General features: G+C 70.5%; 52 protein-coding genes (1 of these 52 running past the window's edge). 17 read left to right on the plus strand and 35 right to left on the minus strand.

Features of this window, described 5'->3' with window-relative positions:
* Together ACFXJ8_RS30785 and ACFXJ8_RS30790 are read right to left on the minus strand one after the other, a co-directional pair.
* Nucleotides 1-282: the beginning of an ATP-binding protein gene (locus tag ACFXJ8_RS30785; protein WP_379647480.1), read on the minus strand. 2121 nt of this gene lie to the left of the window's left edge; 282 of the gene's 2403 nt are visible here — the first part of the coding sequence; it begins with the start codon at nucleotides 280-282; its stop codon lies beyond the left edge, outside the window.
* A gap of 46 nt (nucleotides 283-328) precedes the next feature.
* Nucleotides 329-1186: a hypothetical protein gene (locus ACFXJ8_RS30790; protein ID WP_379647481.1), complete on the minus strand. Its 858-nt coding sequence runs from the start codon at nucleotides 1184-1186 to the stop codon at nucleotides 329-331.
* A gap of 117 nt (nucleotides 1187-1303) precedes the next feature.
* Between ACFXJ8_RS30790 and typA the strand changes: the two genes are divergently transcribed.
* Together typA and ACFXJ8_RS30800 are read left to right on the plus strand one after the other, a co-directional pair.
* Nucleotides 1304-3157: a translational GTPase TypA gene (gene typA / locus ACFXJ8_RS30795; protein ID WP_379647482.1), complete on the plus strand. Its 1854-nt coding sequence runs from the start codon at nucleotides 1304-1306 to the stop codon at nucleotides 3155-3157.
* A 292-nt stretch (nucleotides 3158-3449) separates the two neighbouring features.
* The gene (locus tag ACFXJ8_RS30800) at nucleotides 3450-5996 is read left to right on the plus strand and encodes a hypothetical protein (protein ID WP_379647483.1); all 2547 of its coding nucleotides are present in this window, start codon (nucleotides 3450-3452) and stop codon (nucleotides 5994-5996) included.
* Nucleotides 5997-6008: 12 nt separating this feature from the next.
* Here the strand turns inward: ACFXJ8_RS30800 and ACFXJ8_RS30805 are convergent, their stop codons facing one another.
* The 4 genes from ACFXJ8_RS30805 to ACFXJ8_RS30820 all read right to left on the minus strand — a co-directional run bounded on the left by ACFXJ8_RS30805 (nucleotide 6009) and on the right by ACFXJ8_RS30820 (nucleotide 10011).
* Complete coding sequence (locus ACFXJ8_RS30805) at nucleotides 6009-6659, minus strand: DUF2461 domain-containing protein (protein ID WP_379647484.1); 651 nt, start codon at nucleotides 6657-6659, stop codon at nucleotides 6009-6011.
* A 42-nt stretch (nucleotides 6660-6701) separates the two neighbouring features.
* Nucleotides 6702-8189 (minus strand): helicase HerA-like domain-containing protein, encoded by a 1488-nt coding sequence (locus ACFXJ8_RS30810; protein ID WP_379647485.1) that lies wholly within the window; start codon nucleotides 8187-8189, stop codon nucleotides 6702-6704.
* A complete protein-coding gene (locus ACFXJ8_RS30815; RefSeq protein ID WP_379647486.1) occupies nucleotides 8186-8971 on the minus strand; it encodes a polysaccharide deacetylase family protein in 786 nt (261 codons plus the stop codon). Before ACFXJ8_RS30815 ends, ACFXJ8_RS30810 begins: the two co-directional genes overlap by 4 nt.
* 467 nt (nucleotides 8972-9438) lie before the next feature.
* The gene (locus tag ACFXJ8_RS30820) at nucleotides 9439-10011 is read right to left on the minus strand and encodes a helix-turn-helix domain-containing protein (RefSeq protein ID WP_379647487.1); all 573 of its coding nucleotides are present in this window, start codon (nucleotides 10009-10011) and stop codon (nucleotides 9439-9441) included.
* Nucleotides 10012-10057: 46 nt separating this feature from the next.
* Here ACFXJ8_RS30820 and ACFXJ8_RS30825 point away from each other — a divergent pair, with 46 nt between their 5' ends.
* Nucleotides 10058-10894 (plus strand): EamA family transporter, encoded by an 837-nt coding sequence (locus ACFXJ8_RS30825; protein ID WP_379647488.1) that lies wholly within the window; start codon nucleotides 10058-10060, stop codon nucleotides 10892-10894.
* Nucleotides 10895-10947: 53 nt separating this feature from the next.
* Here the strand turns inward: ACFXJ8_RS30825 and ACFXJ8_RS30830 are convergent, their stop codons facing one another.
* On the minus strand, nucleotides 10948-11550 hold the full coding sequence (locus ACFXJ8_RS30830; protein ID WP_379647489.1) for a sigma-70 family RNA polymerase sigma factor: 603 nt from the start codon (nucleotides 11548-11550) through the stop codon (nucleotides 10948-10950).
* A 232-nt stretch (nucleotides 11551-11782) separates the two neighbouring features.
* On the opposite strand from ACFXJ8_RS30830, the gene ACFXJ8_RS30835 reads away from it, so the two are divergent.
* Nucleotides 11783-12853: a PLP-dependent cysteine synthase family protein gene (locus ACFXJ8_RS30835; RefSeq protein ID WP_379647490.1), complete on the plus strand. Its 1071-nt coding sequence runs from the start codon at nucleotides 11783-11785 to the stop codon at nucleotides 12851-12853.
* Nucleotides 12854-12911: 58 nt separating this feature from the next.
* Here the strand turns inward: ACFXJ8_RS30835 and ACFXJ8_RS30840 are convergent, their stop codons facing one another.
* The gene (locus ACFXJ8_RS30840; protein ID WP_379647491.1) at nucleotides 12912-13907 is read right to left on the minus strand and encodes an ABC transporter substrate-binding protein; all 996 of its coding nucleotides are present in this window, start codon (nucleotides 13905-13907) and stop codon (nucleotides 12912-12914) included.
* Between the two features lie 99 nt (nucleotides 13908-14006).
* Here ACFXJ8_RS30840 and ACFXJ8_RS30845 point away from each other — a divergent pair, with 99 nt between their 5' ends.
* The 3 genes from ACFXJ8_RS30845 to ACFXJ8_RS30855 are packed head-to-tail and all read left to right on the plus strand — an operon-like array spanning nucleotide 14007 to nucleotide 16857.
* Nucleotides 14007-15002 carry a FecCD family ABC transporter permease gene (locus ACFXJ8_RS30845; protein ID WP_379647492.1) on the plus strand — a complete coding sequence of 332 codons (996 nt, stop codon included), beginning with the start codon at nucleotides 14007-14009 and terminating at the stop codon, nucleotides 15000-15002.
* Nucleotides 14999-16042 (plus strand): FecCD family ABC transporter permease, encoded by a 1044-nt coding sequence (locus ACFXJ8_RS30850; protein ID WP_379647493.1) that lies wholly within the window; start codon nucleotides 14999-15001, stop codon nucleotides 16040-16042. Before ACFXJ8_RS30845 ends, ACFXJ8_RS30850 begins: the two co-directional genes overlap by 4 nt.
* Nucleotides 16039-16857 carry an ABC transporter ATP-binding protein gene (locus tag ACFXJ8_RS30855; RefSeq protein ID WP_379647494.1) on the plus strand — a complete coding sequence of 273 codons (819 nt, stop codon included), beginning with the start codon at nucleotides 16039-16041 and terminating at the stop codon, nucleotides 16855-16857. Before ACFXJ8_RS30850 ends, ACFXJ8_RS30855 begins: the two co-directional genes overlap by 4 nt.
* Here ACFXJ8_RS30855 and ACFXJ8_RS30860 read toward each other — a convergent pair.
* From ACFXJ8_RS30860 to ACFXJ8_RS30890, 7 genes are all read right to left on the minus strand, one after another.
* Complete coding sequence (locus ACFXJ8_RS30860) at nucleotides 16823-18022, minus strand: MFS transporter (RefSeq protein ID WP_379647495.1); 1200 nt, start codon at nucleotides 18020-18022, stop codon at nucleotides 16823-16825. The genes ACFXJ8_RS30855 and ACFXJ8_RS30860 overlap by 35 nt on opposite strands.
* Nucleotides 18022-19674: a tetratricopeptide repeat protein gene (locus tag ACFXJ8_RS30865; protein WP_379647496.1), complete on the minus strand. Its 1653-nt coding sequence runs from the start codon at nucleotides 19672-19674 to the stop codon at nucleotides 18022-18024. The genes ACFXJ8_RS30860 and ACFXJ8_RS30865 overlap by 1 nt, the downstream gene beginning before the upstream one ends.
* A 358-nt stretch (nucleotides 19675-20032) precedes the next feature.
* Nucleotides 20033-21202 carry a signal recognition particle-docking protein FtsY gene (gene ftsY, locus ACFXJ8_RS30870; protein ID WP_379647497.1) on the minus strand — a complete coding sequence of 390 codons (1170 nt, stop codon included), beginning with the start codon at nucleotides 21200-21202 and terminating at the stop codon, nucleotides 20033-20035.
* A 64-nt stretch (nucleotides 21203-21266) separates the two neighbouring features.
* A complete protein-coding gene (smc, locus tag ACFXJ8_RS30875; protein ID WP_379647498.1) occupies nucleotides 21267-24980 on the minus strand; it encodes a chromosome segregation protein SMC in 3714 nt (1237 codons plus the stop codon).
* A gap of 175 nt (nucleotides 24981-25155) precedes the next feature.
* On the minus strand, nucleotides 25156-25350 hold the full coding sequence (locus ACFXJ8_RS30880) for a hypothetical protein (RefSeq protein ID WP_183656443.1): 195 nt from the start codon (nucleotides 25348-25350) through the stop codon (nucleotides 25156-25158).
* Nucleotides 25351-25540: 190 nt separating this feature from the next.
* Nucleotides 25541-25819 (minus strand): acylphosphatase, encoded by a 279-nt coding sequence (locus ACFXJ8_RS30885; protein WP_379647499.1) that lies wholly within the window; start codon nucleotides 25817-25819, stop codon nucleotides 25541-25543.
* Entirely contained in the window at nucleotides 25812-26690 is an 879-nt protein-coding gene (locus ACFXJ8_RS30890) for a LysR family transcriptional regulator (protein WP_379647500.1), read from the minus strand. The genes ACFXJ8_RS30885 and ACFXJ8_RS30890 overlap by 8 nt, the downstream gene beginning before the upstream one ends.
* A gap of 80 nt (nucleotides 26691-26770) precedes the next feature.
* Here ACFXJ8_RS30890 and ACFXJ8_RS30895 point away from each other — a divergent pair, with 80 nt between their 5' ends.
* Complete coding sequence (locus ACFXJ8_RS30895) at nucleotides 26771-27919, plus strand: MFS transporter (RefSeq protein ID WP_379647501.1); 1149 nt, start codon at nucleotides 26771-26773, stop codon at nucleotides 27917-27919.
* Here ACFXJ8_RS30895 and mutM read toward each other — a convergent pair.
* The 8 genes from mutM to ACFXJ8_RS30935 form a co-directional block, all read right to left on the minus strand.
* Nucleotides 27867-28694 carry a bifunctional DNA-formamidopyrimidine glycosylase/DNA-(apurinic or apyrimidinic site) lyase gene (mutM, locus tag ACFXJ8_RS30900; RefSeq protein WP_379647502.1) on the minus strand — a complete coding sequence of 276 codons (828 nt, stop codon included), beginning with the start codon at nucleotides 28692-28694 and terminating at the stop codon, nucleotides 27867-27869. The genes ACFXJ8_RS30895 and mutM overlap by 53 nt on opposite strands.
* Before the next feature lies 1 nt (nucleotide 28695).
* Entirely contained in the window at nucleotides 28696-29436 is a 741-nt protein-coding gene (gene rnc / locus ACFXJ8_RS30905; RefSeq protein ID WP_379647503.1) for a ribonuclease III, read from the minus strand.
* Nucleotides 29437-29671: 235 nt separating this feature from the next.
* Nucleotides 29672-29851 carry a 50S ribosomal protein L32 gene (gene rpmF, locus ACFXJ8_RS30910; RefSeq protein WP_183656428.1) on the minus strand — a complete coding sequence of 60 codons (180 nt, stop codon included), beginning with the start codon at nucleotides 29849-29851 and terminating at the stop codon, nucleotides 29672-29674.
* 1 nt (nucleotide 29852) lies between these two features.
* Nucleotides 29853-30422: a YceD family protein gene (locus ACFXJ8_RS30915; RefSeq protein ID WP_379647527.1), complete on the minus strand. Its 570-nt coding sequence runs from the start codon at nucleotides 30420-30422 to the stop codon at nucleotides 29853-29855.
* Nucleotides 30423-30475: 53 nt separating this feature from the next.
* On the minus strand, nucleotides 30476-30952 hold the full coding sequence (coaD, locus tag ACFXJ8_RS30920; protein WP_379647504.1) for a pantetheine-phosphate adenylyltransferase: 477 nt from the start codon (nucleotides 30950-30952) through the stop codon (nucleotides 30476-30478).
* A gap of 14 nt (nucleotides 30953-30966) precedes the next feature.
* The gene (rsmD, locus tag ACFXJ8_RS30925; protein ID WP_379647505.1) at nucleotides 30967-31530 is read right to left on the minus strand and encodes a 16S rRNA (guanine(966)-N(2))-methyltransferase RsmD; all 564 of its coding nucleotides are present in this window, start codon (nucleotides 31528-31530) and stop codon (nucleotides 30967-30969) included.
* Nucleotides 31531-32031: 501 nt separating this feature from the next.
* A complete protein-coding gene (gene recG / locus ACFXJ8_RS30930) occupies nucleotides 32032-34206 on the minus strand; it encodes an ATP-dependent DNA helicase RecG (protein WP_379647506.1) in 2175 nt (724 codons plus the stop codon).
* A gap of 34 nt (nucleotides 34207-34240) precedes the next feature.
* The gene (locus ACFXJ8_RS30935; protein ID WP_379647528.1) at nucleotides 34241-35755 is read right to left on the minus strand and encodes a DAK2 domain-containing protein; all 1515 of its coding nucleotides are present in this window, start codon (nucleotides 35753-35755) and stop codon (nucleotides 34241-34243) included.
* Between the two features lie 170 nt (nucleotides 35756-35925).
* Here ACFXJ8_RS30935 and rpmB point away from each other — a divergent pair, with 170 nt between their 5' ends.
* The 3 genes from rpmB to ACFXJ8_RS30950 all read left to right on the plus strand — a co-directional run bounded on the left by rpmB (nucleotide 35926) and on the right by ACFXJ8_RS30950 (nucleotide 36996).
* Entirely contained in the window at nucleotides 35926-36111 is a 186-nt protein-coding gene (gene rpmB / locus ACFXJ8_RS30940) for a 50S ribosomal protein L28 (RefSeq protein WP_354909561.1), read from the plus strand.
* Nucleotides 36112-36304: 193 nt separating this feature from the next.
* Nucleotides 36305-36559 (plus strand): hypothetical protein, encoded by a 255-nt coding sequence (locus tag ACFXJ8_RS30945; protein ID WP_379647507.1) that lies wholly within the window; start codon nucleotides 36305-36307, stop codon nucleotides 36557-36559.
* On the plus strand, nucleotides 36556-36996 hold the full coding sequence (locus ACFXJ8_RS30950; protein WP_379647508.1) for a PIN domain-containing protein: 441 nt from the start codon (nucleotides 36556-36558) through the stop codon (nucleotides 36994-36996). Before ACFXJ8_RS30945 ends, ACFXJ8_RS30950 begins: the two co-directional genes overlap by 4 nt.
* Nucleotides 36997-37002: 6 nt before the next feature.
* On the opposite strand, the gene thiD is transcribed toward ACFXJ8_RS30950, so the two are convergent.
* From thiD to ACFXJ8_RS30965, 3 genes are all read right to left on the minus strand, one after another.
* The gene (gene thiD / locus ACFXJ8_RS30955) at nucleotides 37003-37791 is read right to left on the minus strand and encodes a bifunctional hydroxymethylpyrimidine kinase/phosphomethylpyrimidine kinase (protein ID WP_379647509.1); all 789 of its coding nucleotides are present in this window, start codon (nucleotides 37789-37791) and stop codon (nucleotides 37003-37005) included.
* Nucleotides 37792-37822: 31 nt separating this feature from the next.
* Nucleotides 37823-39484 carry a hypothetical protein gene (locus ACFXJ8_RS30960; protein ID WP_379647510.1) on the minus strand — a complete coding sequence of 554 codons (1662 nt, stop codon included), beginning with the start codon at nucleotides 39482-39484 and terminating at the stop codon, nucleotides 37823-37825.
* A 221-nt stretch (nucleotides 39485-39705) separates the two neighbouring features.
* A complete protein-coding gene (locus ACFXJ8_RS30965; RefSeq protein WP_379647511.1) occupies nucleotides 39706-40683 on the minus strand; it encodes a thiamine-phosphate kinase in 978 nt (325 codons plus the stop codon).
* Between the two features lie 113 nt (nucleotides 40684-40796).
* Between ACFXJ8_RS30965 and ACFXJ8_RS30970 the strand changes: the two genes are divergently transcribed.
* Both ACFXJ8_RS30970 and ACFXJ8_RS30975 read left to right on the plus strand, forming a co-directional pair.
* Nucleotides 40797-41030, plus strand: coding sequence for an Lrp/AsnC family transcriptional regulator (locus ACFXJ8_RS30970; protein WP_379647512.1), 234 nt, complete (start codon nucleotides 40797-40799; stop codon nucleotides 41028-41030).
* Nucleotides 41027-41449, plus strand: coding sequence for a DUF3515 family protein (locus ACFXJ8_RS30975; RefSeq protein ID WP_379647513.1), 423 nt, complete (start codon nucleotides 41027-41029; stop codon nucleotides 41447-41449). The genes ACFXJ8_RS30970 and ACFXJ8_RS30975 overlap by 4 nt, the downstream gene beginning before the upstream one ends.
* Before the next feature lie 15 nt (nucleotides 41450-41464).
* On the opposite strand, the gene ACFXJ8_RS30980 is transcribed toward ACFXJ8_RS30975, so the two are convergent.
* The 4 genes from ACFXJ8_RS30980 to ACFXJ8_RS30995 are packed head-to-tail and all read right to left on the minus strand — an operon-like array spanning nucleotide 41465 to nucleotide 45235.
* Entirely contained in the window at nucleotides 41465-42559 is a 1095-nt protein-coding gene (locus ACFXJ8_RS30980; RefSeq protein WP_379647514.1) for a D-alanine--D-alanine ligase family protein, read from the minus strand.
* 11 nt (nucleotides 42560-42570) lie between these two features.
* On the minus strand, nucleotides 42571-43512 hold the full coding sequence (locus ACFXJ8_RS30985) for a PLP-dependent transferase (protein ID WP_379647515.1): 942 nt from the start codon (nucleotides 43510-43512) through the stop codon (nucleotides 42571-42573).
* Nucleotides 43509-44519: an NAD(P)H-dependent glycerol-3-phosphate dehydrogenase gene (locus ACFXJ8_RS30990; protein ID WP_379647516.1), complete on the minus strand. Its 1011-nt coding sequence runs from the start codon at nucleotides 44517-44519 to the stop codon at nucleotides 43509-43511. The genes ACFXJ8_RS30985 and ACFXJ8_RS30990 overlap by 4 nt, the downstream gene beginning before the upstream one ends.
* Before the next feature lie 5 nt (nucleotides 44520-44524).
* Complete coding sequence (locus ACFXJ8_RS30995; protein WP_379647517.1) at nucleotides 44525-45235, minus strand: lysophospholipid acyltransferase family protein; 711 nt, start codon at nucleotides 45233-45235, stop codon at nucleotides 44525-44527.
* An 80-nt stretch (nucleotides 45236-45315) separates the two neighbouring features.
* Here ACFXJ8_RS30995 and cofC point away from each other — a divergent pair, with 80 nt between their 5' ends.
* Complete coding sequence (cofC, locus tag ACFXJ8_RS31000) at nucleotides 45316-45945, plus strand: 2-phospho-L-lactate guanylyltransferase (RefSeq protein ID WP_379647518.1); 630 nt, start codon at nucleotides 45316-45318, stop codon at nucleotides 45943-45945.
* Here the strand turns inward: cofC and ACFXJ8_RS31005 are convergent.
* Nucleotides 45926-47158: an MFS transporter gene (locus ACFXJ8_RS31005; protein ID WP_379647519.1), complete on the minus strand. Its 1233-nt coding sequence runs from the start codon at nucleotides 47156-47158 to the stop codon at nucleotides 45926-45928. The two genes, cofC and ACFXJ8_RS31005, sit on opposite strands and share 20 nt — an antisense overlap.
* A 57-nt stretch (nucleotides 47159-47215) precedes the next feature.
* Here ACFXJ8_RS31005 and ACFXJ8_RS31010 point away from each other — a divergent pair, with 57 nt between their 5' ends.
* Nucleotides 47216-47419 (plus strand): hypothetical protein, encoded by a 204-nt coding sequence (locus ACFXJ8_RS31010; RefSeq protein ID WP_379647520.1) that lies wholly within the window; start codon nucleotides 47216-47218, stop codon nucleotides 47417-47419.
* 62 nt (nucleotides 47420-47481) lie between these two features.
* Here ACFXJ8_RS31010 and ACFXJ8_RS31015 read toward each other — a convergent pair whose 3' ends face one another.
* From ACFXJ8_RS31015 to leuC, 4 genes are all read right to left on the minus strand, one after another.
* Entirely contained in the window at nucleotides 47482-47781 is a 300-nt protein-coding gene (locus ACFXJ8_RS31015; protein WP_358126422.1) for an HU family DNA-binding protein, read from the minus strand.
* A gap of 102 nt (nucleotides 47782-47883) precedes the next feature.
* Entirely contained in the window at nucleotides 47884-48123 is a 240-nt protein-coding gene (locus ACFXJ8_RS31020; protein WP_379647521.1) for a hypothetical protein, read from the minus strand.
* Complete coding sequence (gene leuD, locus ACFXJ8_RS31025) at nucleotides 48102-48689, minus strand: 3-isopropylmalate dehydratase small subunit (protein WP_379647522.1); 588 nt, start codon at nucleotides 48687-48689, stop codon at nucleotides 48102-48104. Before leuD ends, ACFXJ8_RS31020 begins: the two co-directional genes overlap by 22 nt.
* A 12-nt stretch (nucleotides 48690-48701) precedes the next feature.
* Nucleotides 48702-50087 carry a 3-isopropylmalate dehydratase large subunit gene (leuC, locus tag ACFXJ8_RS31030; RefSeq protein ID WP_379647523.1) on the minus strand — a complete coding sequence of 462 codons (1386 nt, stop codon included), beginning with the start codon at nucleotides 50085-50087 and terminating at the stop codon, nucleotides 48702-48704.
* A gap of 64 nt (nucleotides 50088-50151) precedes the next feature.
* Between leuC and ACFXJ8_RS31035 the strand changes: the two genes are divergently transcribed.
* Together ACFXJ8_RS31035 and ACFXJ8_RS31040 are read left to right on the plus strand one after the other, a co-directional pair.
* Nucleotides 50152-50868 (plus strand): IclR family transcriptional regulator, encoded by a 717-nt coding sequence (locus tag ACFXJ8_RS31035; RefSeq protein WP_379647524.1) that lies wholly within the window; start codon nucleotides 50152-50154, stop codon nucleotides 50866-50868.
* Between the two features lie 225 nt (nucleotides 50869-51093).
* Entirely contained in the window at nucleotides 51094-52815 is a 1722-nt protein-coding gene (locus tag ACFXJ8_RS31040) for a hypothetical protein (protein ID WP_379647525.1), read from the plus strand.
* Nucleotides 52816-53001: the final 186 nt, after the last annotated feature.

The raw sequence follows: 53001 nt of genomic DNA on the forward strand, positions 1-53001 counted from the left end.
CGAGGGCCGCGACCGTTCCTCACGCACCCCGAGCACATTGGCGATCTCGTGCGCCACCAGGTCGGCACCGGTGATCCTGGCCAGCTCGACCAGCCACACCCCGTCGGGGAAGCCGGACACGGCCCTGGCCGCCACGCGCAGCGCCAGACGCGTCTTGCCGATGCCGCCCACGCCGCAGAGCGTGACCAGGCGCTGATCTCGCAGCAGGCCGCACAGCTCGTCCACGTCACGCGCGCGACCGACGAAGCGGTTCGGTTCAGCCGGGAGGTTATGCGATGTCATGTCACCGCGAGTGTGCATGCGATCACTCGCCCGCACAAGCGGTTCCTCACCTCAGACCGGCCGTGATCCGTACGATCAGCCCGGGCAGCCACCCGACCAGCGCCCACCCCAGCAGGTACGGCGCGGCGTCCCACCCGGGGGCGGCGAGCGAGAGCGCCAGCCACACCACGGCCAGCGCGGCGTTGAGCGACACCACCCAGCTCACCCGCAGCGCCCGCCGCAGCGGCCCGCCGCCCACGACCTGCCAGGCGACCAGCGACACCGTCGCGCAGAGGAGAACCGCGGCCAGCCGCAGGGACGTCGCCCGGTCCTGGATCGGCAGCAGGTCATAGGCCAGGGCGCCGAGCAGGCCACCCACCCACAGGAACCTGGCGGGATTGCCCAGATAGTGGCGCAGACCATCGTCGCCCAGCCCGGCGTAGAAGGCTCTCGACGCCTGCCTGCGCGCGCGCACGACCGCCGGGATGCTCGTCTTCGCCCGCCTGACCCCGACCGCCCACGGAACGCCGTAGATCCCGAGGGCCACCACGAGGTAGGCCAGGAAGAACCAGTCCCCGTGGCCCGCGGTGGTCAACGGCTGTCCCAGCCACACCAGCGGCGCCACCAGCCCGCCGAGCAGCACCAACGTCACGATCTCCGCCGCCCACCCGTCCCACCACGGCCGCCGGTCGTTCTGAGGAACAGGAACGCTGTTCTTCAGCGTTGTGTAGTCGCCACCAAGTTCCTCGGCCCGCCGTACCGCGTCCCCGTTAGGGCGGCCCTGGCGGTCGAGGATCAGCGCCCGCAGCAGCCACGGCTCGGGGTCGGTGGGCGAGTCCGAGATCAGCCGGTCGACGTAGGCGTGCGCCCACGGGAAACGCCCCTCGTCCAGCAGGCGTCGGACATGCCGCAAGTGGGAGGACACAGGGTGAAGTCTGCCCTGTCGCTCCCACTGCACCAAGGGTGGTAACGGGATCAACTAAACTGGTGGCGCCGCATCGTCCCGCGGCCAGCCTCCACGAACACAGAGTGAGACCTCATCATGCCTTTGAACAGCCGCGACGACCTGCGGAACATCGCGATCATCGCGCACGTCGACCACGGCAAGACCACTCTCGTGGATGCCATGCTCTGGCAGTCCGGTGCCTTCCGCGCCAACCAGGACGTCGACGACCGCGTCATGGACTCCAACGACCTGGAGCGCGAGAAGGGCATCACCATTCTCGCCAAGAACACCGCGGTCAAACACGGTGACATGACCCTCAACATCATCGACACCCCCGGCCACGCCGACTTCGGCGGCGAGGTCGAGCGCGGCCTGTCGATGGTCGACGGTGTGGTGCTGCTGGTCGACGCCTCCGAGGGGCCGCTGCCGCAGACGAGGTTCGTGCTGCGCAAGGCGTTCGCCGCGAAGATGCCCGTCATCCTGTGCATCAACAAGGTCGACCGCCCCGACGCCCGTATCAAGGAGGTCGTCGACGAGGTCTACGAGCTGTTCATGGACCTCGACGCGACCGAGGAGCAGATCGACTTCCCGATCGTCTACGCCTCGGCCAAGGCCGGCCGCGCCTCGCTGGAGCGTCCCGCCGACGGCGGCATGCCCGACTCCGAGGACCTCGAGCCGCTGTTCGACGTGATCAAGCGCACGATCCCGGCGCCGACCTACGACCCGAGCGCGCCGCTGCAGGCCCACGTCACCAACCTCGACGCCTCCTCCTACCTGGGCAGGATCGCGCTGTGCCGCATCCACCAGGGCACGTTGAAGAAGGGCCAGCAGGTCGCCTGGTGCCGTACCGACGGCTCGATCCAGCGCGTCAAGATCACCGAGCTGCTCATGACCGAGGCTCTGGAGCGCAAGCCGGCCGAGGAGGCGGGCCCCGGCGACATCATCGCGATCGCCGGCATCCCCGAGATCATGATCGGTGAGACCCTCGCCGACCCCGACGACCCGCGCCCGCTGCCGCTGATCACCGTGGACGAGCCGGCGATCTCGATGACGATCGGCACCAACACCAGCCCGCTCGTGGGCAAGGTGAAGGGCTCGAAGGTCACCGCCCGCATGGTGAAGGACCGCCTCGACAAGGAGCTCGTCGGCAACGTGTCGCTGCGCGTGCTGCCCACCGACCGGCCCGACGCGTGGGAGGTGCAGGGCCGTGGCGAGCTGGCGCTGGCCATCCTGGTCGAGCAGATGCGCCGCGAAGGCTTCGAGCTGACCGTCGGCAAGCCGCAGGTCGTCACCAGGACGATCGACGGCAAGGTCCACGAGCCGGTCGAGCGCCTGACCGTCGACTGCCCCGAGGAGTACCTCGGCGCGGTCACGCAGCTGCTGGCCGTCCGCAAGGGCCGCATGGAGCACATGACCAACCACGGCACCGGCTGGATCCGGATGGAGTTCGTGGTCCCGGCGCGTGGCCTGATCGGCTTCCGCACCGAGTTCCTCACCGAGACGCGCGGCACCGGCCTGGTGCACCACGTCTTCGAGGCCTACGAGCCGTGGTTCGGCGAGCTGCGCACCCGCAACAACGGCTCGCTCGTCGCCGACCGCTCCGGGCCCGTCACCGCCTTCGCGATGACGAACCTGCAGGAGCGCGGCATCCTGTTCGTCTCGCCCACCACCGAGGTGTACGAGGGCATGATCGTCGGCGAGAACTCCCGCTCCGACGACATGGACGTCAACATCACCAAGGAGAAGAAGCTCACCAACATGCGCTCCTCCACGGCCGACGTCACCGAGACGCTGATCCCGCCGCGGGTGCTGTCGCTGGAGCAGGCGCTGGAGTTCATCCGCGAGGACGAGTGCGTGGAGATCACGCCGGAGACCGTGCGCATCCGCAAGGTCGTCCTCGACGCCGCCACCCGTGGGCGCGCCGCCGCCCGCGCCAAGCGCGGCAACTGACGCCCGGCCGCCCCTTCGGGGACGGCCCTTTCGACCCCGGCCGGTGCCTGCTCGATGCGGGCATAAAGGCCGGGGTCTTCGTGTTTCAGCAGGTAGGCCGCAAGTCAGGCGCAACCGGTCCTTAACCGCCCCCCGCGATGCTGGGCGCGAAAGGAGGTGCCGTGATGGGTGTAGTGACTTACAGGGCGAACCTGACATATCTCGCCGCTTGGCTCGTCTTCGTCGCCATCGTGCTCCTGCTGGTGCGGTGAAGTAATCACTCCGTTACCGACCGGCGTGGATCATGCTGGTTGTGGGCCGGCTGAGGAAGATCGTCGCGTACGCGCTCGCCGCGATCTCCGTAGGGGCCATCGTCTGGTGCGTGAGCGTGGCCAAACCCGTCACCCACGCGGCCCCGAGTCCCGCGCCCCACACCCCGTCGTTGCTCGAGGTGTACGGCGCGCAGGAACACTCCCCCCGCACGCCTCCCGAGCTGACCACCGAGGTCACAATCGCCGACGCGAGCGACGCCGACCTCGCGGCCGTGCCGCAGGGCAGGCTCGACGAGCGCGCCAGGCAGCTGAAGATCACCGTGGTCCACCGCCTCGTCCTGGACCGCACCGACCTGCTGGCCACGCTCCTCAGGTCCGAGGGCCCCTTCCCCGACGACATCCAGAGCTTCACCGACCGCAGGCTCGGGGCGGTGAAGACCGACGACGGCTCCGCCGTCCTCGCTCCCACCACCAGGCTCGCGCCCGTGCTCACCACCTCGGGCTCGCGGACCACCGTGCGTTTCACGATCACGATGCTGCGCCAGGTCGGCCCCGACGCGCTGCCGCAACTGGAGTTCGCGCCACCGACCGAGCAGAGCGCGGCGTCCGCGCGCCAGATCACGCTGACCGCGCCCGCGTGGACGGTGATCAGGGTCGAACGGGTGACGCCAGAGAAGGAGCAGGCGGGCCGGCTGACGTTCACCGCCTACGCGGCGCCCGTCTCGGTCCGGCTGGCCCACGAGTCGTACGGCAGGCCCGACGCCGACCAGACGGACCTGTTCTCGTGGACGCCCGTGCTCAGCGTCTTCACCGCGATCGCACTGGCCGTCTTCGTCGGCAGGGCGCTCGGCCCCTCGTGGTGGCGGCGCACACCCAACCGCGAGCTGGCGATCGGGATCGTCATGTGCGTGGTGGCGCTGCTGGTCGCCATGCTGCTGGCGCTCATGCCGTACCTGGGGCCGGTCATCCTGTTCGGCGCGATCCCCGTGCTCGCGCTGCGCCACGCGCGCCGGGTCGTGCCCGCCAGGCCGCCGTGGAGCTCGAAGGACGCGTTACTCGTCACGGGCGTCGGCGTGCTCGTCGCCGGCGGCATGCTGTTCTGGTCCTTCGTCCACGGGCAGGTGCCGCCGCTCACGCTGGCCGTGGGCACGCTGACGGCGGCGCTGGCGGCGGCGGGTTCGGCCGTGGCGTTCGGCGCCGACCTCGGCATCGCCGTCCTGGTGGCCAGGCTGGCCGCGGTGACGGCGGGCGTGGCCGTGGGCGCGCTGGCGCTGGCGCTGTGGGTGCGGGCGCTGATGAGCGGCGGCTTCTTCCCGCCCGACAGCGTCCGGCTGGTGCTCGCCCTGTGCTGGTCGCTGATCCCGATCGCGGGGATCGCGGTCGCCACCAGGTCGTGGTCGCGCGTCGCGATCGTCGTGGCGGTGCTCGGCAGCCTCCTGCTGCTCGGCTGGCCGACCGAATGGCTCGACACGGGCTCCTGGAGTGTGCAGCCCGACCAGATCGCCGCCAGGACACCGCCTCCGTTGGTGCTCGGGCAGCCGCTCAACGAGATCACCCGCGGCGCACTTGGCCTGCTGTTGCTGGCCTTCGCGCTGCTCGTGCTGCGCCTTCGGCGGCTCGGGGAGACCCCCGACGCCATGGCCAACCCCGCCGTCGTGGCCACGGTGATCGTCTGCCTGATGGTCCTCTACCTCACCCCGCGCACCGACCCCGACTCCACCGCGATCGACCTCCCGCTGCCCTCGCTGGCCATCACGTCGCTGGTGGCGTGGGCGGCGGCCACCTGGCTGCTGTCGGGCCCACGCCCCGAGATCGTCGAGCCCTCCTCGCGTGCCGAACACCGGGCCCTGATCAGAGACGCGCTGCACCGGCGGGTGCTGCACGGCTCCGAGCAGGAGCTCTACCGGCTCAGCAGGGGAAGGCTGGGCTCGGGCGAGCTCACGATGGAGGACTTCGAGCACCGGCGCCTCGAACTCGACCGCGCCCTCACCCTCGACCCGCCGCACACCGAGACCGCCTTCGCCACCTCGGCCGGCTGCTCGCCGTGGCAGAACGGCCTGGCGGCATTCGTGGTGAGCCTGCTGCTGTCGCTGCCCTTCGCGCTCATCTACGGCTGGCCCGACGGGGCCGAGCTGACCACCTGGGTGTTCGACGCGCGGTTCATGTTCACGCTGCCCACCTTCGGGTTCTTCTACGGCTACTTCTATCCCCGCCTTCGCGGCACGCAGCCGGTCACCAAGGCCCTCTACGTGATGAGCGTGGCGCTGGTCACCGAGCTGTCGGCCTACGTCCCCTCCCTCGTCGACCCCGACATCGGCGGCTTCGACAAGCTCCAGGTGGTCGCGATCGTGGTGGGCCAGGGCGCGCTGGTCTTCATCGGGCTCGGGCTCTACTGGGAGTGGCGGATCATGTTCGCGGCCGGTGAGCCGTGGGCCAGGGTGCGCAACGTCCGCAGTGTCCGCAGCCTGGCCACTCCGCTGGTCGCCGTCGTGATCGCCGCGGGCACCACCGCGGCCACCTCAGCGGCGGGCAAGACCGTGGACCGCATCCTCAAGGGCGACTCCGCCACCAGCCAGAACGCTCCATGACGCCACCCACGCTCAGCGGCGCGGCAGCTCGCTGCCCCTGACGTGGGCGCACAGCCAGTCGACCAGTTGCCCGTAGTCGCGCCAGGTGGCGCGGACCCGGTCGACGACCTCCTCGGTGTGCACCCACGGCTCGGGTTCGAAGTGCCGCCCGAAGTAGAGGGAGCGATGACGCAGCAGCTCCAGGCGCGGATGGTCGTCGGGCACCCCGCGCGGCCTGGTCTTGAGCCTGTCGCCCTCGGCGGTGTAGCCCGCGGCGGTCAGGCCGTCGGCGATGCGCTGCAGCGGCTTGCCCGAGACGTCCTCGTCGACGGCCGCACGGTAGCGGGCCACCTGGTCGGCGGCGGTGGTGTAGTAGCCGCCCGCGGTGTAGAGGCCGGCGGCGTCGAGCTGGACGTAGAGGCCGATGCCCGGCATGAGGTCGACGAAGGCGCCCTGGTGGGTCTTGTACGGCGACTTGTCCTTGGCGAAGCGGACGTCGCGATACGGCCTGAACAGCTGGGCGAGGCCGAACTCGGCGCCGAGCTCCTCGGCCAGGGCCAGCATGGGCGCCCTGACCGCCTCCTCGTAAAGCTCCTTGTGCCGGGCGAAGTAAACCTTGCTGTTGTCAGCCTCGAGACCTTCGTAGAAGAGGAAGGCCTCGTCGGGGAAGCCGGTGAATCCCATGCTCCCAGCGTGCCATGAGGCACCGACAGTCAGTGCTGACAGTCAGCGCCGCCGCCGGGCCGTACCGAAGATCGAGCGGCTGATCTCCCTGCCCAGCGAACTGGCGGCCGACCGCGCGAACGACTTGAAGATCGACGACCCCAGCACTGCCTCCAGCACCGAGGGCTCCTGAGCGGGGGCGGGCGGGGGCGCGGGAGCGGGGACGGACGGCGGCGGGGCCACCTTGGCGGCCAGCAGCTCGTAGGCCGACTGCCGGTCGACGGGCCGGCCGTACTTGGGCAGCAGCGGGGAGGCCGACACCATCCCCCGCACCACGGCCGGGTCAGTCGGCGCCATCAGCGAGCACGGCGCGAGCAGCCTCGTCCAGGCGACGGGAGTGGGCACGCCCCTGTCCGACAGCACGGTCACGACCGCCTCGCCGATGCCGAGCTGGGTCAGCAGCTCCTCCAGGTCGTAGTCGGAGTGGGGGAAGGTGGAGACGGTGGCCTTCAGCGCCTTGGCGTCCTGCGGGGTGAAGGCGCGCAGCGCGTGCTGCACCCTCGCCCCGAGCTGGGCCAGCACGTCGGCGGGCACGTCCTTCGGCGTCTGCGTGACGAAGAAGACGCCGACCCCCTTCGACCTGATCAGCCGCACGGTCTGGGTGATCGAGCGGAGGAACGGCTTGGAGGCGTCGGTGAACAGCAGGTGCGCCTCGTCGAAGAAGAACACCAGCTTCGGCTTGTCGGGGTCGCCGACCTCGGGCAGGTCGGTGAACAGGTCGGCCAGCAGCCACATCAGGAACGTGGAGAACATCGCGGGCCGATCCTGGACGGCGGGCAGCTCCAGCACGGAGACCACTCCCCTGCCGTCGGAGGTGACCCGCATGAGGTCGCGGGTGTCGAACTCGGGCTCGCCGAAGAACTGGTCGGCGCCCTCGGACGACAGGTTGGTCAGCGCGCGCAGGATCACCCCGGCCGTCTGCTTCGACAGCCCGCCGACGCCTTTCAGCACCTCGGGGGTGTCGATGAGGTACTGGATGACCGCCCGCAGGTCCTTCATGTCCAGCAGCGGCAGCCCGTTGGTGTCGGCGAAGTGGAAGATCAGCCCGAGCGACGACTCCTGGGTGTCGTTGAGGTCGAGGACCTTCGACAGCAGCGTGGGGCCGAAGGCGGTCATGGTGGCGCGCAGCGGCACCCCCTCACCGATGCCGCCCAGCGCGTAGAACTCCACCGGGCAGGCGGCGCCCGCCCAGTTCTGCCCGATGCCCTGTGCCCTCCCCAGCAGGCCCTCGGACGGCTGGCCCGGCGAGGCCATGCCGGACAGGTCGCCCTTGATGTCGGCGAGGAAGACCGGCACACCCTGGGCTGACAGCTGCTCGGCCATCACCTGCAGCGTCTTGGTCTTGCCCGTTCCGGTCGCGCCCGCCACCAGCCCGTGCCTGTTGAACATCCGCAGCGGCATCCTGATGGCCGAGCCAGGCTGCGGCTCGCCGTCGGCCATGAGCACGCCGAGCTGGATCGTGGGCCCCTCGAAGTCGTAGCCGTTCGTCATAGTTCGGAGTACTTCCTGCCAGGAGTGGGCGGCTTGCCGTACAGCTCGGAGATGGTGACGAACCGGTAGCCCTTGCCGGCGAGGGCGGAAATCACCTCGGGCACCGCCTCGACCGTGGTGCGGTGGATGTCGTGCATCAGCACGATCGACCCTCTCGTAGCCCGGCACGCCCGCTTGGCCACCACCTTGGCGACACGGTCGCGCCAGTCGTGGGTGTCGACGCTCCAGAGGATCTGGGCCATGCCCAGCCTGCGGCTCTCCTCCGCCACCCGGCGGTCCGTCGACCCGTACGGCGGGCGCATCATCTGCATCCGCACCCCGGTGATCTTCCTGACCAGCTCCTGGGTACGGCCCAGCTCCCGCACGATCCCCTCGTCGGCCAGACTGGGCAGCTCCGCGTGACTCCAGGTGTGGTTGCCGAGCTCGTGCCCCTCGGCCAGCATGCGGGGCAGCGTGTGGTGCCGGTCGGCCGCCACCATCTGCCCGACGACGAAGAACGTCGCCTTCACCCCGGACTTGCGCAGCTCGTCGAGCAGCCACGGCGTGAAGTCACCCGGGCCGTCGTCGAAGGTCAGCGCCACGCACTTGACCTTCCGGCAGTTGATCGTGACCGGGGGGCGCGGCCAGCCGGGCTGGACCGCCGTCAGCGACCTGGCCAGCAGCGAGGGGTCGACGCGGGCCGGAGCCCTGGCGCTGAGCCGCTCGACGCCGGGGTCGACCGCCGCGGGCGCACCACACCCAGCCACCAGCACAACGGCCAGCAACCCTGACCACACCCGCATGCTTTCCCCCCGAAGCACCCGGGGGATCACATCACGGATAGTCCTGGACCGAGCCCCCCCGTAGCCCCTTGGCCAGGTCATGCCACCAGACTGGGATATCAGCCTGGAGTTCCGTGTAGCGACGCGCCACTCGGATGGCACATCCAACGGGATCCGTACCCAAATGCCGACGTTTCACCGAACTCTCTTGCCATCGGTAGAACCCATCGCGATACCGCACGACAAGCCCTATCCAGATCGAGAGAGTGGCGTCGTCGCCCACCTCGTAGGCACTGGTCACGCCCAGGCCCGTCAGCTCCGCGTGAAGCTTCTCGATCGCCGCACGGGACTCAGTCAACGCGCAACCCCCTGTCGAGGACGTGACGCACAAGAAGGATGTACCCGCTTGAGGACGATCGAGTGCCTCCAACGCAGAACACATACGGTAATCATGGAACCGCGGACCGTTTCGTGGAGGCTGTTCGCCGCTACTGGTCGGGGGTCTCTCGAGGCTCGGTGACGACCATGACGAACCTCAGCTCCCCTTCGCCCTGGTTGGCGTAGCGGTGCGGCCGGTCGGCGGTGAAGACGACGGCGCCATGGGTCTGGACGACGTGGCTCTTGCCGTACACGGTGAGGGTCAGCTCCCCCTCCAGGACGGTGAGCATCTCGCGGGTGCCCGGCGGGTGGGCGTCGCCGTCGTGGTGCTCGCCGGGGGCCAGCCGCCAGTCCCACAGCTCCAGGATCGCGGGCGCGTCGGTGCCGACCAGCAGCCGGGCCGAGCCCTCGCCCTGCCGGAAGGTCACGATGTCGCCCGGGGGCACGACCCGCACGAGCGGGGTCTCCGAGACCTCGACGAGTCTGGCGACGCTGACGCCGAGGGCGTCGGCGATGCGCACGAGCGTGGTGATGCTGGGGTTGGTCCTGCCCTGCTCGACCTGGACCAGCATGCCGCGGCTCACTCCCGATCGGGCGGCCAGGGCGTCGAGCGTGAGCCCGCGGTGGGCGCGCTGGGCTCTGACGTTGGTGGCGATCGCCGCCGTGATCGTCTCAGGGTCCATGAGTGCAGTGTAGTGAACACTCTTGGCAATGTGTTGTACTAGGCGCATGACAGCGGTGATTCTCGCGACGGCATGCGCGCTCGTGTACGGAACGGCGGACTTCTACGGAGGCCTGGCGACCCGGCGATCCCGCGTGCTGTCCGTGGTCTCGCTCTCGCAGATCGCCGGTCTCGCGCTCGTCGTGGCGATGATGCCGCTGCTGCCGGGAGCCCTCTCCGAGGGCGCGATCACCTGGGGCCTCGGCGCGGGCCTGGCCGGCGCGGCGGGCATGGTGCTCTTCTACCGGGCGCTGGCCACGGGCGTGATGTCCGTTGTGGCGCCCACGACGGCGGTCACCTCGGCGGCGCTGCCCGTCCTGTTCGGCCTGGCCAGCGGCGAGCGCCCGGCGGTCATGGCGCTGGTGGGCGTGGTCCTGGCCCTGCTGTCGGTGCTGCTGGTGAGCAGGGGCGGCCCGGCCGTGGAGCAGCGGTCGTCGGCGTCATCCGTCGTGGCGGCGCTGGCGGCGGGCGCGGGCTTCGGCGGGTTCTTCATCCTGCTCGCCCAGGCTCCCGACGGCAGCGGGCTGTGGCCGCTGGTCGGCGCGAGAATCGCCTCGATCTCCGCCGTGGTGCTCATGGCGGTCGTCAGCCGCCGCACGCTCAAGCCCGGCTCGGGAGCGCTGGGCGTCATCGCGGTGGCGGGCGTGCTCGACATGGCGGCCAACGTGCTCTACCTGCTGGCCGAGCAGCAGGGCATGCTCAGCCTGGTCGCCGTGCTGGTCTCGCTCTACCCCGCCAGCACGCTCGTGCTGGCCCGCTACGTGCTCGGCGAGCGCCTGCATGCCGTACAGGTCGCGGGGGTCGCCTTCGCCCTCGGCGCGGTGGCGTTGATAGCAGTCGCATGAGCGACGAAGAGCCCGCGTCCCCCTGAGGGACACGGGCTCACACACATGAAGCTCTAGGCGGCGACGCGCTGCTCAGGCAGGCGGAGGGCGCCCTCCTCGCGGGCGTACTCCTCCAGCATGCCGCGCAGCTGGCGGCGGCCGCGGTGCAGCCTGGACATCACGGTGCCGATGGGGGTGCCCATCCGCTCGGCGATCTCCTTGTAGGCGAAGCCCTCGACGTCGGCCAGGTAGACGGCGACGCGGAAGTCCTCGGGCAGGGCGCGCAGCGCGTTCATGACCGCGCTGTCGGGCAGCCTCTCAAGTGCCTCGGTCTCGGCGGACTTCAGACCGCTGGACATGTGCGACTCGGCCGCGTGCAGCTGCCAGTCCTCGATCTCCTCGGCGGCCGAGAGCTTCGGGGAGCGCTGCTTCTTGCGGTAGTCGTTGATGAAGTTGTTCGTCAGGATCCGGTGCAGCCAGGCCTTGAGGTTGGTGCCCTCGCGGAACTGGTGGTACGAGGTGTACGCCTTGGCCACCGTCTCCTGCACCAGGTCCTCGGCGTCGGCGGTGTTGCGGGTAAGGCGCATCGCGGAGGCGAACAGCTGCGAGGTCACGGGCACGACGTCGCGCTCGAACCAGTCCTGACGCTGCTCCTCGGTCATAGTGATCACGTACATTCCCCCTCCGTGCTCTCCCCCCGGTTGCCTGTCAAACGCCCAGGCATGATCATCCTCGCAAACCACGCGTAAGGGTGGTGTTAGGAGTTCTACCTGGTCAGGGGGCCGATCGGTCCGTATGCTCGCAGCGTGCACCATCACGTCCACGGCCGGACAAGTCTCATTATCGTAACACTCTTTACTCAATTGCGCCCTAACTGTGTGCAGAGTCACATGGGATAGGTTATGGACCATGGAATACCTGGATCGTCACGACAGTCGAGCCCGGCGCTGGGTGGCCGATGCCATCCGGAAGGTGGAAGCCGACACCAACCGCAGCTCTGACACTCACCTCCATGTGTTCCCGCTTCCCCCGCACTGGGGCGTAAACCTCTACCTGAAAGACGAGTCGGTGCACCCCACCGGTTCACTCAAGCACCGCCTGGCCCGCTCACTCTTCCTGTACGGCCTGGCCAACGGCTGGATCGGCCCCCACACCACGATCGTCGAGGCCTCCAGCGGCTCGACGGCGGTCAGCGAGGCCTACTTCGCCAGACTCCTCGGCCTGCCGTTCGTGGCGGTGATGCCCGCGACCACCTCGCCGGAGAAGATCGCGCTCATCGAGTTCTACGGTGGCAAATGTCACCTCGTGGACGACCCCTCCTCGATCTACGAGGAGTCGAACAGGATCGCCGTCGAGACCGGCGGCCACTTCATGGACCAGTTCACCTACGCCGAGCGGGCCACCGACTGGCGCGGCAACAACAACATCGCCGAGTCGATCTACGCCCAGATGTCCATGGAGCCCTATCCCGAGCCGGAGTGGATCGTGGTCGGCGCAGGAACCGGCGGCACCTCCGCCACGATCGGCCGCTACATCCGCTACCGCTGTTACAGCACGCGTCTGGCGGTCGTCGACCCCGAGGGCTCGGCCTTCTACCCCTCGTGGGCGTCGGGCGAGGAGGAGGGCGCGAAGGGCTCGCGGATCGAGGGCATCGGCAGGCCGCGCGTCGAGCCGTCGTTCCTGCCCGGCGTGATCGACAGGATGATCAGGGTGCCCGACGCGACCTCGATCGCCGCCATGCGGTGGGTACGGCAGGTCACCGGGCGCGACGTGGGCGGCTCGACGGGGACGAACGTGGCGGCCGCCGTCCAGCTCATCACCGAGATGCGGGCGGCGGGCGAGAAGGGCAGCGTCGTCACCCTCATCTGCGACAGCGGCGACCGCTATCGCGGCACCTACGGCGACGACGCGTGGCTGGCCGCCCAGGGGATCGACATCCACCCGGATCTGGCCGCCTTCCGGGCCTTCCTGTCGTCCTGACGCCCGGAACGACGACGACCCCGCGCCGAACGTGGCGCGGGGCCGTACCAGAAGCGGATCAGGCGGCGCGCGCCGGGTCCACCTCGAAGATCTTGGCGAGGTCGTCCAGCATCGAGTGGGCGCCCTGGATGCCGACCGCGCTCATCCACGTGGCGTCGGTCACGTCGTGCTTCTGCCCCTTGAGCTTGCCCCACAGCGGGTTGTTCACGAACTGCTTCTTCGGCTCCTCGGCCGACGGGTCGGCGTAGGTGGAGACGAAGATGTGGTCGGCGTCGAACTCGGCGATGCGCTCCTGGCTGATGTCGACCGCGATCTTCTTCGGGTCCTTCGGCTGGTTGTCGGGACGGGGGAAGCCGACGTCCTTCAGCACGATGCCCGAGTAGGAGTTCTCGACGTACAGGCGGGTGGTCGGCTCACCGGCGAAGCGGACGACGGAGACGGTCGGCAGCTTGCCGTCCTTCTTCTTGATCTCCTCGCCGATCTTGGCGGCGCGCTCCTCGAAGGCATTGATCCTGGTGTCGGCGAGGTCCTCCTTGCCGAGCGCCTGGCCCATGAGGCGGAGGTTCTCCTTCCAGATGGCGCCGGTGGTCTCGCTGAACACCGTGGGCGCGATCTGGGACAACTTGGCGTAGAGGGCCTCGTGCCTGACCTTGGCCGAGACGATCAGGTCGGGCTTGAGCGCCATGATCTTCTCCAGGCTCGGCTCCTCCAGCGAGCCGACCGGCGTGGCCTCCTTGCCGTACTCCGCGGCGACCGCGCCGAGGTAGTCGGGCAGCTTGTCGTGGATCGAGCGGTAGGTGGTGTAGCCGACGACCGGGGTCTCCAGCGTGAGCACCGCGTCCACGAAGCTCTGGTCCAACGCCACGACCCGCTTGGGCTGGGTGGGGATCTTCGTCTCGCCCATGGCGTGCTTGATCACGCGGAAGGGCGCGGCCCCTGACGACTGCGTCTCCGCGGGCTGGTCCGCGGCGGTGGTGGTCGAGCCGCAAGCGGCCAGACCCAGGCTCAGTACGGCTCCCGCCACGCCCATGGCCACAGCGCGAAACGCGTTCATCGGATCCCTCTCAGGTTTAGGTTAGGCAAACCTCATTTAGATTAGCTATGCCTAAGCTGGCATACTTCACCGGGTCGGGCAACAAGGGAGGAAGCACAGGTGAGACGTCGCAGTGCCGTGTTCTGCGGGCTTCTCGCCGTCGTCGCCGTCGCGGTCGTGATGAGCATCACGATCGGCTCGAAGCCCGTCCCGCTCACCGACGCCTGGCACGCGCTCTTCTCGCCCACCGGCACGGAGAACGACATCGTCATCCGCTCGCTGCGGCTGCCGCGCACCGCGCTCGGCCTGCTGGCCGGGATCGCGCTGGGCGTGGCGGGCGCGCTAATGCAGGGGCACACCCGCAACCCGCTGGCCGACCCCGGCCTGCTCGGCGTCACCCAGGGCGCGGCGTTCGCGATGGTGGCGAGCATCATCTTCCTCGGCACGACCAGCCTCTACGCCTACATCTGGTTCGGCCTGGCGGGCGCGCTGCTCGCCAGCGTGGGCGTGTTCGCGCTCGGCATGGTCGGCGGTCGCGGCGGGCCCACGCCCGTCACCCTCGCGCTCGCGGGCACCGCCGTCAGCGCCTTCCTCTACGCGCTCACCTCCGCGCTGGTGCTGGTGGACGAGCAGGCCATGGACGTCTTCAGGTTCTGGCAGGCGGGCTCGATCGCGGCCAGGGGCGCGGACGTCGTCTGGCAGGTCACACCGTTCATCCTCGTCGGGCTCGTGCTCGCGATGATCAACGCCCCCGGCCTCAACGCGCTGTCCCTCGGCGAGGACGTCGCCCGCAGCCTCGGCCAGAACATCGGGCTGACCAGGGGCATCGGCATCGCCGCCGTCACCCTGCTGTCCGGCGCGACGGTCGCGGCCTGCGGCTCGCTGTCCTTCATCGGGCTCATCGTCCCGCACCTGGCCCGCCCGCTGTCGGGCACCGACCACCGGTGGCTGCTGCCGTTCTCCGGGCTGGTGGGCGCGGCCCTGCTGCTGGTGGCCGACGTCATCGGCCGGGTGGTCGCCCCTCCGGGCGAGCTGGAGGTCGGCGTGGTGCTCGCGCTGATGGGCGCGCCCTTCTTCATCGCGCTGGTGCGGCGCAGGAAGCCGGTGCGGCTGTGACAGCTCTCTCTGTGCGGATCGGCGGCCTTTCCTGGCGGGTACGGCCGCGCGGCGTCGCGGTCACCGTCGTCGGGCTCGTCCTGCTCGTCCTGCTCATGGCGCTCAACATGCGCATCGGCGACATCCCGATGAGCGTGGCCGAGGTGCTGCGCGCGGTCGTCGACACCGGCAGCGACAACCACTTCGTCGTCATGGACCTGCGCCTGCCCCGCGCGCTGACCGGCGCGCTGGTCGGCGCGGCGCTCGCGCTGGCGGGCGCGATCACCCAGTCCATCGCCCGCAACCCGCTGGCCAGCCCCGAGATCCTCGGCGTGACCACCGGCGCCTCCGTCACGGTCGTGGCCGGGGTGGTGGCCTCCGGCAGCGTCTACGGCGGCGTCAGCGGCCTGCTTGCCACCGTCGGCATCCCCGCTCTCGCCCTGGTCGGCGGCCTGCTCGGCGCCGCGATCGTCTACTCGCTGGCGTGGCGGCGCGGCCTGGACGGCTACCGCCTGGTCCTGGTGGGCATCGGCGTGGCCGCGGTGTTCACCAACATCAAGTTCTGGCTGCTGACGGTCGGCGACGTCAACGACACCGGCAGGGCGATGGTCTGGATCAGCGGCTCGCTCAACGGTCGCGGCTGGGAACACGTCAACCCCGTCGCGATCGCGGTGGCCGTGCTCATCCCCGTCACGCTGCTGGGCGCGCGCTCGCTCGACGCCCTGCGCTACGGCGACGACACCGTCACCTCGCTCGGCGTGCGGATGAACCTGGCGCGTGGCCTGATGATCCTGGCCGCCGTGCTGCTGGCCGCGGTCTCCACAGCCTCCGCGGGCCCGATCGCCTTCGTCGCGCTGGCCGCGCCCCAGATCGCGCTGCGCCTGACCAGGTCGGCGCAGCCGCCGCTGCTGTCGTCGGCGGTCGTGGGCGCGCTGCTCACCTCCGCCGCCGACCTGATCGCCCGGGTCGCCTTCTCCCCCATCGAGCTGCCCGTCGGCATCGTCACGGCGGTGCTGGGCGCGCCTTACCTGATCCACCTCATCTGGAGGGCTCGGAAATGAGACTCGCCGCCGTCAACGTCAGGCTCGCCTACGGCGAGCGCGTCATCGTGGACGGGCTCGACCTGGGCGTCGAGGCGGGCACCGTGACCACGATCATCGGGCCGAACGGCTGCGGCAAGTCCACGCTGCTGCGCGCCCTCGGCCGCCTGCTGAAGCCCTCGGGCGGCGAGGTGCTGCTCGACGGCAAGCGCATCGACCGGATGCCTACCCGCGAGGTGGCCAAGGTGCTCGGCATGCTCCCCCAGTCGCCCACGGCGCCGGAGGGGCTGACCGTCTCCGACCTGGTGGCCAGGGGCAGGCACCCGCACCAGACCTGGTACCGCCAGTGGTCGTCAGACGACGAGTCGTCGGTCGCGCGGGCGCTGGACATGACCGGCCTGGCCGAACTGGCCGAACGACCGCTCGACGAGCTGTCCGGCGGCCAGCGGCAGCGCGCGTGGATCTCCATGGCCCTGGCCCAGGGCACCGACCTGCTGCTGCTGGACGAGCCGACGACCTTCCTCGACCTGGCCCACCAGGTGGAGGTCCTGGAACTCGTCCGGCACCTGCACGCCGAGGCCGGCCGGACCATCGTCATGGTGCTGCACGACCTCAACCTCGCGGCCCGCTACGCCGACCGGCTGGTCGCCATGCGCGCGGGCAAGGTCGTCGCCGCGGGGACGCCGCACGAGGTGCTGACGGAGGACCTGCTGAGCGAGGTGTTCGACCTCGACGCCATGGTCATCGCCGACCCGGTGGCGGGCACCCCGCTGGTCGTCCCCATCGGCACCAGGGTCCCGGTCAGCGAGCGACTGGCTCCAGAACCACGCTCCTGAGCGACGAGCGCGCCGCCACCAGCGCGATCACCAGCGCGGCCAGGCCCGCGAACGCCATCAGCGCGTAGGCGTTGCGCACGAACGACTCGAAGATCCCGGCGGCCAGCGCCGCCAGCGGGATGGCCAGGAAGGCGATCATGCGGGCCGTGCCCAGCACCCTGCCGAGCAGGTGGTCGGGCACGAGCCGATGCCGTACGGTCATGATGGCCACGATGCCCGCGCCCGCGGCGGCGAACTGCCCCATCCACGCCAGGCCGATCGCCAGGGGCCCGCGGGCGGGGATCATCGCCAGGATGGACAGGCCCTCCAGCATCATGCTCACGCTGATCAGCGTGACGGGCCTGACCATGGGCAGCAGGCGGGAGCCGAGCAGGCCGCCGATCACCGCGCCGGCGCCCTGGAAGGCGTAGACGACGCCGATCTGCCCGGGGGTGAAGTGGTGGTAGGAGGTCAGGTAGAAGACCATGTTGGCCAGCAGCAGCCAGACCCCGAAGTTGCCCGCGAAGGCGAAGTAGGCCAGCGTCAGGACCGTCCGCTCCTGCCGGAACAGGAACCTGAGCCCCTCCCGCAGGTCGGCGAGCACCGGCCGGCTCGCCCTCACCGCGGCGGGCACGGTCCTGATCAGCGCGATCAGCGCCGCCGAGAGCAGGAACGAGACCGCGTCCACGTAGATCGCCGTCCGGTGGCCGAAGGCGACGATCAGCGCGCCGCCGAGCACGGGTCCCGCCAGGTTCACCGCGTGCTCGCCGATGTGCAGGCGCGCGTTGGCCGGAGCCAGCCGGTCGACCGGCACGAGCGAGGGCATGATCGCCCGGAACGCGGGCTGGTAGAGCGGATCCGCGCAGGCCAGCAGGAAGGCCATCACGTAGATCAGCCAGAGCGGCGGCGTCCCGATCGTCACCGTCACGGCGAGCACCAGGGCGAGCGCCGCCGCGGCCAGGTCGCCCGCCACGAGAATCAGCTTGCGGTTGTGCCGGTCGGCCAGCACGCCGCCGAACATCGCCAGGGCCAGATAGGGCAGGTACTCCAGCGCGTAGACCAGCCCGGTGCCGAGCGCGGAGCCGGTCAGCTCCAGGACCATGAGGGGCAGCGCGAGCCGGTAGATCCACGTACCGAGCGAGGAGACCAGGAATCCGGCAAGAAGCAGCCAGTACCGCGTCCCCATCACTCTCCCGACAGGGCGGCCGCGATGTCCTCGTCCTCTGGCGCGAGCTCGGCCGCTCTTCGCAGATCCGCCACAGCCTGTTCGGTACGGCCCGCCGTCCGCAACGCCATCGCCCTGTTGAAAAGCAGCTCGGGGCGCTCCTTCAGCTCCACGGCCCGGTCGAGGTCGGCGATCGCGTCGCCGTAGCGGCCGAGCTCGAACGACAGCGCCGCCCTGCTCGCCCAGGCCTCCGCCAGCGCGGGGTCGGCCTTCAGGGCGGCGTCGAAGGCGGCCAGCGCCTCGGCCTGCCTGCCCTCGGCCGCCTCGACCTGGCCCAGCACGCACAGCAGGTGCGGGTTGCCGGGATCGAGGCCGAGCCCGCGCTCGACGTCGCTCCTGGCCTGGCCGTAGTCCCCGGTGGCGGCGCGCAGGCCTGACCTGTTCACGTAGGCGGGCGCGAACTCGGGGTCGAGCTCCAGCGCGTAGTCGAGGTCCGCGAGCGCGCCCGCCAGGTCGCCGGCCTCGTAACGCAGCTCGGCCCTGTTGTAGTGCGGCTCGGGCCACGGGGGGCCGAGCCGGATGGCGCTCTCGAAGTCGGCCAGCGCCTGCTCCACCCTGCCCAGCCTGCGCAGCAGGGCGCCCCGGTCGAGGTAGTAGTCGGGATAGCCGGGGTCGGCCTCGATCGCCCTGGTGTAGTCGGCCAGGGCCGGTTCGGGCTCGCCTGCCATCGCCCTCAGCTGGGCCCTGTTGGCGTACAGCACGAGCCGGTGGATCGGGTGGACGTCGGCGAGGTCACGCTCGGCCAGGTCGATGGCCTCCTGCACCAGGCGCGCCGACTCCCCGAAGCGCCGCCTGCGCACCTCCACCAGCGCCTTGGCGTTGAGGTCGAAGCCCAGGTGGAAGGCGCGCTCGCGCGGATCGGGCAGCAGCGAGGTGATGGTGATCGCCTCGTTGATCCAGGCCACGGCCGCCTCGGCGTCGCGCGCCGCCGGATCGTGGTGGCGCACCAGCAGCGTCGCCAGCGAGCAGGCCACGGAGGCCCGGTGCCTGGGGTCCACGGTGTGCCGTCTGGCCTGTTCGTAGAGGGCGAGCGCCTCGCCCTCCCGCTCGATCGCCTCCAGCGCCCCGGCCGTCCGGTGGACGAGTGTCATCCATCGTTCGGGGTCGTCGTCGTGCCGTAACTCGTCGAGCGCCGCCAGCCCCGCCTCGGCCATCGCATGATGGAACCCCTCGTCGCGGTAGCGGTCGAAGTCGGCGGGCACAGGCCCGCCGGGCCGCGAGGCGCCGGGCACGACGGTCAGCCCCGGCACGCGCCTGCGCAGCACCTCGACGAGCTCGGCGTCGGTCTGGTCGGCCGCCGCGAGGTTGTCGACCGTCACCGTGAACGGCTCGCCGTCCAGCCACGAGCGGACGAACTCGGCCAGGCCGTTGGCGATCCGCAGCGTACGGCGAGCCCCGGGGATGAGGATCCGCTCGGCCCGCGGCAGCGACTCGGCCAGCGAGAGCCTGCTTCTCGGGATCTTCAGGTGGGGCGCGGCGACGGCGATCTCGATGTCGTGCCGGGCCACCAGGTCAGGCCTGCGCTCCAGCGCTTCGGGGACGAACAGGTCGAGGAGGGCGGCGGCGAGCGTGTACGGCCCGCGAAGGCGCCGGTCGGCGTCGATGACGGTCACGTGTACCCGATCCCTTGAGGATTCCTGAGCGGTCTTGTCGTCCGGACAGCAGTGTGGCCGGGCCCCCGTCAGGGAGCGCCGGCCACCCGCCGATCAGCCCTTGTGCCGCGGAGCGGCGGAGCCTGCCGGCTTGACGGAGCCGCTCTTGTACACGACAACCTTCTTCATGTCCACCTTCTTCGTCGGACCTTGCGACGAGATCGCGGATGTAGCGCAGCCACCCGCGATCTCGTATGACCGACCCATGTGAACACGGATGAGTATCGAGATCAAGAGAAAGTCCGATAAGGGACATTTCCTCACTTAAATGGACATGCCCCGCGCGGTTGCGCGGGGCGTCCGAAAATGTGTTTGAACCTCAGTCGCCCAGGATGGCGTCGACGAACACCTCAGGGTCGAACGGCGCGAGGTCGTCAGGACCCTCGCCGAGGCCCACGAGCTTCACCGGCACGCCCAGCTCGCGCTGCACCGAGATGACGATGCCGCCCTTGGCCGTGCCGTCGAGCTTGGTCAGCGCGATGCCCGTGATGTTGACCACCTCGGCGAACACCCGCGCCTGGCGCATGCCGTTCTGTCCCGTGGTGGCGTCGAGGACGAGCAGCACCTCGTCCACGGTGCCCTTCTTCTCGATGACCCGCTTGACCTTGCCGAGCTCGTCCATCAGGCCGGTCTTGGTGTGCAGGCGACCCGCGGTGTCGACGATGACCACGTCGACCTTGTCGTCGATGCCCTTGGCGGTCGCGTCGAAGGCCACGGAGGCGGGGTCGCCGCCCTCGGGGCCGCGCACCACCTCGGCGCCGACCCGCTCACCCCAGGTCTGCAGCTGGTCGGCCGCCGCGGCGCGGAAGGTGTCGGCCGCGCCGAGCACGACCTTCTTGCCGTCGCCGACCAGGACCCTGGCCAGCTTGCCCGTGGTGGTGGTCTTGCCGGTGCCGTTGACGCCGACGACCAGCACGATGGCCGGACGCTCGCCGTGCTTCTTCACGTGGAGGGTGCGGTCGAGCTCGGGGTCGATCTGCTTGAGCAGCTCCTCGCGCAGCAGCCCGCGCACCTCCTCGGGAGAGCGGGTGCCGAGCACCTTGACCTTGGTGCGCAGCTCCTCGACCATCACCTGCGTCGGCGCGACGCCGACGTCGGCGGTGATGAGGCTCTCCTCGATCTCGTCCCAGACCTCGTCGTCGAGCCTGTCACGCGACAGCAGCTCCAGCAGGCCCTTGCCGAGGGCGCTCTGCGAACGGGCGAGGCGTGAGCGCAGCCGCACCATCCGGCCCGCGGACGGCGGCGGGATCTCCACCTCGGGCTTGATGATGGTCTCGGCCGGTTTGACCGGAGGCGGCACCGTGGTCGTGGTGCCCTCTTCCTCCGGTGCGGCCTTCTCGGCCTCGGGCTCGGGGGCCGGCTTGACCTCGGGCGCCTCGACCGGCGGAGGTACGGCCTTGCGCCCCGGCCTGTACAGGAAGAACATGCCGCCGAGCGCCAGCAGGGCGACGACGATCACGATCACGATGATGCCGAGGTATTCGCTCACAGCAACTCAGTTTTCCAGATCGTCCGGGATGGTCACGCCCCGCAGTGCCACGTGCCGTACAAAATCAGACGTTCTCCCGCAGACGCTGAGAGACCACCTGCGTCACGCCGTCGCCGCGCATGGAGACACCGTAGAGGGCGTCGGCGATCTCCATCGTCCGCTTGTTGTGCGTGATGACAATCAGCTGTGAGCTTTCCCTCAGTTCCTCGAACAGCCTCAACAGCCGCTGCGTGTTGGTGTCGTCGAGGGCCGCCTCGACCTCGTCCATCACGTAGAACGGCGAGGGCCTGGCCTTGAAGATGGAGATCAGGAACGCCACCGCCGTCAGCGAGCGCTCACCGCCCGACAGCAGCGAGAGGCGCTTGACCTTCTTGCCTGGGGGCCTGGCCTCCACCTCGATGCCCGTGGTCAGCATGTCGCTGGGATCGGTCAGGATCAGCCGCCCCTCCCCGCCGGGAAAGACGCGGGTGAAGATCTGCTCGAACTCCCTGGCCACGTCCTCGTAGGCGGAGGAGAACATCTGCTCGACCCTGTTGTCGACCTCCTGCACGACGGTCATCAGCTCCCGCCGCGTCTTCTTGAGGTCTTCGAGCTGGGAGGTCAGGAACGCGTGGCGCTCCTCCAGCGCCGCGAACTCCTCCAGCGCCAGCGGGTTGACCTTGCCGAGCTGGTTCATCTGCCGCTCGGCGGCCCGCATCCGCTTCTCCTGCTCCTCCCGCACGTACGGCACGGACGGGTCGCCGGGAACGGCCGCCGCCGGGCCGTACTCGGCGATCAGCGTGTCGGGCGAGACGCCGAACTCCTCCAGCGCCCGCTCCTGCATCTGTTCGAGCCGCATCCGCTGCTCGGTGCGCGCCATCTCGCTGCCGTGGACCCTGTTGACCAGCTTGTCGAGCTCCTGGCCCAGCTCCCTGACCCGCAGCCGCACCTGCTTCAGCTCGGCGTCGACGGCCACCCGCGCCAGGTCGGCCTCGTCGCGCTCGCGCGCGGCCAGCTCGATCGAGATGGCCAGGGCGCGCAGCACCTGCTTGACCCCCCGCACCACCGACTCGGCGACCGCCGCCTGACGCCTGCGCCGCTCGCGCTGCGCGGCGGCCGTCAGCCGCTCCTGACGCTCGCGCTGGGCGGCCCTCAGCAGGCCGTCGGCCCGGCCCGCGATGCCCTTGACCCGCTCCTCGGCCGTGCGGACCTGAAGGCGCGTCTCCATCTCGCTCTGCCTGGCCAGCTGGCAGGTCGTGGCCAGCTCGTCACGCGCCTCAGTGGTCGGCTCGGTCTCCAGCTCCTGCGCGTACTCGGCCTCGGCGAGCTCGATCTCCAGCTCCGACAGCTCGGCCAGGCCCTCCTCACGCGCCTCCTGCGCCGCCCGCACGCTGCCCGCCAGCCGCTCGGACTCGTCGGCCGCGGCCTTGGCCGCCGCGCCCAGCTGGGCCAGCCGCCTGGCCGCCGCCGCGCCGGCCTGGTCGGCCTCCCGCTGCCGGGCCCTGACCTGGTCGAGCACGCCCTGGCTGGCGCTGACGCCCGCCTGCGCGCTGCCGGCCGCGCTCTGCGCCTCGTTGACGTGGGACTGGGCGGCCTCCAGCGCCGCCTGCGCCTGCGCCTCGGCCGCCGCGGACTCCTCCAGGACGACCACCGTGCTCTCGGCGCGCTCCTTGGCCTCCTCCAGGTCGGCGATCGCGTCGTCGAGCGCGGCCCGCACCTGCAGCACGGAGGTGCCGCCCTCGGAGCCGCCGCTCGCCAGATGGGCGCCGACGACGTCGCCGCCGCGCGTGACGGCCCGCAGGCCGGGGTGCCGCTCGACGAGGGCGCGGGCAGCGTCGAGGTCGGCCACGACGGCCACGTCCGCGAGCAGGTGGTCGACCGCCGCCCTGAGGTGGCCGGGAACGCCGACCAGCTCCGCCGCCCACCGCCCCCCATCAGGCAGTACGGCACGCTCCCCGGCCACCGCTCCGGCAGGCGCTCCAGCCGCCCCTGAGGTCGCGCCCCTGGGTGCGCCCGCCACCAGCAGGGTCGCCTGGCCCGCCTCCTTGGCCCTCAGGTGCTCCAGCGCCTCCACCGCCGTGCCGACCGACTCGACGGCGACGGCCTCGGCCACCGGGCCGAGCACGGCGGCGATGGCCACCTCGAACCCCGGCGTGACCGTCATCGCGGCGGCCAGCGGCCCGAGCACGCCCGACAAGCCCGCCGCCACCAGCGCGGCCCCGCCGTCGGCCCCCTTGGCCAGGCCGAGCTCCAACGCCTCACGCCGGGCCTGGAGCGCCGCGACCGAGCGCTGCGCCTCCTGGTCGGCGGCGCGTGCCGTACCGACCGCCGCCTTGGCCGCCTGCAGCGCGGCGCGGGGCGCCGCCAGCGCCTCCTTTGCCTGCTCGACGACCTCGTGGGCGGCCTCGGCGACCGACCTGGCCTCCTCGACCGCCGCCTGGGCGGTGAGCAGCTCCTCGGCAAGCGCGGGATCGGCCGCGGGCTCGTCGGCCTCCTGCTCCCTCAGCTCGTCACGGGCGCGCGCGGCCCGCTCGTCGGCCTCCGCGACGGCCCTGCTCAGCCTGCCGATCTCCTCCTCGGCGGCGCGGGCTCGGCTACGCGCGGAGTCGACCCGCCCGCGCAGCCTGGCCAGGCCCTCGCGCCGGTCGGCCGCCGCCCGCGCGGCCATCGCCAGGCGCTGCTCCTCCGCCTTGAGCGCGCTCTCGGCCTCCTCGCGCCGCTCCACGGCCGCTTCCAGCAGCTCCTGCGCCTGCTCCAGCGCCGCGGCCAGCTCAAGCTCCTGCTCGCGAACCTCGGCCGCCTCCCGCTCCAGCTCCTCGGGGTCGCGGCCACGCCGTTCGATCGAGGCGGCGTCGAGGGCGTGCCGGTGGCGCTCGGCCGCCAGGTGCTCCAGGCCGGTGAAACGTTCCCGTAGCGAGGCGAGGCGGAAGTAGGTCTCCTGGGCGGCGGTGAGCCTGGGCTGCGCCTCGGCCTCGGCGGCCTCCAGCGCCTCCTCGCGCCGCTGCCCCTCGGCCAGCTCGGCCTCCACCTGAGCCCTGCGCGACAGGATCGCCGCCTCGTCGGCCGCCTCCCGCTCCAGGGTCTCCCGCAGGATGCACACGTCGTCGGCCAGCAGCCGCAGCCGCGCGTCACGCAGGTCGGCCTGGATCACGGCCGCCTTGCGGGCGATCTCCGCCTGCCTGCCGAGCGGCTTGAGCTGGCGGCGCAGCTCGGTGGCGAGGTCCTGCGCCCTGGTGAGGTTGGCCTGCATCGCGTCGAGCTTGCGCAGCGCCTTCTCCTTGCGCTTGCGGTGCTTGAGCACGCCGGCGGCCTCCTCGATGAAGGCCCGCCGGTCCTCAGGCCCGGCGTGGAGCACCGCGTCGAGTTGGCCCTGACCGACGATGACGTGCATCTCTCGGCCGATGCCCGAGTCGGACAGCAGCTCCTGGATGTCGAGCAGGCGGCAGGTGTCGCCGTTGATCGCGTACTCGCTCTGCCCCGACCTGAACATCAGGCGGCTGATCGTCACCTCGGTGTAGTCGATCGGCAGCGCGCCGTCTGAGTTGTCGATCGTCAGCGTCACCTCGGCCCTGCCGAGCGGCGGGCGGCTGGAGGTGCCGGCGAAGATGACGTCCTCCATCTTGCCGCCGCGCAGCGACTTGGCACTGTGCTCGCCCATGACCCAGGCCAGGGCGTCGACGACGTTGGACTTGCCGGAGCCGTTGGGGCCGACCACGCAGGTGATGCCGGGTTCGAGGCGGAGGGCGGTGGCGGAGGCGAAGGACTTGAAGCCGCGCAGCGTGAGGGTCTTCAGATACACCGAACGCTGCCCTCCCTGAACCGACTCCGGGAAAGCCTACTGGTCCGCGGCGACAACCGCCGGTCACCGCGCTTCCATCACCTCGCGGGCAGTAAAAACGCCCCCAGGAAAAGGAAGCGGAGAAAATAACAAGGGACGTCTCTCCGAGACGTCCCTGATCGGCGCTCCCGATCTCTCAGGTGAGAGCCGGCTCGCGTTCCTGCAGACGGCTGAACGCCTCATCACGTGTCTGCGCTGCAAGAGCGTCATTTTGTGCCTGGAGCCGGGTGAGTTCTGCCTCCAGATCACGGATCCGCTGCTGCAAACGGCGCATCTCCGAGACCATCCGAGGGTCAGGACCGCCGACGTGGCCGAGTAGAGCCTTCGCCATGGTAAAGGGTCCTCCACGCTGAGTGACCAGACTGGTTCGCGCACTTCTTGTTCTGCGGGAGGGGTGCGCGTGGTACCTACCAAGAGTCGCATCGGCAGTTGGGACGGTCAAGTCGAACGAACCGCACGGGCCTACCGATGGGCACTCCCGACATATAAATATACCCTATTTGGGGGGTTTGACGAAAGGGCTACCGTTCTACAAACCCGCTCAAACTACCTCGTGCTTCACTCCAGCGCTCCACAACTCCATCCACTCTGCCCGGTGTGTCGCAACCCCTGAGCAGCTCGACCAGCTTGACGCCGGCCGCCCTCGGCCCCTCGGCGACCACCTCCACCCGCCCGTCGGCGGTGTTGCGGGCCCAGCCGACCAGCCCGAGCTCCAGCGCCCTGGCCCTGGTCCACCAGCGGAACCCGACTCCTTGCACGCGACCGCGCACCCACACGGTCAACCGAACGTCGTCACTCATGACCCACTCCTGCCTGCTGGAAGGCGCGCACCGCCGCCGTCTCCCCCTCCTTGCGCCAGACCAGGCCGAGCACCGAATCGGGCAGCCCCTCGACCGGCACGAACGTGACGTCGTCGCGCCCGTGGTAGGCGGCCGTCGGGGTGCAGAAGAGCATGGCGCCCCTGTTCAGCGCGACCAGCGTGAGGCCTTCCTGGCTGGTGGAGACCGTACCCGCCGAAGGGATCGCGCTCCCCAGCGGCGTGGTCGCGGGCGCGGTGAGCTCGCGCCACCTGCGGGGAGCGGGCCCGTCGAGCCCCACCAGCGCCAGCCCGGCGAGCTCCTCCGCCTCGATGCGCGACCTGCCCGCCAGCGGGTGGCGCGGCGAGAGCGCGACCTTCATCGGGACCTTGTTCAGCCCCGCGCCCGTCACCAGGTCGGGCTCGTCCACGGGCAGCAGCGTGAAGCTCACATCCACCCTGCCCGCGCGCAGCTTGCCGAACGGGTCGGCCATCGGCACCTCGACCAGCTCCACCTCGCACGCGGGGTTGAGCCGCTCGAACTCCCTGACCGTCGCGGTGACGACGTCCGTCGGCGTGCCGAGGAAACCGACCCGCAGCACACCCTCGACCGAGCGGGCGGCCGACCTGGCCCTCGCGACCGCGACGGCCAGCCCGTCGTAGGCGGGGCGCAGGTCGGCGAGGAAGCGCTCACCCAGCGGCGTCAGCCGTACGCGCCTGCTGGTGCGCTCGAACAACCTGGCCCCGATCCTGGTCTCCAGCGCGCGCACGAGCTGGCTGACCCGGCCGGGCGACAGGTAGAGCCGCTCCGCGGCCTTGGCGAAGTGCAGCTCCTCGCTGAGCACGACGAAGCACTCCAGCTCTCTGAACTCCATCACGACTCCTTAGCCTGACTAAACCAAGGCTTCGATCTTCGTCATTGTTCCCGCAGGCGGGGCCCGAGAAGGCTGGGGCCATGACGACTGTCGAAACCGCCAGAGTTTCCTGGCTCCCCGTCGCCTCCGTCGCGGTGGGCACCTTCACCATCGTGACCAGCGAGATGCTGCCCGTCGGCCTGCTGACCCCGATGGGCGCGACGCTGGGCGTCTCCGCCGGTACGGCGGGGCTGACCATGTCCGCGCCCGGCGTCGTGGCCGCGCTTTCCGCACCCCTCCTGGCGGTGGTCGCGGGACGCGTCGACCGGCGGATCGTGCTGATGGCGTTGATGGCGCTGCTCGCGGGCGCGAACCTGGTGGCCGCCTTCTCCCCTACCTACGCGGTCATGCTGGCCGCCAGGGTGCTCGTGGGCGTGAGCATCGGCGGGTTCTGGGCGTTCGCCGCGGGCCTGGCCGGACGTCTGGTGCCCGAGCGGCACATCGGCAGGGCGGCCGCGATGATCGCCGGTGGCGTCTCCGTGGCCTCGGTGCTGGGCGTGCCCGCGGGCACGCTGATCCTGTCCTGGGCGGGCTGGCGGGCGGCGTTCGTGGCTGTGTCCGTGCTGGCCGTCGTGGTTCTGGTCGCGCTCGCCGTCCTGCTGCCGCCGCTACCTGCCACCCGCGCGGTACGGCCCGCCGAACTGGCCGGCGTCTGGCGCGACGGCCGGCTCAGGACCGTCCTGGTCGCCACCGCGCTGGTCGTGACCGGGCACTTCGCCGCCTACACCTACATCCGCCCGTTCCTTGAGCAGGTCTCCGCCGCGGGGCCCGGGCTGATCAGCGCCCTCCTCCTCGCGTACGGCGTCGCCGGTGTCGCGGGCAACTTCGGCGCCGGAGCACGGGCCGCGCACCGGCCGAGGCAGGTCATGGTGGTGCTCGCCGTCCTGATCGCGGTGTCGACCATCGGACTGCCACTCGCGGGTTCCGCCATGCTGCTGCTCTGGGGCGTCTCCTACGGCGGCGTCTCGGTGACCGGTCAGCTCTGGGTGGCCAGGGCGGGCGGCGGCGAGGCAGGCATGGCCATGCTGTCGTCGGTCTTCAACGCGGCCATCGCACTGGGCGCGCTGCTGGGCGGCGGGATCGTGGACGCCGCCTCGCCGAGCGCGGCCATGTGGTTCGGGGCCGCGCTCGCCCTGCTCACCGCGGCTTACGCTGGCATCTGGGGCAGGAGAACGACGACCGGTTCATGAACGCGTCGCGCCTGATCGGCGTGCCGCACCGCGAGCACGGCAGGTCACGCCTGCCGTACGCCTCCAGGGAGCGCTCGAAGTAGCCGCTCTCGCCGTTGACGTTGACGTAGAGGCTGTCGAACGAGGTGCCGCCCTGCAGCAGGGCGGCGCTCATGACCTGGCGGACGGCGGCGAGCAGCTCGGCGATCTTGGCCTTGGAGAGAGTCTCCGTGGGCCGTGCCCAGTGGAGCCTGGCCAGCCAGAGCGCCTCGTCGGCGTAGATGTTGCCGACACCGCTGATCAGCGACTGGTCGAGCAGTGCCCGCTTGATCTCGGTGCGCTTGGCGCGCAGCCTCCTGGTGAACAGCTCCTCGTCGAAGGCCGCCTCGAACGGGTCGGGCGCGATGTGCGCGATCGGCTCGGGCACGCCACCGACGAGCGCGGTCAGCATCACGTGGCCGAACGTGCGCTGGTCGACGAAGCGCAGGTCGTTGCCGTGGTCGGCGAACGACAGCCGTACCCTGAGGTGCTTCTCCAGGACCGCCTCGGGAGAGACCATGAGCAGCTGCCCGCTCATGCCGAGATGGGCGAGGATCGCCTCGTCGCCGTCGAGCGGCAGCCACAGATACTTGCCCCGCCGCTCCGCGGAGACGATCACCCGGTCGGCGACGTCGAAAATTCCGATCTGCCGCCGTACGGCACGCGGATGCAGGACCTCGCTCGCGGCGATCGTCCGCCCCGCGACCCATTCGGCCAGACCGCGGCGGACGACTTCGACCTCCGGCAGCTCGGGCATGTCAACCCGCCGGCTGGCTCTCGCGCTGTTCCCTGCGCGCCCTGATGCGGGTCCACGCGGCCTCGGCCGCCTGCTGCTCGGCCTCCTTCTTGCTGCGGCCCTTGCCCGAGCCGTAGGCCTCGCCGCCGACGCGCACCTCGGCGGTGAAGGACTTGGCGTGGTCGGGGCCGCTCTCCTCGACGTGGTACTCGGGCACGCCGAGCGACTCGGAGGCGGTGAGCTCCTGCAGCGAGGTCTTCCAGTCGAGCCCGGCGCCGAGCGAGGCCGACCGGGTGATCAGCGGGTCGAACAGCACGTGGACGACCCTGAAGGACTCGTCGAGGCCGAGGTCGACGTAGACGGCGCCGATCAGCGCCTCAAGGGTGTCGGCGAGGATCGACGACTTGTCGCGCCCGCCCGTGCCCTCCTCGCCCCTGCCCAGGCGCAGGAACTTGCCCAGACCGAGCTGCCTGGCCACGTCGGCCAGCGCGCGCATGTTGACCACGGCCGCCCTGAGCTTGGCCAGCTGGCCCTCGGGCAGGTCGGGATGGTTGCGGTAGAGGGTGTCGGTGACCACCAGGCCCAGCACCGAGTCGCCGAGGAACTCCAGGCGCTCGTTGGTGGGCAGACCGCCGTTCTCGTAGGCGTAGGAGCGGTGCGTCAGCGCCCGCTCCAGGATGTCGGCGTCGAGCCTGACGGAAAGAACCCGCTCAAGCTCGTCTCTGGCGACCTCGACAGCAACTGGCTTGGGACCTGTGCCCACGTTCACTCCTCCTCAGAGCATCTCTCCTGAACGCGCGTGGGCGATGGAACTGAGAGATGCCCGAAAACGTGGTGGGCGTCGGGGACCAGCCCCGGCGTCCACCACGGCCGCGGGCGAACCGCCGCCGCACGCACCTGAGACGGTAACGCCGACCGGGCACTATTGCATCCGGTCGGCATTCCGTCAACAGCCGTTGGGAAGCGCGATCAGTCGCGCTCCTTGCTGGAATGTGCGATCAGGCGGACGGCTCGATGACCTGACGGCGGTTGTAGGTGCCGCAGGTCGGGCACGCGATGTGCGGCTGCTTGGGCGAACGGCACTGCGGGCAGCTCACCAGCGCGACAGCAGACGTCTTCCACTGGGCGCGGCGGGAGCGGGTGTTGCTCCGCGACATCTTCCGCTTCGGGACGGCCACGTCACTTCTCCTGATCGTTATCGTTCTCGGAAAACAGACCCTGCAACGACGCCCAGCGAGCGTCGATCATCTCGTGCCCGTGGTCAGGGCCGGCCTCGGCCAGCTTGACCCCGCATTCCGCGCACAGCCCCGCGCAGTCTTCACCACAGACGGGGCTGAGCGGCAGTGCGAGCACCACCGCGTCGCGGAACGTCGGCTCGAGGTCGAGAAGGTCACCGTCGAGCAGCGAATCGTCCTCCGAGGCGTCCTCGTCGGAGTAGAAGAACAGCTCCTGCAGATTGACCTCGATCTCCGAGGTCAACGAGTCGAGACACCGAGCACACTCCCCCGCGAGGGGAGCGCGTGCGGTGCCCGAGACGAGCACGCCTTCCATCACTGCTTCGAGCCTGATGTCCAGCTCGACTTCGGCGTCCTTGGGGACACCGATCATGTCGACGCCGAGATCTGCCGGTGCCGGGAGGGACAGAGTCATCTGCCGCATCGAGCCCGGCCGCCTGCCCAGGTCATGAGTGGAGATCACCCACGGGGCGCGGGGGTCGAGGTGCTGAGTCATCCTGCTCTCGTTAGGCATGGCGAAATCGTCGCCGTCGTACAAGGCCAGATAGCAACGATACCAGGCACCGGTCAGCCCCTGAGCCGTTCGATCAAGAGCTTGTGCACCAGATCGGGGACAAGCCCCGACACATCGCCGCCGTAGCGGGCGATCTCCTTCACGCGGGACGACGACAGGAACGAGTATTCCGGATTTGTCGGCATGAAAAGCGTCTCGACGCCCGACAGCCGGTAGTTGAGCTGCGCCATCTGCAACTCGTAGTCGAAGTCGCTGACCACGCGGATGCCCTTGACGATCGCCGGGATGTCGTTCTGGCGGCAGAAGTCCACCAGCAGCCCGTGGAACTTCTCGACCCTGACGTTGGGGTACTCCTTGGTCACCGTATGGAGGATGTCGATGCGCTCCTCCACCGTGAACAGGCTCTTCTTCTCGACGTTGATCAGAACGGCGACCGTCACCTCGTCATACAGCCGGGCTGCCCGGCCGATGATGTCGAGGTGTCCGTTGGTGATGGGGTCGAACGACCCCGGGCACACTACGCGGCGCACATCGCCTCCCACGTTTACGGGTTCCCGGCGGCGCGACCGTACCAAACGGCCGCTTCGCCGTAACGACGGACCCTCTCCTCTTCGTAGCCCGGGGGCCACTCCAGGTCCTTCCCCCTGCTCTCGCGTTCCACCGCGACGAGCGCGCCAGGCGCGAGCCACCCGTTGTCGCGCAACGACTCCAGGACCCTCCTGATGCCCTCGTCGGTGACCGCGTAGGGCGGATCGGCGAACACGATGTCGTACGGCTCGCCCGGCCTGGCCAGCAGCCTCTCCACCCGGTCGGCCACCACCTGCGCCGCCTCGAAGCCCAGGTCACGCACGTTGGCCTTGATCGTCCTGACCGCCTTCGCGTCGGACTCGACCAGCAGCGCGTGGGCCGCGCCCCTCGACAGCGCCTCCAGCCCGACCGCGCCCGAACCCGCGTACAGGTCGATCACCCGCGCGCCCTCGATGCCGTGCAACGAGTCGAGGGTCGAGAAAATCCCTTCTCTGGCCCTGTCACTGGTAGGCCGCGTCGTCCGGCCCTGCGGCACCGCCAGGCGTCTGCCACCCGCGCTACCCGCGATGATCCGCGTCATGTCGCCCATTCTTCCGTATGTCCACGCAGGTCAAGAGTGGACAAGTGTCTGCCTCGATCACGCAAGGGTCGTAGCCACGCCCCCCGGGGGCCAGCATGATGATGACTGCGACCTTCGAGGTGACCCACATGAAGGTCGACCGGCGTGATCGTGAGCCCTTCCGCACGCCGGTTCCCTCGGCACCTGACCCGAGGGTGGGCCCAGCCGGGGACGGCATTCGGGGGGAGGCCGTCCCCGGCGCTGGGCGATTTTGTGATCATTCTGTACGGCTGGGCCGGGTTACGGCCACCGTGGTCACCGGTGACCGCCTGCCCATCACGGCACTCCCGCTCACCGGCGCGCCATGGTGACGTCGGGTTTGCTGGCCGACTTCTTCGGTTCCCACCCTGGGCATCGCGCCTACCTTTCCGGATCCGTCACCTCCGCGGTCCGTCACCGCTGCCCGCGTCGCACAGCCACCCCGTCCTCCGGGTCCGCCGCCTCGCCCGCCCGGGCGGCGGGTCAGGTCTTTTCCAGAAAGTCGGATCTTTCGTCGCCCAGGAGGCGGTCGATCTCGGCGCGGAGGCCCTTGTGTGACGACAGCGAGGGGTCGGTCGCCAGCAGGGCCGCCGCCTCCTGCCTGGCCGAGACGATCACGTCCTCGTCGCGCAGCAACTGGAGCAGCTTCAGCGACGACCGCTTGCCCGACTGCGCCGCCCCCAGCACGTCGCCCTCCCGCCGCTGCTCCAGGTCGACGCGCGACAGCACGAACCCGTCGAGCGTCGAGGCCACCGCGTCGAGCCGCTCCCGCGCCGGCGTGCCCGCCGCGAACTCCGTCACCAGCAGGCACAGCCCCGGCAGCCCGCCCCGCCCGACCCGCCCTCTGAGCTGGTGGAGCTGCGAGACTCCGAACCTGTCGGCGTCCATGATGATCATGACGGAGGAGTTGGGCACGTCGACGCCCACCTCGATCACCGTCGTCGCCACCAGCACGTCGACCTCACCGCGCGAGAAGGCCCGCATGATCGCGTCCTTCTCCTCGGGCGGGAGCTTGCCGTGCAGCACCTCCACGCGCAGCCCGTCGAGCGGCCCCGAGGCGAGCATCTCGGCCACCTCCAGCACCGCCAGCGGCGGCCGCTTGTCGTCGTCGGAGGCGGTCAGGTCGCCCTCGTCGCCCTCCAGGTCGCCGATGCGCGGGCACACGATGTAGGCCTGGCGGCCGAGGCCCACCTCCTCCCGCACCCGCTCCCACGTGCGTTCGAGGTAGTGGGGCTTCTCGGCGGCGGGGACGACGTGCGAGGTGATCGGCGCGCGGCCGGACGGCAGCTGCGAGAGCGTCGAGACCTCCAGGTCGCCGAAGACGGTCATGGCGACCGTGCGCGGGATCGGGGTGGCGGTCATGACCAGCACGTGGGGCCGCCCGCCCGCGACCTTCTCGCGCAACGCGTCGCGCTGCTCGACGCCGAACCTGTGTTGCTCGTCGACCACGACCAGGCCGAGGTCGGCGAACTGCACGTGCTCCTGGAGCAGCGCGTGGGTGCCGACGACGATGCCTGCCGTACCGGAGGCGGCGTCGAGGAGGGCGGCGCGGCGCGCGGCCGCGCCCATGGAGCCGGTGAGCAGGCCCACGGCGGTGCCGCCGAACATGCCGCCCGCGGCCAGGTCGCCCAGCATCGCGGTGATCGAGCGGTGGTGCTGCTGGGCCAGCACCTCGGTGGGCGCGAGCAGCACCGCCTGGCCGCCGGCGTCGACGACCTGCAGCATCGCGCGCAGCGCCACCACCGTCTTGCCCGCGCCGACCTCGCCCTGCAGCAACCGGTGCATCGGGTGCTCGGCCGCCAGGTCGGCGGCGATCTCCGCGCCGACCGCCGCCTGCCCCTCGGTCAGCGCGAACGGCAGCCGCTCGTCGAAGGCCGCCAGCAGGCCGCCGGCCACCAGGGGCCGGGCCTTGGCCGGCCAGGCGACCGCCGCCTGCCTACGCTGCAGCAGGACGGCCTGCAGCACGAACGCCTCGTCGAACTTCAGCCGCTTCTGCGCCCGCACCACGTCGCCGAAGTCTTTCGGCCGGTGGATCGCCACCAGCGCGTCGGCCAGGTCGGGCAGCTTGTGCCTGCGGCGCAGCTCCAGCGGCAGCGGATCGTCCAGCGGACCCAGCGTGTCGAGGACCACCCCCACCGCCCTGCGGATGGCCCACGGGGTGACGTCCTTGCCCGCCGGATAGATCGGCACGGGGGCGGCGGCGAACTCCTCCGCGCTCTCCTCGGTCTCGTCCTCGAACAGCTCGAACTCGGGATGGCTGAGCTGCCACCTGGGGGTGCCGCGGGCGCCGAACAGGCCGACCTTGCCGGCGAACATGCCGCGCCGCCCCGTCTTCAGCCGCGACTCGGCCACGTGGGAGCCCTTGCCGAAGAACGACAGATAGATCTTCTTGCCGGTGCCGTCGACGACCTCGACCTCGAGCCAGGTGCCGCCCCTGTTGCGCATGGGTTTGCGCATCAGCCGCGTGACCTCGCCGACCACAGTGACGTGCTCGTCGACCTCCAGCGCGTCGAGCGAGGTGAGCTCGCCGCGCTCGGCGTAGCGGCGTGGGTAGTGGCGCAGCAGGTCGCCGACCGTCTCCAGCTCCAGGACGCTCTGCAGCAGCTTGGCGGTCTTGGGATCGAGCGCCTTGGTCAGCGGCTCGTCGAATCGACTCACGTCAACCAGTTCTACCGCGTGCGACCGACAGGATTCACTCGACACCGATGAGCAGCGGGTAGCCGCCCTGTTCTCCCGCGTAGACGACGACCTCCACATCGGGTCTGGTCCGCGCCAGGAACTCCGCCACGGCCTGCGCGAGCGGTTCTGGCGCGTCGGCCCCCGTGACGAGCGTGACCAGCTCACCGCCGCCCGCCACCATCCGGCCGACGATCAGCACGGCGACCTCGGGCAGCGTGTCGCCGATGACGGCCACGTCGCCGTCGATCATCCCGAGCACGTCGCCCGGCCTGCACAGGCCCGCGCTGGTGAGCACCTGCCGGTCCGCGACGGTCAGGTGGCCGTAGCGGGTGTGGCCCGCCGCGTCCGTCATGGCGACCACGTCGTCGTCGAAGCGACGCAGCCGATCGTGTACGGCCAGCGCGGCCAGGCCCTGCACGGTCGCCTTGGTCGGCAGCACGCTCACCACCACGCCGTCCTCACGCGCGATCTCCGCCGCCGCGACGGCGACGGCGCGCACGCCCTCGTCGTTCGGCAGTACCGCCACCTCGTCGCCCGACTCGCGGATCGCCGCCAGCATTGCGGGCAGGGACGGGCTCGACCCTGGCTCCCGCCGTACGACGACGGCCCCGCACTCCTCGAACAGGGCCGCGATCCCCTCGCCCGCGGCCACCGCCACCACTCCCCTGCCGCCGCCCGCCCTGTGGGTGCGGTCCGGCGCGGCCAGGTAGGTGATCCTGATCCGGTGCGGCCTGCCCGCGCGCAACGCCGCCTCGATCGCCTGTCCGGCCTCGTCGACGTGCACGTGGACGTTCCACAGCCCGTCGCCGCCGACCACCACCAGCGAGTCGCCGAGCCCGTCGAGCTCGGCGCGCAGTTTGCCCACCGCCTCGTCGTCGGCGTCGAGCAGGTACATCACCTCGTAGCCGGCGCCCGGCCCGGTCATCGGCGCCACCCGCCGCGTCGGCGCGGGCACCTCGTAGCGCTGGGTGTAGGAGTCGGTGACGACCTCGGCGAGCGCCTCCATGATGATCGCCACGCCCGCGCCGCCCGCGTCGACCACCCCGCTGCGGGCCAGCACGTCCAGTTGCTCGGTGGTACGGCGCAGCGCCGCCCGCGCCTCGGCCGCCGCCCCTCGCGCGGTCGCGTCGAGATCGCCGTCGCCCACGCCATCGGCGACCGCCTCCAGCACGCTGAGGACGGTCCCGTCGGCCGGCCTGGCCACCGCGCCCCTGGCCAGCCGGGCCGCCTCGACCAGCCCCTCGCGCAGGTCGGCGGCGGTGCCCTCGCGCTCCTTCAGCACCTCCGCCATGCCCCTGAGCGCCTGGCTGACGATCACGCCCGAGTTGCCCCTCGCGCCGACCAGCGCGCCGTACGCCAGGGTCTGCCACACCACGGCAGGACCCACGTCCTCTGGCAGCGCCTCGACCGCCTCGGCCGCCGAGATCATGGTGAGGTGCAGGTTGGTGCCGGTGTCGCCGTCGGCGACGGGAAAGACGTTGAGCGCGTCGATGTCCGCCCTCGCCGTGCCGAGCGCGTCGGCGGCCAGCGCTAGCGTTTCCTGCGGAGAATATCCCCAACATCCCCCGTGCCGCCGCGTGAGTTCGCGGTCAGGGGTATGGATCGGATATCCTCGTCTGGCTGGCCGGTTGTCCCCGGCATGCCCTCCGCCCGAAACACCAAGCGGACTGGGCTTATCGACTGAAAAGGAGCGATACCGTGGCTTCCGTCTGCGATGTCTGCCGCAAGGGCCCGACCTTTGGTAACAACGTGTCCCACTCCCACCGTCGCACCCGTCGTCGTTGGAACCCCAACATCCAGACGGTTCGCGCGGTCGTGGGCGGCACGCCCAAGAAGCTGAACGTGTGCACCTCGTGCATCAAGGCTGGCAAGGTCGCCCGCTAGTCTTCACGACTTTCCGAAAGCCCGGCGCTCGATTCGAGCGCCGGGCTTTCGGCGTTTTCGCGGGTTTCCTCAGGTAGAAGGTTTCTTACACCGAGACGAACATCTGCTCGAAAAGCGAGTTGCGTCACGCTGGGTGAGCACCTATGGTCATCGCGTGACAATCACGCTTACCCCCCGTGGTTATACTGACGGTATGACCAAGAAGATCGGCGTCAGCCTCCCCGACGACCTCTACGCCTGGATGCAGAGCCAAGTCAGGGAAGGCCAGGCCGACTCCGTGTCAGGCATGATCGCCCAGGCGATGGGCGCGATCCGGCAGCGCACCGAGCTCGCCGCACTGGTCGACGAGCTCAAGGCAGAGTTCGGTGAGCCAAGCCCAGAGGCCAAGGCGAAGATCGATAACGCGCTCGAAAACCTGCGCAGGTTGCGCGAGGGCGGTGTCGCATGAAGCCACCCGTGGAGAAGGCCGAAAAGCCCACCTTCGTCTTCGACTCCGGAGCCCTCATCCAACTCGAGCGCGGCAACGACACCGTGCTCGACGCGGTGGCGCGCGTCTCAGCGGGCGAAGCGATCGGTGTCGTGCCGCGGACCGTCCTCGCCGAGATCTGGCGCGGCGGTCCTCGTCAGGCCCGCCTGGCCGCCATGCTGAAGCTTGCCGACGGTCAGCGTGAGGCCGATCTCCTGATCGACGAGCTGACCGCACCACGAGCGAGGGAGATCGGTAAGACGATCGCCGCTTGCGGGCATGACGACATCGTCGACGTCAACGTCGCACTCTGCGCGAGGGAGGCCAACGGCCAGATCAAGGCCCTGGTCTTCACCACCGACCGCGATGACCTCCTCAGAGTGGAGTCCGCCCTCAAGACTGTCATCGTCGACGTCTAACCGCCGTTAGGAGCGCCACATCCAGGCGTGGTCGACGGGGCCGATGCCGTCGCCCAGCGGGAAGCCGCGGCCGATCGCGCCTGTGACGTACTCCTTGGCCTTGCCGACAGCCGTCGGCACGTCGTCGCCCAGCGCGAGGTGGGAGGCGATGGCCGAGGCGAGCGTGCAGCCCGTCCCGTGGGTGTGCCTGTTGTCCAGGCGCCGAGCAGTGAACCGGTACTCCTCAGCGCCGTTGGTCAGCAGGTCGACGGGTTCGCCGGGCAGGTGGCCGCCCTTGATGAGCGCCCATGTCGGCCCGAGGGCCAGGATGGAGTCGGCGGCGCGGCGCAGGTCGCTCTCGTCCTCCACCTTGACCGAGGTGAGCTGCTCGACCTCCCACAGGTTCGGCGTGACCACCGTGGCGATCGGCAGCAACCGCGTCTTGAGCGTGTCGATCGCCTCGGGGACGAGCAGCGGGTCACCGTGCTTGGACACGCCGACGGGGTCGACGACGACGGGCGCGCCCGCCGCGGCGAGCGCCTCGGAGACCGTCTCGACCAGGACCGGCGAGGCCAGCATGCCGGTCTTGATCGCCTGCGCGCCGATGTCGCTGAGCACCGAGTCGAGCTGGGCGCGCACCGCCTCGGGCGGCAGCTCCCAGTATCCCTGGACGCCCAAGGAGTTCTGGGCGGTCACGGCGGCGATGACGCTCATGCCGTGGACACCGAGCGCCAGCATCGTCTTCAGGTCCGCCTGGATGCCGGCGCCGCCGCCGGAGTCGGATCCGGCGACGGTGAGTACGCGAGGAGGGGTCATGGCGTCCATCCAACCACTCGGCCGCGACGGCTCAGTCGACCGTGCACTCCCCGCCGACCAGGCCGCAGGTCTCGGGGACGTCGGGAGTTCCGCTCGCGGTGAAGGTGACCTGCACGGACTCACCGGCCGCCAGCGCGTCGCGGGGCTGGATGACCAGCAGGCCGCCGTCCTGCATCCACTGGGCGCCGCTCACGGCCGAGACCCTGCCGACCACCGGGACGCTGAGCGTCCAGTCGGCCAGGGACTTGGCCGAGTCGTTGACGACCTGCAGTTCGGCGGTGTAGCCGGTCAGGCGCTGCCTGACGACGTCGAACGTGACGTTCACCGCGGCGCCGCCGCTGCTGGTCGAGCTCGTCTGGGAGCCCGAGCCGGTGCCGGAGGTGGAGCTGGCGACGGGGCCGGGCTCGGTGACGCCCGGCTGGCCGGTGGAGTCCGCCTCCTTCATGTTGGAGGGGCCGGTGGACGGCGTCGTGGGGGGCTCGTCGGTGGCCTCGCCGTCGTCCACGACGGGAGGCTGGGTGGCCCTGGTCGGCCGCGGCGTGCTGGTACGGCGCGGCTCGCGCTCGGCGGGGGCCGTGGCCGTCGGGCGGGTCCTGGTGACGGGCCTGGTGGCCGACGGCTCCTCGGTCGGCTCCTCCGTGGGCTCCGCGGCGGGGCTCTCCTCGACCGGCTCGCTCTCCTCGACGGCGGGATCGGGTTCGGCGGTCTCGGAGGTGGACGGGGCGGGCTGGGTGACCGCCCCTGCCTTGGGCGCCTCGCTGGAGGAGCTCATCATCCGCACGCCGACGACGGTGCCGCCGAGCACGATGGCGACGGCCGCGACCGACAGCAGCGCGATCTTGCCGCGGCCGCCCTGCCCCGCCTCGCGAGGCTCGGCGGCGGCGCGCCTGCCTCGCCGCCTGCGCGACGACTTCTCTTCGGGCTCGTCGCCCCAGTCGGGGCCCTCGTCCCAGCCGCCGGAGCCGAGGAAGGCCGTCTCGTTGGGCTCGGGGGCCTCCTCCCACGCGGCGACGGGCTGCCGGGGCGGGCCGGTGGCCACGAGCCTGTCGTTGGGCGAGCTGGAGGCGGCCGTCGGTCCCGCCGCGGACCCTCCGCCGTCGTCGAAGCCCTGCCCGCTGTACGGCGCCCCGCCGAACGCGGTGTCGCCCTGACCGGCGTCACGAAAGCCTGTGTCACCGAAGGCCGGGTCGCCGTAGGCCGGGTCGCCGTAGGCCGGGTCGCCGGGGCCGGCGTCTCGGAAGCCCTGGTCGCCGAAGGCGGCGTCGCCAGGCCCTGGGTCGCGGAAACCGGGGTTCGCAGGGCCGGGGTCACGGAAGCCCTGGTCGCCGAAGGCGGAACCATCGCGAACCGCGTCCCCGAAGCTAGGCTCACCGAAGCCACGGTCGTCGAAAGCCCGGTCGTTCAAACCCGGGTTATCGAAGCTCCGGTCATCGAAGCCTCGATCATCGAAACCCCGGTCACCGAAGTTCTGGTCGCCGGGCGGCGTCGGGCCACCGGCCGCAGGGCCGCCGTAGGCGGACACGGGGGCGCCGAAAGCGTCATGTGCCGACATCGGACCCGTGGCGAAAGCGCCGGGGACGTCGGGCTGCTGCGGCGGCATGGCCCACTCCCCCGTCGTGGGGCCCGCCTGGAACTGCTGGTCGATCTGGTCGGGCGGCGCGGGCCACCCTGCCTGATCAGCCCCAGGCGCCATGAAGGCCCCCGTGGCTATGGGGTCGTCGAAGGAGCGAAAGTCCGCCTCTCGCGGGTCTTCCGAGCCGCGTCCCCCCTGGTTCCACGCGTTCTCTGGTTCGCCGGTGCCGTGGCGGGCCATGTTTGCCCTTCCTGCCGGATACATGGGCCGCCCATCTTAATAACATCTTTAATACGCGTTTGTCACAACTTTCCCGGGGGTATCTTCTCGGAACGGCTCTTTCACGCTCTGAAGTGGTCCCATCCACCGGGCCCGGTCGCACGCCCGCTGACCTGGACCTTCGCTCCGTCGATCACGCGTCCGACGATCGTCCAGTGGGGCGGTAGCCGTACCTCTGAGGGGAAAATCGCGGCCAGTGCGTGATCTTCGCCACCCGAGAGAATCCAGTCGAGCGGGTCGGTTCCGAGCTCCTTCGCGGCGGCGGCCACCGGCTCGCCGACGGGGAAAGCGCCGGGTTCGAGGGAAATGCCCACCCCGCTCGCCTCGGCTACGTGCCCGAGGTCCTGGAGGAGCCCGTCGCTGACGTCCAGCATCGCCGTGGCGCCCAGGCGGGCCGCCTCGGGCCCGCTCCGGTACGGCGGACGCGGCCTCCTGTGCCCCTCGACCGCCTCGAGCAGCGGTCCGCCGGTCGGCACGATCCCGGCGCCCAGGAGGGCCAGCCCGGCGGCCGCGTAGCCCAGCCGTCCCGCGTAGGCGACGACCTGGCCAGGGCGCGCTCCCGAGCGGGTCACGGGCGCGTGTCCCGCGAGGTCACCGAGGGCGGTCACGCCGATCACCACGAGTTCGGAGCGGGCGATGTCGCCTCCGGCCACGCTGGCTCCGACGACCTCGCACTCTTCCCTGAACCCGTCGGCGAGCCTTTCGACCCAGTCCACGGGAACGTCACCCGGCATGCCGAGCCCCACCACGAGTGTGGTCGGAATCGCCCCCATTGCGGCGATATCGGAAAGATTCTGTGCTGCGGCCTTCCTGCCTACGTCATACGCGCTGGACCAATCGCGGCGAAAGTGCCTACCCTCGATCAACAAGTCCGTTGTCACTACGACGCGCCCATCGGGCGCTTTCACCACCGCGGCGTCGTCACCGGGACCGAGCAGCACGCTCTCGCCCTGCGGCAGGCGCCGCGCAATGCGCGCAATAACTCCGAACTCGCCGAGATCTCCGACTGTGATGACGCACCTCCTGCTCATGGGAAACATGCCCGCCGCATCGCCAGCCACCGTATGGCATGGACCCAACCCGCGTTTCTCATGAGGTGGCACACAGGGTACGGTGGCCCTTCGGCGCTGATCCAATCGCCCGGGAGGACGTAATGGTGCAGGCGTACATCCTGATCCAGACCGAGGTCGGCAAGGCCGCCGCCGTGGCCCGCGAGATCGCCGGCATCGCCGGGGTCACCCAGGCCGAAGACGTGACGGGGCCCTACGACGTGATCGTCCGGGCGGAGGCCCGCAACGTCGACGAGCTCGGCAAGCTGGTCGTGGCCCAGATCCAGGCCGTCGAAGGCATAACGCGTACGCTGACGTGCCCTATCGTCCACATATGAGGCAAAGCGCGGCCGTCCTGGCACTGCTCCTGGTTGCCGGGTGCGGCGGCGCCGTACAGGTCGAACCGCCCGTCCCCGAGGGGGAGGCGGTCGCGGCGTGCACGAAGCTCGCGGGCCTGCTGCCGCAGCAGCTCGACGGCGCGGGGCGGATGGCGTCCACGCCCGAGTCGCCGTACGTCGCGGTGTGGGGGTCGGCGGAGATCGCGCTGCGGTGCGGGGTGCCCCGCCCCGCGCGGATGGCGGCCACCGACCAGCTGGCCGAGCTCGACGGGGTCGGGTGGTTCGCCGACCCCACAACGCCGACCCTCTTCACGGCGGTGACGGGACCGGCCTACGTCGAGGTGACGATCGCCAAGACGCACGAGGCGACCAGCGTGCTGATCGACCTGGCTGAGCCGATCAAGAAGGCCACCGGCTGACGCCGCCGCGGCCCCTCAGCGGAGGCCTGCGGGGCGGTTGAGGGCGAGCTGGATGAGGCGCTCCACCAGCTGCGCGTAGGTCAGCCCGGTCGCCGCCCACAGCTGCGGCGCGACCGACAGCGAGGTGAACCCCGGCATGGTGTTGATCTCGTTGAGGATCAGCCGCCCGTCGGCCGTGTAGAAGAAGTCGACCCTCGACAGTCCCTCGCACCCCAGCGCCTCGAAGGCCCGCACCGCCATGGCGCGCAGTTCCTCGGCCTTGTCGGCCGGGATGTCGGCGGGCACGGCGAGCGACATCTGGTCGGGGTAGTACTTGGCCTCGAAGTCGAAGAACTCCTGCCCGCCCTCGACGAGCACCTCGCCGGGCACGGAGGCGGCGGGCGGCTCGTCGCCGAGCGACTCCAGCACCGCGCACTCGATCTCACGGCCGACGATCGCCGCCTCGACCAGCACCTTCGGGTCGTGCGTCCGCGCGTACTCGATGGCCGTCTCCAGCGAGGCCACGTCGTGCGCCTTGGAGATGCCCTGGCTGGACCCCGCGCGGGCGGGCTTGACGAACACCGGCCAGCCGAGCTCCTCGACCTCCTTGACCACGCGGTCCTTGTCGAGGCGCCAGTCACGCTCGCGCACCACCACGTAGCGGCCGATGGGCAGCCCCGCGGAGGCCAGGATGGCCTTCATGTAGCCCTTGTCCATGCCGACCGCGCTGGCCAGCACGCCGGAGCCGACGTAGCGCACGCCCGCCATCTCCAGCAGCCCCTGGATGGTGCCGTCCTCGGCGAAGGGGCCGTGCATGACGGGGAAGACCACGTCGACGGAGCCGAGTTCGACGGGGATGCTGCCCTGCTCGTAGGCGATCAGCGCGGCCTCGCCGGAGGGCAGGGCGAGCTCGGTGCCCGAGGTGTCGACGACGGGCAGCTTGCCGTCCTCGATCGCGAACCGCTGGTCGCCGGAGGCGAGCACCCACCGGCCGTCCTGGGCGATCCCGATGGGGATCACTTCGTACCTGGACCTGTCGATCACTTCGAGCACGCTGCCCGCCCCCATGAGGGAGACGGCGTGCTCAGAGTTGCGACCACCGAAAACGACCGCGACGCGTGGCTTGCTCATGTCGCCCGAATCTACCCTGCTTGGGAGTCAAGGGCTCGTGTCACGTCCGCGACGAGGTCCTCGACGTCCTCGAGCCCGATCGTGAAGAGGACGGCAGCGCCCCGCCTGACGGCGGTGGTGCTGTTGCCGATCAGCCGCAGCGATTTCACGAGGTCGTCGGCGTCTCCGCGGAGCGTGAGGCTCACCCGCGAGCCGAACCTGGTGCCCTCGGGGCCGGAGTCGAACAGCCGGCGCGCCAGGTGGTGTCCGGGGTGGTGGGGCAGGCCCGGGTAGCCGACGGCGGCGACGGCGGGATGCTTGGCCACGGCGGCGACGAACTCCATGGCGGTCGCGCACCTGCGCCTGACCCGCAGCGTCAGCGTCTCCAGGGCGCCGAGCAGCGCGGGCTCGTCGGCGGGCGACAGCGGCGCGCCGAGGTCGTGGGTGAGCCGGTGCATGAGGTCGTGCCGGCCGACGACGACGCCGCCCTCCCGGTCGCCGAGGAGCGTCTCGGTCGAGTGGAGGACCAGGTCGGCGCCGTGTTCGAGGGGGCGGCAGACGATCGGCGTGGCGAGCGTGGAGTCGACCACGAGCATCGCGCCCGCCTCCCTGGCCAGGCGGTAGAGGCCGCGCAGGTCGGCGACGGCGGTGTCCGTGAGCGTTTCGACGTATATGATCTTCGTGTTGCCGCGGACGGCCTGCCGTACCGACGACAGGTCTCCGGTGTCGACGAAGTCGGCGCTCACCCCGAACCTGCCCAGCACGTTGGCGAGCACGCCGGCCCCCGGAGCGGGCGCGATCACGTGCGTGCCGCCGCGCAGGAAGGTCAGCAGGACGGCGGCCAGGGCGGCCTGGCCCGAGGCGAAGGCCCTGCCCGCCACGTTCTCTGGTGCGGCCGCGCCCTCGAGGGCGGCTACGGCGGCGGCGTACCCGCCGCCGGTGGGAACGCGGACGCACCGGGTGTTCTCTCTCACACGCCGTATCTCTCCGGCTTGGGGGTGCGCGACATGAGCAGCACCCCTGCTTCCTCGGGAGTCATGCCGTCGTGGACGACGCCCACCACCACCTCGGTGATCGGCATCTCCACGTCGTGCTTCCTGGCCAGTTCGAGCACCGACTCGCAGGACTTGACCCCCTCGGCCGTCTGCTTGGTGACCGCGACGACCTCGGCCAGCGTCATGCCCTTGCCGAGGTTCTCGCCGAAGGTGCGGTTGCGCGACAGCGGCGAGGTGCAGGTGGCGATCAGGTCGCCCATCCCGGCCAGGCCCGCGAACGTGTGCGGATCGGCCCCGAGCGCCGCGCCGAGGCGGGAGATCTCGGCCAGGCCGCGGGTCATCAGCATGGCGCCGACGTTGTCGCCCATGCCCATGCCCGCCGCGACGCCCACGGCCAGCGCGATCACGTTCTTGACCGCGCCGCCGAGCTCCACGCCGACGACGTCGGGGTTGGTGTAGGGGCGGAACCACGGCGGCACGTGGCAGGCCTCCTGAAGGCGTTCGAGGGTCCGCTCGTCAGGGCAGGCCACGACGGTCGCCGCCGGCTGACCCCGATAGATCTCCGGGACCAGATTGGGCCCCGAGACGACCGCGACGCGCTCCTGCGGCCAGTCGGCGACCTCCATGATGACCTGGCTCATCCGCTTGGTGGTGCCGAGCTCGATGCCCTTCATCAGGCTGACCATCACCGCGTCGGGCGGCAGGTGCGGCTTCCAGGCGGTGAGGTTCGCGCGCAGGGTCTGCGAGGGTACGGCCAGCACCACGAAGTCGGCGCCGTCGAGCGCGGTGGCCGGGTCGGTCGTGGCCCTGATGGTCGACGGCAGGGTGACGCCCGGCAGGTAGTCGGGGTTCTCGTGGCGGCGGTCGATCGCCTCGACGATCTCGGCGCGGCGGCCCCACAGCGTGGTGCTCACCCCGGCCCGCGCCAGGATCATGGCGAACGTGGTGCCCCACGAGCCGGTGCCGAACACGGCGGCCCTGGTCATCCGCTTCACCGCCTCGCCGGGTCGTAGGGGGTCTCCGGAGCTTTCTCTCCCCTGATTTCCGCGAGCTGAACGGTGATCGCCGCCATGATGTCGGCGGTCGCCTCTCGCAGCACCGGCCCTCGCAACGGCTGCCCCTCGTATTTCGACAGGTCGACGGGTGGTCCGACCCTCACGGTGAACGTCTTGCGAGGAAAGAGTCTCGGCTTCTTTTCGCCGTAGGGCAACAGTTCGTGCGCGCCCCAGTGCGCCACGGGGATCACCGTCGCGCCCGTCTGCAGCGCCAGCCGGGCCGCGCCCGTCTTGCCGACCATCGGCCACAGGTCGGGATCACGGGTGACGGTGCCCTCGGGGTAGAACAGGATCACGCCCCCGTCGCGCAGCCGCTGCTCGGAGATCTCCAGCGACCTGATCGCCTCGCTGGTGCCCCTGTCGACGGGGATCGCCAGCAGCGAGCGCACCGCCACCTTCAGCAGCGGCACCCTGAACAGGGCCGCTTTGGCGAGAATGATCGGCCAGCGGCCGTTGTTGTAGAGGAAGTGCGACAGCAGAACAGGATCGGTCCATGACAGATGGTTGGTCGCGATGATGATGCCGCCGCTCTTCGGGATCAGCTCGCCCCTGCGCCAGTCTTTCTTGACGAGCAACCAGGAGAGCGGTTTCACGATCACGACGGCGAAGGTCTCCCAGAAGCGCGATGGTCGGCCGGGGCGGCTCATGAACTCCTCCAAGAGAGACGGCTTGCGCCCCAAGTCTCCCGGTTGGCCGCGCGGGATGTCGAGACGAGATGCTTAAGCCTATGAGCATCCGCTGGTCACTCGTCATCCCGGTGAAGACGCTGGTAGCGGCCAAGACCCGGCTGGCGGCGGCGACCGGATCGCACAGGACCGCGCTGGCGGTCGCGGTGGCCGGTGACACGCTCTCCGCGGCGCTGGCGAGCGCGCCCGTGGCCCGGGTCATCGTGGTCACGGCCGATCCGGCCGCCGCCGGACCGCTCGCCGCGCTGGGCGCCGTGGTCGTCCCCGATCCCGACCGCGGACTCAACACCGCGCTGCGCGCGGGGGCCGCCCATGCCGTACGGCTGGCGCCCGGCGACGCGATCGGCGCGCTCCAGGCCGACCTGCCCGCGCTGCGCGCCGCCGAACTGGCCACGGTGCTGGAAGCGGCCGCCGAGTTCGACCAGTCGTTCGTGCCCGACGCGCTCGACGTCGGCACGACCTTCTACGGCGTACGGCCCGGCCTGCCGTTCACGCCCCGCTTCGGCGGCGAGTCGAGGGCCAAGCACCTGGCCGGGGGCGCCAAGGAGCTGGCCATGGAGGGCATCGAGTCGGTCAGACGGGACGTGGACACCCCTGACGACCTGCGCGCGGCCATGGCGCTCGGGCTCGGCCCGCGCACGGCCGAGGTGGTCAGCCTGCTTCGGCTCTGAGACGCCTGATCCACGGCGACAGGATGACCGGCAGGTGAGCGGCCGCCGTGCCGAGACAGGCCACCCAGAGGAGCTGGCCGACGCTCACCTGCTCGGCGAGCAGGCCGCCGAGGACGCCGCCGACCGGCATCGCGCTCCACATGAGGAAGCGCATGGTGGCGTTCATCCTGCCGCGCAGATGGTCGGGGGTGACGGCCTGGCGGTAGCTGCCCTGGGCGACGTTGTAGACGACCGCCGCGACGAAGAGGAGGCACATGCCGAGCGGGTAGAGCAGAACGCGCCAGCCCTCTCCCGCGAAGCCGCCGATCAGCGGGAACAGCCCGGCGAAGAAGGCGCCGCCGTACATGGCCGCGCCGTGGCCGTACCTGTCGACGATCTTGGGGGCGATCACGCCGCCCACCACCCCGCCCACGCCCATGGCCGACACGATCAGCCCGTAGACCCCCGCGCTCAGGCCGAGTTCGCGCACGAGGAACAGCGGCTGGACGATGGCCCAGAGCCCGTTGGTCAGCATGTTCAGCGCGCCGACCAGGGCGATCTGGCGCAGGACGCGGTGCCCGAGCACGTACCTCAGGCCCTCGGCGACCTCTGCCCTGAGGTTCCTGCGCTCCTGCTGGACGGCGGGGCTCTCCTCCGCCCTGATCGTCGACAGGATCAGCGCCGAGCAGGCGTAGGAGATCGCGTCGGCCAGCAGCGCGATGGGCGCGGTGAGCGCCTGGACCAGCCATCCACCGAGCCCTGGGCCCGTCAGCCACGCGCCGCTGCGCAGCGTCTCCAGGGTGCCGATGCCCCTCGACAGCTCCTCCTTGCGGACGATCGAGGGCAGGAAGCTCATGTGGGCGACGTCGAAGAAGACGGTGCCGACGCCCACGACCAACGCGACGACGTAGAGCTGGGCGAGTGAGAGCACCCCCGCAAAGGCGGCCAGCGGAACGCTGAGCAGCGCCAGCGCCCGCACGGCGTCGGCGGCGACCAGGATGGGACGGCGGCGCATCCGGTCGACCCACACGCCCGCGGGAAGGCCGATGAGCATGAAGGCGGCCATCTCCGCCGCGGTGAGCAGGCCGAGCTGGAACGGGCTGGCGTCGAGCACGAGCAGGGCCGTCAGCGGCAGCGCGACGAGCGTGACCTGGGTGCCGAACTGGCTGAGGGCGTCGGCGCCGACCAGGCGCTGGAAAGCGGAGTTCCGCCAGACGGTCTGATCAACGGGCACGAACCGTGATCCTCACCGGCTCCCTTCGCGACCGTCAAACCATTTACGCTGGGTCTCGTGCAGGCGACGGTGCGGAGTTTCGATCCGGTGACCCGTTCGGGGTCGGTGTTCCTCGACGACGGAAGCGTGCTCGAGTTCGGCACGAGAGCGTTCGACGCGGGGCCACTACGGCTGTTGCGCACGGGGCAGCGGGTGAATCTCCTCGTTTCAGGAGACGAGATCACCTACATCACGCTGTCGACATTCCCGGTGCCCGGCTGAAGCGCCGACAATGAAAAACGCCCGGACTCCCTCATCGGGTGTCCGGGCGCTCCACACTGAATTTACTTCTTCTTGGCGGCCTTCTTGCCCCCGGCGTTGACCAGTTCCTTGAAGTCCGAGCCTGGACGGAACTTCGGCCCCCAGCTCTCGGCGACCTTGATCTCGGCTCCGGTCGACGGGTTCCTGGCCGTGCGCTGCGGCTTGTGGACCATCTCGAACGCGCCGAAGCCCGTGATCGAGACCTTGTCGCCGCTGGCGACGGCCTTCTGAATGGCCTCGAGAATCGCGTTCACGGCCTCCGTGGCCGTCTTCTTGTCGCCCACCCGGTCCGCGATGGCGTCGACGAGTTCCCGCTTGTTCATGTAGGTTTCGCTCCCCCTGTTACGGCTCGGGGTTCCAGCAGACGAGTCCAACGGTCGAGAAACCCCTTACGGGTTGAATCTAAAGGGGAATTGCGAAGGAACTCAATCACCGGACGCGTTTTTTTGGGCACCCGGCGTGTCGGAATCGCCGTACAGATCGGCAAGGAAGGCTTCCAGCCGGGCCGCCGCACGATCGGGATCACGCTTCGCGAGATCACAGATCGCCAGATATCGGCGCGCGAAACGCTCCCTGTCGGCGACGGGCAGCACGCGGACGCGGCGGTGCGCTTCGCGCAACCGCCGCGCCAGTTCGTCGTCTTCTAGACGGTCGTCGGCAGCCATGGCTGCCGACCATTCTCGTACGAGGTGATGTCGTCGGCGTGACGCAGGGTCAGGCCGATGTCGTCCAGGCCCTCCATCAGGCGCCAGCGGGTGTAGTCGTCGAGCTCGAAGGAGACGACCTCACCGGCCCAGCGGACCTGGCGTTCGCCCAGGTCGACGGTGACCGCCAGCGTGGGGTCGGCCTCGACGGCGGCCTGCAGCGCCTCCACCTTCTCGCCCGGCAGGACGACGGGCAGCAGGCCCATCTTGGTGGAGTTGTTGCGGAAGATGTCGCCGAACCTGGCGGCGATCACGACGCGGAAGCCGTACTGCTGCAGCGCCCACACGGCGTGCTCGCGCGAGGAGCCGGTGCCGAAGTCGGGGCCCGACACCAGAATGCTGGCGCCCTCGTAGGCGGGGTCGTTCAGGACGAAGGAGGGGTCCTCCCGCCAGGCGGAGAACAGGCCCTTTTCGAACCCGGTACGGCTGACCTGCTTGAGCCAGACGGCGGGGATGATCTGGTCGGTGTCGACGTTGCTGCGGCGCAGCGGCACCGCCGTACCGGTGTGGGTGGTGAAAGCGTCCATGATCAGCGGTCCTTACAGGTCGGCGGGGGCGGTCAGCGTGCCGGCGACGGCGGTGGCGGCGGCGACGGCGGGCGAGACCAGGTGGGTGCGTCCGCCCTTGCCCTGCCGTCCCTCGAAGTTGCGGTTGGAGGTCGAGGCGCTGCGCTCACCGGGGGCGAGCGTGTCGGGGTTCATGCCCAGGCACATCGAGCACCCCGCCTGCCTCCACTCCGCGCCCGCGGCCGTGAACACCTCGTCCAGGCCCTCCTTCTCGGCCTGCAGCTTCACCAGCATCGAGCCGGGCACGATCAGCGTGCGCGTCCTGACCTGACGCCCGCGCAGGACGTCGGCCGCGGCCCGCAGGTCCTCGATGCGCCCGTTGGTGCATGAGCCGACGAAGACCGTGTCGACCTCGATCTCGCGCAGCGGGGTGCCCGCCGTCAGGCCCATGTACTCCAGTGCCCGCTCGGCCGCCGCGCGCTCCACCGGGTCGGCGAAGGACTCGGGCGACGGTACGGCCTCGCCCAGCGGCAGCCCCTGCCCTGGGTTGGTGCCCCACGTGACGAACGGCGTCAGCGTCGTGGCGTCGATCTCGACGACCTTGTCGAAGACGGCGTCGTCGTCGGTCCTGAGCGACTTCCAGTACTCGACGGCCTGGTCCCACGCCTCGCCCTTCGGCGCGTGCTCGCGGCCTTCCAGGTAGGCGAACGTCGTCTCGTCCGGCGCGATCATGCCGGCGCGGGCGCCCGCCTCGATCGACATGTTGCAGATCGTCATCCGGCCCTCCATGGAGAGCTTGCGGATGGCCTCGCCGCGGTACTCGACGATGTAACCCTGGCCGCCGCCGGTGCCGATCTTCGCGATGATCGCCAGGATCAGGTCCTTGGCCGTGACGCCCACCGGCAGCTCGCCGCTGACCTCGATGGCCATCGTCTTCGGGCGGTAGGCGGGCAGCGTCTGGGTGGCCAGCACGTGCTCGACCTCGGAGGTGCCGATGCCGAACGCGATGCCGCCGAACGCCCCGTGCGTCGAGGTGTGAGAATCGCCACACACGATCGTCATGCCGGGCTGGGTCAGGCCGAACTGCGGGCCGATGATGTGCACGACGCCCTGGCCCGCGTCGCCCATGGGATGCAGCCTGACGCCGAACTCGGCGGCGTTCTTGCGCAACGTCTCGACCTGCGTCTTGGAGACGGGGTCGGAGATCGGGCCCAGCACGGTCGGGACGTTGTGGTCCTCGGTGGCGATGGTGAGATCGGGCCTGCGCACCTTGCGCCCCGCCATGCGCAGGCCGTCGAAGGCCTGCGGGCTGGTCACCTCGTGAATGAGGTGCAGGTCGATGAAGAGCAGGTCGGGTTCGCCCTCGGCGCGGCGTACGACGTGCTGCTCCCAGACCTTCTCCGCGAGTGTGCGGCCCATGATCTCCTCCTTGAGACTTTGCCCCGACTTGCCTTCTCATATATCGAGACGGCAGTATCGGTGTATGGACAACTCTAGCGGAGTCGGCGTACTGGACAAGGCCGTTCTCGTGCTCAACGCCCTCGAAGCGGGCCCGGCCTCGCTCGCCATGCTGGTTCAGGCCACCGGACTGGCCCGCCCCACAGCTCACCGGCTCGCCGTCGCGCTGGAACACCACAGGATCGTCTCGCGCGACACACAGGGCCGTTTCGTGCTCGGCCCCCGGCTGTCGGAGTTGTCCACCGCGGCGGGTGAGGACCGGCTCCTCGCGGTCGCCGCGCCCGTGTTGACGCAGCTCAGAGATCTGACGGGAGAGAGCGCGCAACTGTACCGGCGGCAAGGCGATGAGCGGGTGTGCGTGGCGGCGGCCGAGCGCGCCAGCGGCCTGCGCGACACCGTTCCCGTGGGCTCGGCGCTGCCGATGACGGCGGGGTCCGCCGCCCAGATACTGCTCGCCTGGGAGGAGCCCGACCGGCTGCACCGGGGGCTGCGCGGGGCGAAGTTCACCGCCGCGACCCTCGCCTCTGTACGGCGGCGCGGCTGGGCCCACAGCGTTGGCGAGCGCGAGCAGGGCGTGGCCAGCGTCTCGGCGGCCATCAGGGGGACGGGCGGCAAGGTGGTCGCGGCCGTCTCAGTATCCGGACCGATAGAGCGGCTGACCCGCACCCCGGGACGGCTCCACGCGGTGCCGGTCATGGCCGCGGCCGAACGCATCACCGAAGCCATGCGCCGCGCGAACTGAATCGCGGGCCCGCCGGAGTGGCGCGGGCGTGGGGTGTGGGAGCGACGCGGGCGCTGAAGCGGCGCTGGAGCGGTGTGGGCGCGGGTGTGACCGGCCGCTGGAGCGGCGCGTAGGCGTGGCTGGGCGCGCTCCCACGGGCCCTGTCTCCTATGCCCCGACTTTTCGTGATCAGCGCTACGCGTATTTCATGGGCCGACCGCAGCCAGGGCGCACTAGCCTGAGTGGGTGACAGATCGCATCGAGGTAGCCGCCGATGAGCTGCGTCCCCTGCTCGAAGAGTTCATCGTGTGGGCCCGGGAACACTCCCCAGGCAGCGACCCCGACCTGGTTGGCCCTGCCGCGCTGTGGCACCGCCTCTCCGCCTCCGACGACGTCGGCCGGTGGCGCCGCGCCGACCTCAGGACCGTGCTGCTCGACCGCATGCCGAAGGTCGTCGAAGATCCCGACGAGGCGGCCGACGGGATGATCGGCGCGGTGCGCGCCTACCTGACCTTCCTGTCGGACACCGACAAGCTGGCCAAGCGCTCCGACTCCCTCGACGATCTGCTCGACGAGCTCGACGACCTCGAGGACGACTTCGTCGAGGCCATGGAGGAGCTCATCGACGACGGCGACGAGGACGTGCGCGAGGAGACCGGCGACCTCGGCGACTTCGAGCCCTTCGCCGACCAGCTGGCCGACCTGCCCACGATCCGGTTGCGCCCCGACGGCGAGCTGGCCGCGGCCGCGCGTGCCGTACCACTGCTCGCCAAGGCCCGTGACCTGGCGGTCTGGGTCGGCGAGGCGCGCGCGGTGGGCGAGGACAGCCTGCTGTCCGACGCCGAGGTGGAGGAGGCACTGGCGGTCATGGGCCTGCCCAGGCCGCAGACCGAGGGCCCGCTCGCCGCGGCCGTACCGCAGCTGTGGAACATCTGGAACCTCGCGGTCGACCTGGAGTTCCTCGAGCCCGACGGCGACGACACCGTCAGCGTCGACGACGACACCGCCGACTGGCCGTTCGACGACGACGAGGACGTGCTCGACGCCTGGATGCTCGGCCTCCACTCGATCGACTACGGCGACCCCGAACTCGAGGACGAAGACCTCACCATGGCCCTCGGCGGCCTCAGCCGCGGGCTGCTGGTCCGCCTGCTGCTGGGCGGCGGCTCACGCGGGCTGGCCGAGCTGCGCGACGAGCTGTCCGAGGCCGCCGCCGACATCGACGAGCTCGGCGCCGACGCCTGGGCCGCCGCCCGCGATCACTACGGTGACCCGCTGACGCCGGTCCTCGACTGGCTCGTCGGGTACGGCATGCTCACCGTCACCGGCGACGAGGTCACGCTCACCCCGCTCGGCACCGAAGGCGTCGTCCACCTGGTCGACGACTCCGACATCGAGCTCGACGCGCGCCCCGCGATCGACGCGATGACCGCCCTCGAACTGCTGGCCTTCAGCGCCGAGCTGCCCGAGGAGGAGGCCGACGCGGAGTTCGCGGCCTGGATGGAGCTGCGCGAGCCCGGCGAGGCCGCCCGCGAGCTGCTGGAGGCCGCCGCCGAGGACGACACCGACGCGCTGATCAGAGTGCAGGCGGCGAGCGTGGTCGGCACGCTCGGCGAGGACGCGATCCCGGCATGGCGGGAGGCGTTGAAGGAGCCCTCGCTGCGCCCCTACGCGGCGACGCACCTGACACAGCTGGAGGTGGAAGGCGCACCCGAGCCCACCCAGGACGACACCCACTGGCTCATTCTCGACATGTGGACGATCTCCGCCGGTCTCGGACGGGCGGAGTTCGTGAGCAGCTTGCGGGACATCGGTCCCGAACTGCTCAACAACCTGCTCGAGGTGATCTGGAAGATCCCGCACGCGCACGTCGAGGAACTGCTCGACCTGATCTCGCAGGTCCACCCGGACAAACACGTGGCCAAGGCGGCCAAGAGAGCCCTCTTCAAGGCCCGTTCGTCCTCCTGACCCGCCTCCCAAAGGCATGGGCCTCCGCCAGGGGCGCGCTACGCGCGGCGGAGGCTCCGGGCTGCGTCCAGCGGGGGGCCGCGCCCCCCCCCCCCCCCCGGGGGGGGGTGCCCAGGCTCTTATAAACAAAAACAATCCCACCAGAAAACAAAAAAAAAAGGTTGGAGGAGGTGATAGTAAAAAAAG

Source organism: Nonomuraea sp. NPDC059194 (assembly GCF_042754765.1).
Lineage (GTDB): Bacteria > Actinomycetota > Actinomycetes > Streptosporangiales > Streptosporangiaceae > Nonomuraea.

Coding starts and splice junctions, on each gene's coding strand:
- cofC (WP_379647518.1), top strand. CDS start 45,316: ATGAGCATCCGCTGGTCACTCGTCATCCCGGTGAAGACGCTGGTAGCG.
- ACFXJ8_RS30840 (WP_379647491.1), bottom strand. CDS start 13,907: ATGAACGCGTTTCGCGCTGTGGCCATGGGCGTGGCGGGAGCCGTACTG.
- ACFXJ8_RS30855 (WP_379647494.1), top strand. CDS start 16,039: ATGAGACTCGCCGCCGTCAACGTCAGGCTCGCCTACGGCGAGCGCGTC.
- ACFXJ8_RS31020 (WP_379647521.1), bottom strand. CDS start 48,123: ATGGCTGCCGACGACCGTCTAGAAGACGACGAACTGGCGCGGCGGTTG.
- ACFXJ8_RS30980 (WP_379647514.1), bottom strand. CDS start 42,559: ATGAGCAAGCCACGCGTCGCGGTCGTTTTCGGTGGTCGCAACTCTGAG.
- ACFXJ8_RS31015 (WP_358126422.1), bottom strand. CDS start 47,781: ATGAACAAGCGGGAACTCGTCGACGCCATCGCGGACCGGGTGGGCGAC.
- ACFXJ8_RS30970 (WP_379647512.1), top strand. CDS start 40,797: ATGGTGCAGGCGTACATCCTGATCCAGACCGAGGTCGGCAAGGCCGCC.
- ACFXJ8_RS30835 (WP_379647490.1), top strand. CDS start 11,783: ATGGAATACCTGGATCGTCACGACAGTCGAGCCCGGCGCTGGGTGGCC.
- ACFXJ8_RS30950 (WP_379647508.1), top strand. CDS start 36,556: ATGAAGCCACCCGTGGAGAAGGCCGAAAAGCCCACCTTCGTCTTCGAC.
- ACFXJ8_RS30945 (WP_379647507.1), top strand. CDS start 36,305: ATGACCAAGAAGATCGGCGTCAGCCTCCCCGACGACCTCTACGCCTGG.
- ACFXJ8_RS30815 (WP_379647486.1), bottom strand. CDS start 8,971: ATGCGGGTGTGGTCAGGGTTGCTGGCCGTTGTGCTGGTGGCTGGGTGT.
- ACFXJ8_RS30805 (WP_379647484.1), bottom strand. CDS start 6,659: ATGGGATTCACCGGCTTCCCCGACGAGGCCTTCCTCTTCTACGAAGGT.
- thiD (WP_379647509.1), bottom strand. CDS start 37,791: ATGACCCCTCCTCGCGTACTCACCGTCGCCGGATCCGACTCCGGCGGC.
- leuD (WP_379647522.1), bottom strand. CDS start 48,689: ATGGACGCTTTCACCACCCACACCGGTACGGCGGTGCCGCTGCGCCGC.
- ACFXJ8_RS30915 (WP_379647527.1), bottom strand. CDS start 30,422: ATGCCTAACGAGAGCAGGATGACTCAGCACCTCGACCCCCGCGCCCCG.
- ACFXJ8_RS30990 (WP_379647516.1), bottom strand. CDS start 44,519: ATGACCAGGGCCGCCGTGTTCGGCACCGGCTCGTGGGGCACCACGTTC.
- ACFXJ8_RS30830 (WP_379647489.1), bottom strand. CDS start 11,550: ATGTACGTGATCACTATGACCGAGGAGCAGCGTCAGGACTGGTTCGAG.
- typA (WP_379647482.1), top strand. CDS start 1,304: ATGCCTTTGAACAGCCGCGACGACCTGCGGAACATCGCGATCATCGCG.
- rsmD (WP_379647505.1), bottom strand. CDS start 31,530: ATGACGCGGATCATCGCGGGTAGCGCGGGTGGCAGACGCCTGGCGGTG.
- ACFXJ8_RS30960 (WP_379647510.1), bottom strand. CDS start 39,484: ATGGCGCCTGGGGCTGATCAGGCAGGGTGGCCCGCGCCGCCCGACCAG.
- ACFXJ8_RS30995 (WP_379647517.1), bottom strand. CDS start 45,235: ATGAGCCGCCCCGGCCGACCATCGCGCTTCTGGGAGACCTTCGCCGTC.
- ACFXJ8_RS30885 (WP_379647499.1), bottom strand. CDS start 25,819: ATGAGTGACGACGTTCGGTTGACCGTGTGGGTGCGCGGTCGCGTGCAA.
- ACFXJ8_RS30820 (WP_379647487.1), bottom strand. CDS start 10,011: ATGGACCCTGAGACGATCACGGCGGCGATCGCCACCAACGTCAGAGCC.
- ACFXJ8_RS30825 (WP_379647488.1), top strand. CDS start 10,058: ATGACAGCGGTGATTCTCGCGACGGCATGCGCGCTCGTGTACGGAACG.
- ACFXJ8_RS30975 (WP_379647513.1), top strand. CDS start 41,027: ATGAGGCAAAGCGCGGCCGTCCTGGCACTGCTCCTGGTTGCCGGGTGC.
- ACFXJ8_RS30880 (WP_183656443.1), bottom strand. CDS start 25,350: ATGGCGAAGGCTCTACTCGGCCACGTCGGCGGTCCTGACCCTCGGATG.
- leuC (WP_379647523.1), bottom strand. CDS start 50,087: ATGGGCCGCACACTCGCGGAGAAGGTCTGGGAGCAGCACGTCGTACGC.
- ACFXJ8_RS31035 (WP_379647524.1), top strand. CDS start 50,152: ATGGACAACTCTAGCGGAGTCGGCGTACTGGACAAGGCCGTTCTCGTG.
- ACFXJ8_RS30810 (WP_379647485.1), bottom strand. CDS start 8,189: ATGACGAACGGCTACGACTTCGAGGGGCCCACGATCCAGCTCGGCGTG.
- ACFXJ8_RS30965 (WP_379647511.1), bottom strand. CDS start 40,683: ATGTTTCCCATGAGCAGGAGGTGCGTCATCACAGTCGGAGATCTCGGC.
- ACFXJ8_RS30860 (WP_379647495.1), bottom strand. CDS start 18,022: ATGGGGACGCGGTACTGGCTGCTTCTTGCCGGATTCCTGGTCTCCTCG.
- mutM (WP_379647502.1), bottom strand. CDS start 28,694: ATGCCCGAGCTGCCGGAGGTCGAAGTCGTCCGCCGCGGTCTGGCCGAA.
- ACFXJ8_RS30895 (WP_379647501.1), top strand. CDS start 26,771: ATGACGACTGTCGAAACCGCCAGAGTTTCCTGGCTCCCCGTCGCCTCC.
- ACFXJ8_RS30890 (WP_379647500.1), bottom strand. CDS start 26,690: ATGGAGTTCAGAGAGCTGGAGTGCTTCGTCGTGCTCAGCGAGGAGCTG.